Consider the following 57,671-nt stretch of genomic DNA (forward strand, 5'->3'; position numbering starts at 1 on the left):
CTTGTAGACCCATCTGTCCTCCGTTCCAGGTTCGATCATCATGTCGACGCGCCAGTGCCTCGTCTCCACATCCTCGCACCAGATCTGCGCGATCGCCTCCGGCGGCTGTTGCTCCGCCGGCAGATAGTCGACATTGCCATTACCGACCGAATAGAAGCGCATTCCTTCCAGCCGCTCGCGAAACGCAGGGACGTCGTGGCGCAGGATGGTGAATTCCAGATCTGCGTGTGAACGGGTCTGATGCCCGTGCCAGAGGTTGAGCGCCCACCCGCCGACAACGCACCAGGGCTGTTCCATGCCTACCAGACGCTCCGCGAGCTCGCGCGGATGCCAGGCGGACCATCACCGTGATCGGGCGGCGAATATAGTGACATGAATCCGGTCTCCATCTGTCTTACGGCCCTTGGCGGAATTACCCTATCCGGCCGCTTCCGTTTTCGCCTTTCGGTCCTTCGGAAGCCACCGCGCATCCGGGGCGCACGGCAGCGTGAACGCCCGGATCGCAGCAGCCACGCCGAAAATCTGAAGGGCCGCGCCAACCCATTCGGCGCCCGACGGCCATCTGGCTTCGAACATGAAGCCGTAGGCCAGCCCGAAAACGGTTTCGGCGACAATGAGCTGCGCCGCCAGCGCAATCGGCAATCTCCGCGAGGCGACCACCCAGCACCAGGTCGCGAACCACGATCCCGCAAGCCCGGTCAGCAGCGCCCAGCCGGCGAAACGGGAAATCTCCGACGGGGAGGCGGAAATCTCTCCGAAATTCGTGAATGGCAGAATGACGAGGCTTCCGAGTGCAGCACCAAGTCCCTGCACGCCCGTCCACCGCAACGCGTCCGGCGCGTCGCAGGCACGCATGACGATGCCGTTGGCGAGGCCGTAGACGATCCAGATCGCCAGCGCCGCCACCGCAGAGAGCGCTCCGAGCAGCACCATTCCGCGGCCCTGCGGCACGACGGTCGAAAGGGCATCGAGGTTCACCACCAGGACGCCGGCGACGATCAGCGAGAACGGCAGGGCAAGCGACCGCCAGCGAACGGTGTCATCGCGCCAGTTGGCGATCAGCGCCAAAAGCACGGGCATGGTCCCGATGACGAGCGGCGGAACGGCGGCCCCGGCCAAGCGCACCGCATAGGCGACGGCGAGGAAATAACCGACATAACCGAGACAGCCCAGGCCCAGTCCGACCGCAATCCGACCGGCCGAAAAGGCGACCGGCCGGAAGCGCCGGTTCGCCATGAGGACAAACGATGCGACACCGAAAAGCCCATAGCGCGCCACCGCCAGATCCCACGGGGTGAAGGGGTCGACCGCACGCGGCGCGACGAAAGTAAGCCCCCACAACGCACATGTCGCAAGGGCCGCGAGAATGCCGATCGGCATGCCATCCATCCTGTTCAGCAGCAATGTTTTCTTTATCGAATAGTGGCCGGGCGCCATCGCGAATTCCATGGATTTTCGAAGGCGTTCCAGCCTATCTTCGCTGCATGTCAAAACCGAAAACGCCCCCTCGCCTTCGATTCGAAAGTCACCAGATCGACAAGGTCGACGCGACAATTCTGGAAGCGCTCGACGCGGATGCCCGGCTGAGCATGGCGGACCTCGGCCGGCTGATCGGCATGTCGGCTCCGGCCGTCTCCGAACGGGTCCGCCGGCTGGAGACGGCAGGCGTCATCCGCGGCTTCAGCCTCGACGTGGATACCCGTGCGCTTGGCTACGAGATCCGGGCACTGGTCCGCATCAGGCCGTTCCCCGGCAAGCTGCATCTCGTCGAAAAGCTCATTCAAGAGACGCCGCAGGTCATCGAATACGACAGGATTACCGGCGACGACCCGTTTCTCGCACGCCTGGTCGCCCGTTCGGTCGAGGAGATGGATGAGGTGGTCAAGACCTTCTGCGAGCACGCCGTCACCAGCACATGCGTCATCAAATCGTCCTCGCACACCCGTCGGCTGCCGCCTCTCCACGGGCCCTAGCGCGACATCCGCACCGCCTGGCGCATCCCCTGGGCCTTGCGGTTCACCAAGTAGACGCCTGCCACGACGATCACCGTGCCGACGATCATCGGGAGCGTCAGCGGCTCGCCGAACAGGATCGCCGCCTCAACCGCCACGACAGGCGGCATCAGATAGATGAGTGAGGCTGCCCGTGACACCTGTCCGCGTCGGATGAGATAGAGGAGGAGCCCGACCGCGCCCATGGAAATGCCGAAGACTGACCAGGCCATGGCCAGTACCGCCTGATGCGTCCAGTCGAAGCGGAGGTCTTCAAGCACGAGCGCAAACGGCACGGTAACGATCAGCGCGCCGACGAACTGCAGCGTCGCGATCGAAAAAAGGTCGCCCTCCTGCAGGTGCCGCTTCTGGTAAAGCGTGCCGTAGGTGACCGAGGTCATCGCCACAAGGTTGATCAGTACCGGAAGGGCAAGGCCTGCAAGGCCGCGATCAAAGACGTCGAGAAGTTGCGACGAAATCGCGATCAGGATGCCGGCGAAACCGAGCACCAGGCCCAGTTTCTGGGCCGGCTGCAGCCGTTCGCCAATAAAAAACGGCGCAACCATCGCCGTCAGCAGCGGCTGAAGACCGGCAATGATGCCGGACAGGCCCGCAGGCACCCCCTGCCCGATCGCATACCAGACGCCGACCAGATAAAAACCGTGCAGGAAGACGCCGGACAGGATCGCATGGCCGAACTGACCGCGACTCTTCGGCCATTTCGCCCCCATGACGAAACACACGGCCAAGAAGGCGATCGCCGCGAGCGTATGCCGCACGGCAAGAAAGGTGATGGGATCGGCATGCGCCGCCGCGTATTTCGCGACGATCCAGCCCGTGGACCAGAGGAAGACAAAAAGGGCCGGAGCCATTCGATCGAGCATGATTGATTCCGGCAGGTTTTGACAAAAGGCAGGTCGCGCTTGTCTAGGCACAGTCGGTTTGATGGTCAAAACAGAAAAACTGATGGCTGCATTGAATGGCGCTTGAACGGTACTTGAACAGCAGTTGGGCAGTTGGCGCTTTTGCAGGCAGAGGGACGGAAGACACCTTCCGGTAGCCGTAGCCTTGTCCAGCACCGCGAATACTACCTTTAGGCAGGAAGGGTGTTTCGAGACGACGATTTTCTGACGCTTCGGAATACGCGCCGGCAACTGTGCATGGTTCTTGCATTGCTATCTGCATTGTACTCTTATGGTGAAAAAATCGGGGAACGCGCCTTTGGCATTTGATGAAATGTTAACCGCGGAAAGCCATCCGCGACTGCCATACAAGACCTATCACGAGTGGTATACCAACCAGGATGCCGCCCACCTGATTCGCAAAACCCAGGATGCGGAAAACATATTCAGAAAGACGGGCATCACCTTCGCGGTCTATGGACACGCCGACAGTTCCGAAAAGCTCATCCCCTTCGACATCATCCCCCGCATCATTTCCGCCCGAGAATGGCGCAAGCTCGCCCAGGGCATCGAACAGCGGGTTCTCGCCCTCAACGCCTTCCTCGACGACATCTATCACAAGCAGGAGATCATCAAGGCGGGCCGCATCCCCCGCCAGTTGATCGAAAAGAACAGCGCTTTCCTGCCGCAGATGATCGGTTTCAAGCCGCCGGGCGGCGTCTATACCCATATCGTCGGCACCGATATCGTCCGCACCGGCGAGGACCAGTTCTACGTGCTGGAGGACAACGCCCGCACCCCGTCCGGCGTCAGCTACATGCTGGAAAACCGGGAAACCATGATGCAGATGTTCCCGGAACTCTTCACGCTGAACAAGGTGCAGCGCGTCGAGGACTATCCGCGGCTTCTGCGCCAGTCGCTCGCTTCGCTCGCCCCGCCCGGCTGCAAGGGGAAGCCGCGCGTCGCGGTACTCACCCCCGGCATTTACAATTCCGCCTATTACGAACATTCCTTCCTCGCCGACCAGATGGGCGTCGAACTGGTGGAAGGCGGCGACCTGCGCGTCATCGATGGCCGCGTGAAGATGCGCACGACCCGCGGCTACGAGGCGATCGACGTGCTCTACCGCCGCGTCGACGACGATTTTCTCGATCCTCTCACCTTCCGGCCGGAATCTGCACTCGGCGTTCCCGGAATCATGGACGTCTACCGGGCCGGCAACATCACCATCGCCAACGCCCCCGGCACCGGCATTTCCGACGACAAGGCGATCTACTCCTATATGCCGGAGATCGTCGAGTTCTATACCGGCCGCAAGGCGATGCTGGAAAACGTGCCGACCTGGCGCTGTTCGGAGCCGGCAAGCCTCAAATACGTGCTGGAGCACATCGAGGAGCTGGTCATCAAGGAAGTGCACGGTTCCGGCGGCTACGGCATGCTGGTCGGCCCGACAGCGACGAAGAAGGAACGCGCTGAATTTGCGGAAAAGCTCGCGGCCAAGCCGAACAACTACATCGCTCAGCCGACGCTGGCGCTCTCGACCGTGCCGATCTTCGTCAACAAGGGCATCGCGCCGCGCCACGTCGACCTGCGTCCCTATGTGCTCGTCTCCGACAAGGTGCAGATCATTCCGGGCGGCCTGACCCGCGTGGCGCTGAAACAGGGGTCGCTGGTGGTCAATTCCAGCCAGGGCGGCGGCACCAAGGACACCTGGGTTCTGGAAGATTGAGGTCGAGGTCGTAATCATATGCTCGGAAGAACTGCAAACGGCCTCTACTGGATGTTCCGCTACATCGAGAGAGCCGAAAATATCGCCCGCCTTGTCGATGCCGGCCTGCGCGTCTCGCTGACCCGTGCCGGCTCTTCGGACGAGGACTGGCACGGTGTGCTGGAAAGCGCCGGCGTGCGCGAAGCCTATTCGGAAGTGCATGCCGAACTGACGGCGACGGATGCGATCGACTACCTTCTGCGCGACCAGTCCAATCCGTCGAGCGTCATGTCCTGCATCGAATTCGGGCGCAACAACGCCCGCATGGTGCGCACGGCGCTGACCCGCGAGACCTGGGAAGCCACCAACGAATGCTGGATCGACCTGAAGGCCCGGCTTTCCCGCAAACTGAAGCCCGCTGACCTGCCAGAGCTGATCGACGTCATCAAACAGCGCTGCGGCCTGATCCGTGGCGCCTTTCACGGTTCGATGTTGAGGAACGACCTCTACAACTTCTCACGCATCGGCACGTTCATCGAACGGGCGGACAATACGAGCCGCATCCTCGACGTAAAATATTACGTGCTCCTCCCGTCGGTGAGCCAGGTCGGATCGGCGCTCGACAATTTTCAGTGGGAATCGATCCTGCGATCGGTTTCCGCCCAGCGTTCCTACGGATGGGTCTATGACGGAGAATATCAGGCTGCCAATATCGCGGACTTCCTGATCCTCAAGGTGCAGATGCCCCGTTCGCTCGCCTATTGCTACGAGAAGATCGTCAGCAATCTCGGCTATATCGCCGAAGACTACGGCGAGCGGCTGAAGGCGCACGAAACGGCCGATGCCATCCGCTCGACGCTGAAGCGCGGCACGATCACCGACATCATGGATCAGGGCCTGCACGAATTCCTGGAGGATTTCGTCAGCCGCAACAACCAGCTTAGCGCCGAGATCACCGAAGGCTACCGTTTCTACCAGTAGAGCAGGATAACCGCACATGCGGCTGAAGATTTCCCACACGACCGAATATCTCTATGACGCTCCGGTATCCTACTCCCTGCAGCGCTTGCGGCTTACTCCGGTCGATGGGCCGGGCCAAAAAGTGCTGAACTGGTCGATCACCGTCGACGGCGCCAAGATCGAGGCGGGTTACGCCGACCAGTTCGGCAACCGCACCGAGCTTGTCTCCGTGGAGGGCGCCGAGCATATGATCCGCATCGTGGCCTCCGGCGAGGTCGAGACCGAGGATCGCGCCGGCGTCTATGGGCAGCATCAGGGTTTCTGCCCGCTCTGGCTTTTCCTGCGCGACACGCAGCGCACCAAGCCTGGCAAGCTCGTCCGGGAACTCGCAAGGAGCGTCAAGGGTGACAGCGAGCTTGCCCAGATGCATGCGCTGATGGAAGCGATCCATGAGACGGTTGCCTATACGCCCGGCTCGACGAACAGCGAAACGACCGCCGAAGAAGCGCTTGCGGCGAAAACCGGCGTCTGCCAAGACCATGCGCATATATTCGTTTCGGCGGCGCGCTTCCTGGATATCCCGGCACGCTACGTTTCCGGCTATCTGCTGATGGAAGGCGCGACCGAACAGGTCGCCACCCATGCCTGGGCGGAAGTGCATCTGCCGGGTCTCGGCTGGGTCGGCTTCGACGCGGCCAACAAGATCTGCCCGGACGACAGGTACGTGCGGATCGCCTCCGGCCTTTGCTACCGCGACTGCGCGCCGGTCTCGGGCATGCGCATCGGCCCGGCGGGAGAAAACCTCAAGGTGTCGCTGACCGTGGCGCAAATGCAGACTCAGCGTCAGAAGCAAAGCCAGGGGCAGACGCAAGGCCAGGCGTAAACCGCAAGCCCTGCACCATCTCCGCGTGCTCTCTTCCTCCTCGATGCAAAAGGATGAAGCATGCTGTTCGGACAATCGGTCTTCCAGTCGGTGCTGACCCGGCTGAAAGAAGAACGCGGCGAGGAAGAAGCCGAAGAGACGGAGGCAAGCTTCCGCATCAAGGGGCTCGGCATGGGCTTCGTTGCGCCGACGGATGAAGGACAGGCATTGGCCGCGACCGGAACGGAAGCCTATCTTGCCTTCCTACCGGAACTGCCTGAGTTCGACCTGCCCCTCACGGAAGCGGAAGAATCAAAGTCGGCGCCCCAAATTCCCGCTCATCTGCTCCGGCTGACGGAGAAAGAGATCGCCGAGGAACTCGCAATCACCGCGGCCGACACCGAAGCGACACTCTCCGAAAAGCGGCGGCAGTTCGCCAAGACCAACCATCCCGATGGATTCGCACCGGAATTCCGCGATAACGCCAATATCCGCATGAAAACGGCGAACCTGCTGATCGATACTGCGATCAAAGGGCTCTTCTGGCGCTAGAGCCTACTCCTTCGGTTCCTCTGTGGGCTTCCGGGCACCGGGTTTGCGCGTTTCCAGGAACAGTTTGTAGGTCGCATATAGACCCATGGCCCCAACGATGATCGCCCAGAACGGCTCGCCCGTATAAAGCTCGAATGCCGCCCAGATGGCGCAGATCACCGGGATCAGCAACCGTCGCCAGAGCGGCTCGTAGAAGGGATGGTCCGGATCGATCATGGCATCATTCTCCAGCTGCCCTTATATGGGGCCTCGAGAGAATAATATCCTTGTCGATGATGGAGAACGCAAGGTTGAGATGACCTTCGAAGACCAGCGAAGGTTCTTCCGGCACGACGGAGAGCGCCGGCATCCCTTCGAGCCGCACGACCTGGGTCTGGGATAGCCCCTCCTCGATGCCGGCTTGCAGAAGATCCTGATGCCTCGTTCCCGGTCCGGTGATGAAGACCGGCATATGGCCGTGGAGACTGAGCAGACGTGAAAGCCCGTTGCCAAGCGCCACGCCCGCCTGGCGGAAGGCGAACTGAGCCATGCGGTTGCCCTGTCTAGCTTGAGCAGCGATCTTGTCGATCTCCGCAATCGGCACGAATTTCGCCGGGATCGTGTCCATCGGCACTTCGAAAGCCATGCGAAGGATCGCATAGAAGCCCGCATAGGCCTCGATGCAGCCGCGCGCGCCGCAACGACAGAGCCCGCCATTGGGAATATGCAGCATATGCCCGAAATTCGGCGCGGAAATTTCCGCAACGCCGGCGGCATTCCGGCGGGCGATACCGAGCCCGATGCTGTGACCGAGAGAAAGTGCAGCAAGCGCCCGCTCGCCGCCGCCCTCCTTCTTCGCCTCACGCTCAAGCAGCGCACCTGCCACCAGCAGGGTCTCGTTGTTGAGGATGACCCTGGCCGGCCATCCGCGCCCCAGCACCTCGGTAAAATCCACCGGCTGCAGACCGAAGACCGGCGACCAGACAAGAACGGGCTTGCCCGGATGAACCAATCCCTTGCTGCTGACCGAGACGAGCAGCACGCTGTCGCGGTCGATGCTCGATCGGGCGACCACGCGTTCGAGCGCCGCGGAGATGGAAGCTACGAAAGCGTCTGTGCCGCCCTGCCCGCGCGGTTCGGCAAACCGGTCAAGCAGCGTGCCGGCGTAATCAACCAGGGAATATTGGATGGAATCGGAGGAAATGATGACGACGACCAGATAGCCGCAGGTGCGCCGCTGGCTGAAGAGCACGCGCGGCCTGCCCCGACCGGCCGCTGCCTGCTGCTCGCTCTTCTCGATGATGCGGGCACGCTCGAGATCGGCGGTGATGGCGGAAATGGTTGCCGAGGCCAGCCCCGTCGCATCGGAGATTTCCGTGTGGGCCAGCCGGCCACGGCGACGCAACGCAGCCAGCACAAGCGCACTGTTCTGCTGCCGGACCAATTCCGTGCTCGATTTCGCCAGCATGGACCCCGCTGTTCCTCCTCGCTCATTCTGTCGATACGGCAGTGCCTTGTCCTCCACAAGTGCCGATTGACAGTCCTTTGAATCTCTGACATCTGATTTCTCGACTGTCGAGAAAAAAGCGCTGGCGTTTTTCCGGCAGGTAATCTGGCGGGGGGAGAGCACGGAGGCTTGAGGCCCATCCGCCGTCACTCGGGAGGACATGATGAGATCGTTTGTAAAGTTAATGGCCGGCGCGGCCATCCTCGTTTCCATGCACACCGTCGCCATGGCGCAGCAGGTCGTCGTCGGCGTATCCTGGTCGAACTTCCAGGAAGAACGCTGGAAGACCGACGAAGCAGCCATCAAGAAGGCGCTCGAAGCGGCCGGGGCAAAGTATATTTCCGCCGACGCCCAGTCTTCTGCCTCCAAGCAGCTCACCGACGTCGAGTCGCTGATCTCTCAGGGGGCCAATGCGCTGATCGTTCTGGCTCAGGATAGCGATGCGATCGGGCCGGCGATCGAAAAGGCGGCCGCCGAAGGCATCCCGGTCGTCGGTTACGACCGCCTGATCGAAAATCCGGAAGCCTTCTATATCACCTTCGACAACAAGGAAGTCGGCCGCATGCAGGCCGAGGGCGTGTTCAAGGTGAAGCCGGAAGGCAACTACGTCTTCATCAAGGGCAACTCCGCCGATCCGAATGCGGACTTCCTGTTTTCGGGCCAGATGGAAGTGCTGAAGCCGGCAATCGACGCGGGCAAGATCAAGAATGTCGGCGAAGCCTATACGGACGGCTGGAAACCGGAAAATGCCCAGAAGAACATGGAACAGTTCCTGACCAAGAACGACAACAAGGTCGATGCAGTCGTGGCTTCGAACGACGGCACGGCCGGTGGCGCGATCGCAGCACTCGACGCCCAGGGTCTTGCAGGCTCCGTTCCGGTCTCCGGCCAGGACGCCGACAAGGCAGCGCTGAACCGCGTGGCGCTCGGCACCCAGACGGTCTCCGTCTGGAAAGACTCGCGTGAACTCGGCAAGACTGCCGCCGAGATCGCGCTTGCACTGGCCTCCGGCAAGAAGATGACCGAGATCCCGAACGTCCAGACCTTCAACGGCGGACCGAAGAAGCAGCCGATGCAGTCGGTCTTCCTGAAGCCGCTGCCGATCACTCAGGATAACCTGAACGTCGTCATCGAGGCCGGCTGGATCAGCAAGGCGGAAGCCTGCCAGGGCGTCAAGGCCGGCACAGTCGCCGCCTGCAACTAAGCAGGCTATTTCGGGCCGATAAAATAGTCCGGCGCCGCAGCCCCCTGCCGCGGCGCCGGTTTTCGGCGTAAAATGGCGCAGTCGCACGAGACGAGAAAGAAGCGGCGGAGCGTCATCCGGAGGCTCGGTCGGACGTCAGTCCAGACCGAAAGGCCTCAAGAACGGTGGAGAACGGCAAGACATGGCCGACACGGCACATTCCACAACGAATTCCACGACATCGGGAGGAACAGGACAGGCCGAGGGCAACCTCGTCGCACGCTTCTTCCGTGCAACCGAGATCGACACGCGTCTGCTCGGCATGATCGGCGCACTGCTGATCATCTGGGTGGGCTTTCACATCATGACCGGCGGACTGTTCCTGACGCCCCGGAACCTCTGGTTCCTCTCGGTGCAGACCGCTTCCGTCGCCGTCATGGCGACCGGCATGGTGCTGGTCATCGTCACCCGCAACATCGACCTGTCCGTCGGCTCCATCCTCGGCTTCACCGGCATGATCATGGGGGTCCTGCAGGCGCAGCTCCTGCCCCAGGTGCTCGGCTTCAACCATCCGGCCACGTGGGCGATCGCGCTCGCCGGCGGCCTGATCGTCGGCGGCCTGATCGGCGCCTTCCAGGGCGCGATTATTGCCTTTCTCAATGTCCCCTCCTTCATCGTCACTCTCGGTGGTCTGCTCGTCTGGCGCGGCGCGACATGGTACGTGACGAGCGGCCAGACCGTCGCGCCGATGGATGCCAATTTCCGCCTGATGGGCGGCGGCACGGACGGTTCGATCGGCGCCACCTGGAGCTGGATCGTCGGCATCCTCGCCTGTCTGGCGATCGTCGCCGCGATCATCAACGGCCGACGCCAGCGCAAACGCTTCCACTTTCCGCGCCGGCCGATCTGGGCCGAATACGTGCTGGCGGCATTGGGTTGCATCATCGTGCTCGGCGTCGTTTCGATCGCCAACGACTATTATTGGCCGATCAACATCGCCCGCCGTTATGCGGAAGCAAACGGTATCCCCTGGCCGGAAGGCGGGCTCTTCATCTCCCACGGCATCGCCGTGCCGGTGCTGATCGCGATCGCCGTCGGCATCGTCATGACGTTCATCGCCACAAGGCTCCGCTTCGGCCGCTATGTCTTCGCGATCGGCGGCAATCCGGAAGCGGCCGAACTCGCCGGCATCAAGACCCGCTGGGTGACCGTCAAGATCTTCGCCCTGATGGGCATTCTCTGCGCCATCGCCGCGGCGATCTCCACGGCCCGTCTCAACGCCGCGACCAACGCTCAAGGTGAGCTCGACGAACTCTACACCATCGCCGCGGCCGTGATCGGCGGCACGTCGCTTTCCGGCGGCGTCGGCACGATTGCGGGCGCCATGCTCGGCGCGCTTCTCATGCAGTCGCTGCAATCCGGCATGGTGCTGCTCGGCATCGACACGCCCTTCCAGCGCATCGTCGTCGGCGCCGTGCTCGTGCTCGCCGTCTGGCTCGACACCGTCTACCGCGCCAAAGCCAAGTAACGGGCCAAATAGATAGGAGTTTTCATCGTGACGGAACAAACCACTCCGCTCGTGGAAATGAAGAACATTTCCATCTCCTTCGGCGGGATTCATGCGGTCGAGAACGCTTCGGTCGACCTCTTTCCCGGCGAGGTCGTGGCGCTGCTCGGACATAACGGCGCAGGCAAATCGACGCTGATCAAGATTCTCTCCGGCGCCTACCGGCGCGACGAGGGCGAAATCCTGATCAACGGCGAACCCGCCGATATCCGCAATCCACGTGACGCGAAGAAATACGGTATCGAGACGATCTATCAGACGCTCGCGGTCGCCGATAACGTCGACGCCGCCGCCAACCTCTATCTCGGCCGCGAACTCAGGACGAAGTGGGGCACGCTCGACGACGTTGCCATGGAGGCGAGCACCCGCAAGGTAATGGGGCGCCTGAACCCCAACTTCCGGCGTTTCAAGGAGCCCGTGAAGGCGCTCTCGGGCGGCCAGCGGCAATCGGTAGCGATTGCCCGTGCGATCCTCTTCGACGCCCGCATCCTGATCATGGACGAGCCGACGGCAGCGCTCGGACCGCAGGAAACGGCCCAGGTAGGCGATCTCATCAAGCAGCTGAAGCGGGAGGGGATCGGCATCTTCCTGATCAGCCACGACATCCACGATGTCTTCGATCTCGCCGACCGCGTCTTCGTGATGAAGAACGGCAAGGTGGTGGGCCACGCCCGCACCGGGGACGTCACCAAGGACGAAGTGCTTGGCATGATCATCCTCGGCAAGGTACCGCCTGGCGCCAGCCCGGGACCGGGCGCCATGAAAGTGGCGTGATCGATCTGAAAACGCTGCAGCGCCTCCCCTTCCCGATCCGCCGCCGCAGAAGGGCGGGTCAAGGTGGAACCGGTGATCTTTTCCGGTTCCACCCATTCTCTTGAAATTGGCGATTGATGCGGCCGTCATCCTGGGTTAAGAACCAGCCATCGGACGCGGCGAGTCATCGCATCGCACGGTTAGCACCCGTAGCTCAGCTGGATAGAGTGTTGGATTCCGATTCCAAAGGTCACAGGTTCGAATCCTGTCGGGTGCGCCAAATTCCCATTTTCACTACTTAAACGCCGAAAAACGCCGCCGATCTCCGCCTGAATTGCGGTCGATCGGACGCGTGAAATCGCCCGTGGTCAAAAGGCGTAGAAACGGCGGCGTTTGGCGGTGAAGAAGTTCGAATCGCTTCCGGTCGAATGACGTGTTTTGACTCAAGGCAGAACGTAAGCGCGGTTTTCTTTGCACGGCAATTCAAGGTGTCCACCTTGAAGGTGTACCCCTTGGTTTTTGGTGTAATCTCTTCCAGGTGGCTCGGGATGCGGGAAGTTATAACGAGATGAAGGCGGCCCGGTAGGGGTACACCTTCCAGGTGGACACCTTGGCCGACACGAAGCCGGCTCAGGCGGCGACGCCGATTTCCACCTGCTTGGCGAAGTTGAACGGTAGCAGGTCGTCTATATCTGGATCCTCCCTGTTACGCTTGGGCAATTCCGTCAGGACGTGGCTCAGCCATTTGAAGGGATCAACGCCGCAAGCCCGACAGGTCAGGACCAGACTGTAAACCACCGCACTCGCCTTTGCCCCATCAACAGTGTCACTGAAGAGCCAGCTTTTTCTCCCCGTGCAAAAAGGCCTGATATCGCGCTCGAGTATATTGTTGTCGATCGGAACCCGGCCATCACTGGTGTAGCGGACCAGATAATCCCATTGGTTCAGCGTATAGGAGATGGCTCTGCCGAGCTTGCTTTTCGGGGCGATCTTCGGGGATATCTTTTCGAGCCATTGCCTGAAGGTAATCAACACCGGCACACTATGCTGCTGGCGCAACCGGAATGCATAGGCGTGGCGTGTTTCCCCGTCACCCGGCTCGTCTTCGCGCGCCTGCTTCTCGATCTGGTAAAGCGTTGCGAACACCTTCAGGGCTTCCATCGGTGCGCCACCGGGTTTCTTCATGGCTAGCAGCGCATCGTTGAACTTCCTGCGTGCATGCGCCATGCAGCCAAAATGCATGGCACCGCTGATCGTGCGCCAGGCCTCGTAGCCATCGCTGATCAGCAGGCCGCGATAATCACCAAGGAAAGCCTGAGGATACTGCTTGCCGCGACCAGGCTGGTATTCGAATAGCACGACTGGCTGTTCGCTGTCCTGCGCGCTGCGAAAGGCCCACATGTAGGATTTGTTCTGGGGCTTCCGGCCCTTTTCCTTCAGCACCTGCACCCAGGTCTCATCGCCATGGAGAACGGGCTGGGCCAGAAGCTTTTCCTTCAAGGCATCATAAATGCGGTTCAGATGCAGATCGCAGGCGCGGATCACCCAATTGCTGAATGTCCCACGGCTCATCGGCACATTGATCCGGTCAAATGCCTGCGACAGACGATAGAGAGGCATGCCATCCACATATTTGCTGACTAGCGCCAACGCCAGCGTCGAGGGCGTGGCGACACTGCCCGGCAAGGGCTGCGTCGGCATCGGCGCGATCACCACAGGCGTGCTGATGCCGGTGCGCTCGCAATTCCGGCAGGCGTACTTCACCCGTGCATTCTGCAAGACCTTCGCGCTCGTCACCACATGCAATTGCTCGGTGACGACTTCTCCCATTCTGTGCATCGGATGACGGCAGCAAGGGCACAGCTTTTGATCTTCCGGCACATCGTATTCCACCCGTTCACGTGGCAGATGAGCCGGCAGGCGTTTGCGCCCACGCTTTTTGCGGAATTGCTCCCCCAGTTCGGCAAGCCCGGTATCCGGCAAATCGATGGCGGTGGCGTCATCACCGCCGTCATCGCTATATTCCTCGACGCTCTCAGTCGCGGCGGCCTGTTCGGCCTCATTGAAGACGCGATCGTCGAGTTTTTCGCTGCTCGGCCCGTAGAGCTTGAGATTGGCAAGGACGAGCGCTTGCTCAAGCTCTGCGACCTTCTCGACGAGTTTCCCGTTCTCCGCTTTCAGCGCAGCGATCTGGGCGAGCAGTTCATCGGGATCTGACGTCGAACAGGTTGGATTCATCCCGATTCTTGAATCAGGAGCCTCCTGTCAGGTCAACGATTTTCTCGCCAGAGGCTGGCTGAAGCTATTACAGTAAAACGCGCCCTTCGGGTTCCGGCACAATGCCGGCAACACTACGATAGCGTCGTACCGGATGACGGGACACCGCATCGATGTCGATGCCGTCCAGAAGCCAATGAAGCTGCTCCGTCGTGAGCGTCAGAACCGCTTCCGCCCGGCGGGGCCACCGGAACCTGTCGGCTTCGAGCCGCTTCAGAACCAGGATAAACCCCTGCCGATCGAAGAACAGGAGTTTCATCCGGTCCCGCTGGCGGTTGCAAAACGCAAATATGGATCGAGACCACGGATCGAGCTGCATGGTTTGCTCGACCAATATCGCAAGACTGTCGATACCCGCTCTCAGATCGACCGGTTCGCGGTGAAGATAGACCTTCACATCATCGGCCAGACGCAGCATGGCAAAGGCCCATCATGACGGCTGTTATAGTTTCGAGGGCCATGATCACTCTTCCCTCTGGCGCTGCAGTCTGGCCGCGCGGACCATTGTGCTGTCGGACGTCGAACTGACGATACCCCGGTTCGCCCAATGTTCCAGGTCGGAAAGTGCATAAACGACCCGGCCACCGAGTTTGCGATAGACCGGCCCCGTACCGCAGCAGCGGTGCTTTTCCATCGTTCGCGCTGACAACCTCAGGAACAGGGCAGCATCATAAGTACGCAGATAACGCGGCGGCCCATCGGACAACGAAGCGGCCAGCCCCTCCGCCTTGCTGCCATCGCCAATATCCAGCAGTTCCGTGCGCCCCCCTCCGGACCCCGACGCCTGCTCGACGGCGCTGTCGTCATCTCCATGGACACCCAATTCGCCAAGGCGCTTGCGACGCTCAACAGTGCGCCGGGCAACCATCGGATCAAGTTCAGGGCGCCAGCCCGCAACCGCGTTCACAACTGCGTCTGTCAGCGCTTCCAGACTGGTTGCCAGCAGCGGCGTTACCTTTTCCCGCACAATGTCACTCGCTGCGTCATGCCCGAACAGGCCAGCAGACTGCACACATGCCCCGGCATTATCAGGCCGGACGCTTTGATGCTCCGGGTCGGGGGATGTCGCTATGGCCTTGAGCGGTTCGCCAGCCGCAACGATCTCAATAAACGCTGAAGGTGCGGGAGACGCAGGGCTTTGCCTGTCTCTCTGCCGTTTCCGGTAATCGCTAATCCATTTGCGCACGAGGTTCGGGTTTAACCCATGTGTCACCGCAATGCCGGCAACCGAGACCCCGGGCTTCAGGCATTCCAGGACCAACCGCGCCTTGTCAGCCGGATCATATTCCCGGCCACCATTCGCCCGGATGCCTATCGGCTTCAGCTTAATACTGTTTCTCTCATTTCCATCCATCGCATCGCGCCCCTCCTTCGGGCGTGACGCAAATTGCATCATCACTCACAGCAAGCACAGGCGCAGAGAAATGCGCGCTTACTGTCTACGCTATAGCCCTCTAATGTCGCATTTTGATACCTCTGTTACCCCGGCGTCCTCATCACGCAGAAAAGCCGCCATGCTGGGTAATGAGCGCGACGACAAAATCCATCACAGCACGGACGGAAGACATCCTGCGCAGGTCCCGATGGACCATAAGCCAGATCTCCCTGGAAAAGGGCGGAACGTCCTCTCCGACCTGCATCAGGTCCGGGTCGGCGTCGCCCAAGAAGCAGGGCAGTCCCGCGACACCTGCGCCCGCCCGCGCCGCGATAAGATGCCCGCTGATGTCGCTCAACTCGCACGCAACCGGCCGTGCGCCGGCAATGCCGAGCAGCCATTTCTGCTGCGGCATGTCGGCAAAGCTCTCGTCGTAAGCGATGAACTGCCATCGATCAGGCGCCTCTCGATGCGCATAGTCCCGGCGCGCGTAGAGACCGAATGCCATCGTCCCGACTTTTCGCGCGAAACTGCCGGTCTCCTCGGGCCGCACCAGCCGTATCGCCACATCCGCTTCCCTGCGGCTGAGCGACACCTGCTGCGCCTGCGCAGCGAGAGAAAGACGGACATCTGGATAGAGATATCGAAAGTCCGCAAGATACTGCGCCAGTAGATGCGCCACCAGCACCGGCGGAGCACTGAGCGTGACCTTGCCGATAAGCGGTGTATGCGCAGCCTGGGCAATCCTGGCAACGCCGTCCGCCGCACTTTCCATCGTGACGGCCTGATCGAAAACCTGCTGGCCAATCGCCGTCAAACGACAGGATCGCGGCAGGCGGTCGACCAGCATCACATCGAGTTCGGCTTCGAGCGCCGCCAGCCGGCGGCTCACCGTGGCGTGGTCCACCTTCAAGGCACGCGCCGCGCCGGACAGGGTGCCGTTGCGCCCCACTGCCATGAAATGACGAAGATTTTCCCAATCGGCCATCGGTGCGATTTCTCCAGGTGCACTGGCATATATACCGAATTTTCGCACAGAAATCATCGGCGTAGTTTCGAGACAAATTACCTTTGTAAGGTTGTCTCGATGACTGTCTCTTCCCCCCTACACCCACGCATCACGCTTGCTGCCGCCGCGCTTGGTTTCGTGGTCGTTCTTCTCGACGTCAGTGTCGTCAACGTCGCACTCGACGCCTTGCGCACCGGCTTCTCCACCGATGTCGCCGGCCTCCAATGGGTCGTCAACGCCTACACGCTCATCTTTGCCGCCCTGCTGCTCATGGCCGGAGCCCTGGGAGACCGCTTTGGGGCGCGGGCAATCTTCATCACCGGCTTCGTTGTTTTCACGCTCGCTTCGCTTGCTTGCGGTCTGGCGCCGACGCTGGTGACGCTGATTGTGGCGCGGCTGGCGCAAGGCGTCGGCGCTGCGCTGCTGGTTCCGAACTCGTTGTCACTGCTCCAGCAGGCTTTTCCCGACAAGGAACAGCGGAACCGCGCGGTCGGCTGGTGGGGAGCCGCAGGCGGCATTGCACTGGCGGCCGGTCCCGTGGTCGGTGGTTTTCTGGTGACGCATATGGGCTGGCGCAGCGTTTTCCTGATCAACATTCCGGTCGGGCTGTTCGGCCTGGTCCTGATCCTGCGCTATTCCTCAGCCAGTCCCAGAAACGAGGGTCGGTCGCTCGATATGCCTGGGCAGGCAGCCGCCATCATCGCGCTCGCATCGCTGGCAACGGCGCTGACGGACGCGGCGCATCTCGGCTGGACGCATCCACGGATTCTGGTGGCCCTTCTCGTGGCCGTCCTCACCGCAATAGGCTTCATCCTGATCGAGGCGCGAAGCCACGCACCGATGCTGCCGCTGTCATTCTTTTCCAGTCCCGACTTCTCGATCGCCTCGATTACCGGCGTCCTCGTCAACTTCGCCTATTACGGCCTGATCTTCGTCTTTAGCCTGTTCTTCCAACTGGAGCAGCATCTTTCACCGCAGGAAACCGGCATCGCCTTCCTGCCGATGACCATTGTCCTCATGGTCATGAACGTCATCGCAGGCCGATTGATCACGCGCCTTGGAGCGCGCCGGCTCATGGTGTTCGGCCTCCTTCTGGCAGCGACTGGATATCTTCTGCTGATCCCGGTCAGTGTCGGCGGCTCCTATTGGCAACTGGCCATGCCGATGCTGATGGCGGCGAGCGGCATCGCGCTGATGGTGCCGACGATGACGAATGTGACTCTCTCCTCAGTCGATCCATCACGGGCTGGCATCGCGTCGGGTGTTCTCAACACGGCGCGGCAAGTGGGCGGCATGCTCGGCGTCGCGACGTGCGGGTATTTCGTGCGAGACACGGCGCCCGCCGCGTTCATGCACGGCATGCATCTCTCGCTCATCGTCGCGGTGGTCCTGCTGTTTCTCGGCGCTGCGCTCTCGTTCTTCTGTCTCAACCGCGAGATTTGAAATGAGCACAAGCGCCTTGACGCGCGATGCGGCAATCGGCGGGAATATGCGTCTATGGCGCAGAGTATCGCGTCATAGCGCGCAATCGGCGGATCTGGCGGGCCACGCCAGATGATGATGAGCACTACGTCTACGCTATAGCACTCTAAAGCCGCCTTTCTCCCAATGCTCAAACTTCTACTGCCACCCCGGCAGAGCCGGGGGAACTCTAACGTTCGTTTAGCTCCTGTGGGACTACCCGAGGAATTTCATGAATGAGGCTCGATTACAGGCATTTTACTGTTTTTGGTCGATAAAGGCCGGTGAACATGAGTGCAAACGAATGCAGAACATAGATGCCGTCGTCACGGACCTTTCAATGCTGGGTCGCCACGCTATAAGCCGTTCTTTGGCGACGGCACCTCCCGCTCATCATCGCCATTGTCCGCGGGTTCGGGGCTTAAGGCTTCTCGGATCGCGGCTTCGAGATCCTCGATGTCCTCATCCGAAAGTTCATCGAACATGGCTCGCTTTCGCTTCGAGATCGAGCCATGGTTCTGCATGTAGAAATTGACGAACATGGAAGCCCGTCTATCCGGCATATCGATAACTTCCCTCACCGCGTTATACGCCGTGTCGTAAACAGCCATGAAATCGAGCTCCTCCTTGAAGTCGATCCGGATCGTCTCGGAGATCTTCGCGTAGAGATATTCGACAAGCTCCGTTGCGTCGAAGTACCTATAAAGGGCCGATGTGTCGTTCGTCACCACGACCTGCTGCGCACGGTTCATTTCCCAGTCGATAAAATCCATTGTCGGCCTGGAGAACGACTCCAAGGCTGCGTCATATAATTTCTGGTCGCGGACGATTGCGGCCGATATCGGGAACAGGACGTCGTGCGGAGTGAACCCCTCTCTCGACAATACGTGATGGATCAGGAATCGGTGGATGCGCCCGTTCCCGTCTTCGAACGGGTGCAGGAATACAAAGGAAAAGGAGATTGCCGCCGCCGCCGCCACCGCGTCGTCGCAACCCTGCAGCCGCTCGGACATCGATGCCCAATCTTTCATTAGAGACGGGAGATCCTGAGGACGGGGGCAGATGAAGTGTACCTTCTCGCGATATCCGATCGTTTCGCCGACGAAGTTCTGGAAGTCGCGAAATCCCTTGGCAGCATATCGCGGATCAACAATCTGGTTCTGAAGGTCAACGAGGTCTTGATCACTAGCAGGGTTAAAGGATGCCGTCTTCCGCAGCGCGTTTATGAAGCGCTCCGCCTTCTGGCCTGTCGCGCGTTCGCGCTCGATCTCGAATGAAGACTTGGTTTCCTTGGTGTAGAGGTAATTCACCGCGCGGGCCAGGACCGTCGGATCATAGTCCTGAACCAGCTCTCTCGCCTGTTCATCGATACCTTCGGCTTGAAACCCTCTGATCGCGGGTGTCGGGCGGACGGTAACGCAAAATCCCGGGACACCAAGCATGTTGTTCGTTACACGGTGGCGAACCGAGTTGACACCGACAGAGCCGACATTAAGTTCGGGGTTGAGGGCTTTGGTGTACTGCACCACCGGAGCATCAGGGAGATCGAGAGTTTCGCGCGTGAAGAATTCGTACAGAAACCACGCACGGCGGGAGAACGCTCCGTTGGGCTCGGCGCGAACCATGTCCTTGATGACACCGGGATCGATCGCCTTCATGGCCGCCGCCATCACAGCGCTATCGACAGGCTCGTTTTTCAGTGCGAATTTCAGGTGTCCGGCGGTTGTATCTTCAGGCGCATACGGAGTACTGTATTTCTCGATGGTCCGGCCATTTCCGGTCGTTGTGCGCCTTGCACCCGGCCCGCAGTAGGAAGTCACTGCTGGGGGAGGCACGCGCAAGTGCAAGTTTTCAATCAGCCAAAGCTGCCCGACAGGGACGTCCACCATCACAAATCCTCAAAAAACGTTCAGCGAACTTAAAATTCTTTCAGCTTTTGGCGCAAGTCTCAAAAAACGTTCAGCGCGCTAAAAAAACATTCAAGAATTGGCGAAACCCTCAAAAAACGCCCCCCCCTGCGACGATGCCGCTATTGATTGCGAGGCGGACCTCCCCAGCCCAGGTCCGCTTCATCACGATCCCGTCGAGATAAAGATGGGGATAAGCGCCATCGATCGGCCGTTTCCGCCATTCCTCGATCTTGGCATAGATCTTCTTTGAGGTTCGACGCCGTTCCGGGGCTGACGCGCGTGCCCCAAAGCGCCTCGATGATATCCTCCGCACGGCGGACAGAGACACCCGCTAAATACATCTCGATCAATGCTTCCTCGACCTAGCTCTCGCGTCTTCGATAGCGCTCGATGATCGCTGTCTCGAACGTCTGTCGCCGCAGCTTCGGAACCTTCAGCTTCCCTTCGCCAGCCGTCGTGTGCAGCGCTCGCTCATAGCTACCTGCACGCGTATCTTGACGGCCATCGCTGCGTTCATAGCGACCAGCGCCGCACAATCGGCCCGCCTCCGCGTCGAACATCGCATTCAGCGCTTCTTCGACCGTGCCCTCACCATCTCGCCCAGATGGCCCTTGATCCGATCCTCGTCAATCCGGATCACTTCCCCCCAGATCGCCGCGCTAATAGTCAACAGGCCGGGGCGCCGATGCCCCGCGGCGAAACAGAGGCAACGGCGCCCCACGTCCAAACCTTCCTGCCCAAAACCTACTCAACGTCGTGAATAAGACGGGCTTCTGTAACGGGCCTTCCCGAGTCAATCCCTTTTGAGCTTCATCCCTCGCCGGTCACTTGCTTCTGTCCGCAGTCGGCATGGAGGCCGCTGCTCTATGGGGTCGGTGAGGACCGGCCGACCAATCTAACGATACGCAGTCACCGAGGTGCTGCTTCCCGACGCCATCAACAACACAAACACTGGAGTATACCCATGATACATCAATACCGGCATAGTGCTTCACGGTCATCTCGCCTTGATGCTTGGAGCAGGCCTATCCTGACTCCGCGACACCATCATTGTGAGGGATGACCACCAGCATCTCAAATACTGCCGGGTGGGGGATCAGCCCGTTACCCCATCTAGCATGTTGTTCGTTACACGGTGACGAGCCGAGTTGACACCAACGGATCCCACGTTCAAGTCGGGATCAAGGGCTTTAGTATGTTGCACGACCGGTGCGTCTGGCAGATCCAAGATTTCCCCGGTGAAGAACTCGTATAGGAACCTCGCACGACGGGAGAAGGCCCCCGTGGGTTCAGCGTGGTCCATGTCCTCGATAACAGCGGGGCCGATCGCCCGCCTGGCGGCGGCCATCACTGCACTATCGATGGGCTCATTTTTCTAGGCAAACTTGAGGTGGCCCGCGATTGTATCTGCGGGCGCGTATGGAGTACTATATTTCTCGATCGTTCGGCCATCGTCGTGCGTCGCGCTCCCGGCCCGCGTAGGAGGTCGCTGACGGAGGAGGAACGTGCAAGTTCTCAACGAGCCAAAGCTGTCCAACTTGGAAATCCGCCATCTCAAGTCCTCAAAAAAACGTTCAGCGATTTTAAAATCCTTTCAGATTTCGCAGCAAGACTGAAAAAACGTTCAGGATTCGGCGACATCCTAAAGAACGTTGGGGAATCAGAGCCTCAAAATTCTTTCAAAAATCCGTTCGATCCGAAAGAACCGCTGTCTCCGCCCACCCCCGGCAGCCACATCCAGACAAAGGCTTCTGCGGCATCTCCCTTAGAAGTCATCATCGACCTCCTTCACCGTATGGCGGACGCTCTTGGGCAGCAGGGTCAGTTTTTCATCCAGGCGCGCATTGCGCAACTGGAGCGTGCGCTCGTCATAGTCGAACAGGCGCACTCCCACGAGGGAAGCGACTTCGAAGACCAGACCGATCTCAGGCCCCGGCGCGCCTTTTTCGATGCTGGAGAGCGTTGTGCGGCTGATGCCGGCGCGGTCCGCCAATTCCTGCGCGGTCAGGCTGCGCTCGGCCCGGCCGACGCGGATCAGCTTGCCCAGCATGGCGAGTGCCTGGTGCGTAACTCTGGAGTAGCTTCTCTGACGGGGCACGGTTATTACCTGCTTTGTTCATTTGAGTGGACACGAGGCCTTCTCACGTCCAGAATTTTGCACATAAAGCCGCGACGCTTGGGGTAATGTCAAGTTTTGTTCATTTGATTGGTCGTAAGGGTAGTTCGTGCACAGAGTTTGTACATAGCGGGTGAGTCGGGGGGCGGCAGGTGCGATAAACTGAAGCGGCGGTGTGGGCTGTTATCACGGTTGGATATACGGAGTTTTCTTTTGGCTATGCCTTCACGGAAAATCTAATCCGCGGCTTGGCCACGGCCCCACCGGCGCGCCGGTCTTTGCCAATCTCGTGCACTATCACACCTTCCGATTGCCTGTCTTCGCAACCGCGAACACCGTGCTGGCATCGCTGACGATGGCAACATGCGAATAGGCCGTCTGGCCCGCGGCCGCGCCGTCCGCTCGCATGATCGCGGTGACGATCGCGTCGTGCTCTTCATAAGACCTTGCAAGGCGTCCCGGCAGACGAAATTGCGCCCGGCGGAACGGCGCCAGCCGGGCACGGGTCTGCGTCACCAGCTCGAAAACATGCTCATTGTGCGCACCACGATAGAGTCGCGTATGGAACTCTGTGTTGTGCGCCGAATAATCCTCTTCCGCGCCGGTATGTACCAGCTTTATGGATGCCCGGTGATCAAGCTCCAGTGCTCGCCTTTCATCGACGGTCATCCGCTCAGCCGAGAGCCTTGCGCAGATCGCTTCGAGCTCAGCCATCGCCTCGAACATCGAATGCAGATGGGCCTCGGTGACGTTGGTGACAACGGCGCTGCGGTTGGGTTCGCGGGCCACCAAGCCCATCACCCCAAGTTCTCGCAGGGCTTCCCGCACGGGTGTCCGGGACACCTCGAACCGGGCAGCAAGTGAAACCTCGTCGAGCTTCTCGCCCGGCAGCACTGCACCGGTGACGATCATGTCGGCGATCGCCCGCACCATTTGCTCGACGGTGGTTCCGGTTCGGGTGACTTCCCTGCGTCTGATCTGGCTCACGCTACTCTCTGCTCGCTTCGACGTTCTGCATACAGATGACCTTCTGCACCTGACAAGTCAAATTCCGTCCAGAAGTCACTGGCAATTTTTCATTTTCTAATCACGCACTTCCACCCTCTGGCAATTGAAATATCACTTGAAGGTCAGCATTCAGATCAAACAATAAGCATTGATTACTTATTAATCGATATTGCGATCAATCTGTATGCACTTTTCTAGAAAGCGTGAACTGGCGTGAAATTTCTTTAAGTAATAACAACAGCTTGAATTTTGGCACACACATTGCATGCACTTTTTGGCACCCGTTCAAACCCGGCCACACGCCGCAAGGAGATTCCCGATGACCAAACTCCTTTCCATGAATCGCCGCAATTTTCTCCAAACTTCCGCCGCCGGCGCGCTGGCCGGCATCGTGCCAGGCCTGGCCGGCTCGCCTGTGGCCGCCCAGACAGCGCTCACCATCGGCTTCATCTATGTCGGGCCGAAGGACGACTACGGCTATAACCAGGCGCATGCCGAAGGTGCTGCCGTCATCAAGGCCATGCCGGGCATTACCCTGGTCGAAGAAGAAAACGTCCCCGAGACCGTCGACGTTCAGAAGACGATGGAGTCGATGATCAATCTCGATGGTGCCGCCCTGCTCTTCCCGACTTCCTTCGGTTACTTCGATCCCCACATGCTGGCCATGGCAGCAAAATACCCGGATGTGGAATTCCGCCATTGCGGCGGGCTGTGGCAGGAAGGCAAACATCCGGCCAATACCGGCTCCTATTTCGGCTATATCCATCAGGGCCAGTACCTGAACGGCATCACTGCCGGCTATGCCTCGAAGAGCAAGAAGATAGGCTTCGTCGCCGCCAAGCCCATCCCGCAGGTGCTGCAGAACATCAACGCTTTCCTCCTCGGCGCCCGCTCCGTCGATCCGACCATCACCTGCCAGGTGATCTTCACCGGTGAATGGTCGCTCGCCGTCAAGGAAGCGGAAGCCACCAACGCGCTGATAGACCAGGGCGCCGACGTCATTACCTGCCATGTGGACAGTCCGAAGGTCGTGGTCGAGACCGCCGCCGGCCGCGGCGCATTCGTCTGCGGTTATCACGCCGACCAAAGTCCCCTCGCAAAGGACAAGTACCTGACTGGCGCCGAATGGGCCTGGGGCAGTGTCTACACGAATTTCATCAAGGCGGCCCAGAGCGGCGGCAAGCTCGGCAATTTCGTCCGCGGCGGCCTGAAGGACGGTTTCGTCAAGATGAGCCCGCTTGGTCCGGCCGTTTCCGCCGAGGCCCGCAAGACGTTCGAGGCGACGCTCGCCGAAGCCACGGCCGGAAAGCTCTCCGTCTTCAAGGGGCCACTCAAAGACAACAAGGGCAATGTCGTGATCACCGCCGACAAGGCTTACGCCGAGGACGCGATCGATCTCGAAAGCATGGCCTATCTGGTTGAAGGCGTTGTCGGATCGACGTCTTGATGCGGGTGGGGCTGACGTAACGTGAAGGGGGCAGCGCCATGACGGTTCAAGCAAACGATCCGGGACTATCCATAGTGGCGGGAAGCGGCGCGTCGCTCCGCCCCCTTCTCGAATGGCTTGCGCGACGGGCGGAGCCTGTGGCGATCGGGCTCGTCGCGATCCTGATCGGCCTGGCGCTCTTTTCCATCTTCATCCTGGTGATCGGCAAGTCGCCGGTCACCCTCTTCCAACTGATGTACACGGGCGGTTTTGGAAGCTGGTTCTCGATCCAGAACAGTTTTTCACGCGCCGCCCCCCTGCTTCTGACGGCGCTCTGCGTCGCCCTACCCGCCCGCCTCGGCCTTATCATCATCGGCGGTGAAGGTGCGGGGGTGCTCGGCGGCGTCGCTGCGGCAGCGGCAGCCATGCCGTTGGTCGGCCTCGTTCCGCCGGTCGTGCTGTTCGTCTTCATGGGGCTTGCCGCCATGGTGATCGGCGGGCTCTGGATCGGGCTCGCCGGTTTCCTGCGCCACTATCGCGGCGTCAACGAGACGATCTCCTCGTTGCTCTTGGCCTATATCGCAATCGCCCTGATGAACCAGTTCGTCGAAGGGCCGCTGCGCGACCCGGCAAGCCTCAACAAGCCCTCCACCAGGCCGCTGCCGGCCGAGTACATGATGGGCGACATTCCCGGCATGGACGTCCATTGGGGCCTCATTATCGGCATCCTCGCCTGCATCCTCTCCTGGATCCTGATGGAGGCGACGAGCTATGGTTTCGCGGCCCGCATCGCCGGCGGCAATGTCCGCGCCGCGCAGATTCAAGGCTTGCCGGTCGGCAAGCTGATCACGGGCTTTACCGCCATAGCAGGCAGTTTCGCCGGACTTGCCGGGATGGTGGAAGTGGCTGCGGTGCAGGGCAGCGCCAATGCGTCGCTGGCGGCCGGCTACGGTTATACCGGCATCCTCGTTGCCTTCCTCGCCCGCCACAATCCGCTGGCGATCATCCCGGTCGCCATCCTGCTCGGCGGCATCGATGCCTCGGGCGGCCTCATCCAGCGGCGCATGGGCCTACCCGATGCCACGGTGCTGGTGCTGCAGGGCATGCTCTTCATCGTCATCCTCTTCTGCGAGACCTTCTACGGCCGCTTCAAGATCTTCAATCCCGACCTCTGGAAAAGGAGCGCATGATGGAAGAGTCAGGTATCGGTTTCTGGGGCGTGCCTCTGGCGATCTTCGCCGGCGCCATCCGCGTCTCCACCCCGTTCATCTTCGTCTCGCTTGGCGAGGCGATCACCGAACGCTCCGGCCGCATCAATCTCGGACTCGAAGGCACGCTGGTCTTCGGGGCGATGACGGCCTATGCGATCGCGGTTCTGACCGGCTCGCCGACACTTGGCATCTTGGCCGCGATGGCGGCGGGCGCGGGGTTCGGCCTTATCCACGGCTGGATCTGCAAGTTCCCGAAGGTCAATGACATCGCGATCGGCATCGCCATGATGCAGTTCGGCCTGGGCATGGCATTTTTCCTCGGCAAGCCGTTCATCCAGCCGGTAGCGCCGAAACTTCCGTCCATCCCGCTCGGCGGCTGGTCCGGTATTCCGCAGGTGCAGGCAGCGCTCAACATCAATGTGCTCTTCTTTATCGGCGCGGCTCTGGCAGTGTTCCTCTTTTGGGCCTTCAGGAACACCCGCATCGGCCTGACCTTGTGCGTCGTCGGTGACAGTACCGATGCGGCCCGTGCCATGGGCATCAATCCGGATACGGTGCGGCTGCTCGCCACCGCCGTCGGCGGCGCGCTGGCGGCAATCGGCGGGGCATATCTGTCGCTCTATTACCCCGGATCCTGGAACGAAGGAATTTCCTCGGGCCAAGGGTTGATGGCCGTGGCGCTCGTGATCTTCGCCCGCTGGAACCCGATCGGCTGCTTCCTCGCGGCCTTGCTCTTCGGCGGCGCCGGCGCGCTCGGTCCGGCGCTGCAATCGGTCGGCGTCACGCAGGGCTATTACCTCTTCTATGCAGCACCTTACGTGCTGACCCTCATCATCCTGATCGCCACCTCTTCGCCCAACCGGTCGCTTGCCGGTGCCCCGGGTGCGCTGTCGCTCACGAAATAAAGGAGGAGTTCTCCGATGAATGGCTTAGGCGGTCTTAACAAATCCGAACACGGCGTCGGCATCGGTCTCGTGCAGCTCCAATTGCCGGTCACCGTCACCAAAGCGGACGTCGCGAAGCAGACGCAGGTGATCGTCGATCTGGTGGCCAAGGCGCGGCGCAACCAGCCGGGCATGGATCTCGTGGTCTTCCCGGAATACGCGCTGCACGGCCTTTCCATGGATATCAACCCGGAGATCATGTGCACGCTGGACGGGCCGGAGGTCGCTGCGTTCAGACGAGCCTGCAAGGATAACGCCATCTGGGGCTGCTTCTCGATCATGGAACTGAACCCCGGCGGCATGCCCTACAATTCCGGCATCGTCATAGACGATCAGGGCGAGCTGAAGCTCTATTACCGCAAGATGCACCCATGGGTGCCGGTCGAACCCTGGGAGCCGGGCAATCTCGGCATTCCGGTGATCGACGGACCGAAGGGCGCGAAGCTCGCGCTGATCATTTGCCATGACGGCATGTTCCCGGAAATGGCGCGCGAATGCGCCTACAAGGGCGCCGAGATCATGATCCGCACGGCCGGTTATACGGCGCCGATCCGCGAGGCTTGGCGCTTCACCAACCAGTCCAACGCCTTCTGCAATATGATGGTGACGGCAAGCGTCTGCATGTGCGGTTCGGACGGCACGTTCGATTCGATGGGCGAAGGCATGATCTGCAATTTCGACGGCACGATCATCGCCCACGGCACGTCCGGCCGGGTGAACGAGATCATCACTGCCGAGGTACGGCCTGATCTGGTGCGCGAAGCGCGGCTCGGCTGGGGTGTCGAGAACAACATCTACCAGTTCGGCCATCGCGGCTACGTAGCCGTCGCCGGCGGCGCGGGCGATGCGCCCTACAGCTACATGCACGACCTCATCGCCGGGAAATACAGGCTGCCCTGGGAGGACAAGGTCAAGGTGACCGACGGCACTTCCTGCGGCTTCGAAAAACCCGCGCGGCGTTATGGCGAAACCTTCAAGCTGGCTGGCGAATAGGAGAAAGATAATGGACGCGATGGTTGAGACCAAAGGGCATTTTATCGACGCCGACCCTTACGCCTGGCCCTATAACGGCGATCTGAGACCGCAAAACACCGCCCTCATCATCATCGACATGCAGACGGATTTCTGCGGCAAGGGTGGTTATGTCGACCACATGGGTTACGACCTGTCGCTGGTGCAGGCGCCGATCGAGCCGATCAAACAAGTCCTCTCTGCCATGCGGGCCAAGGGCTACTACATCATCCATACCCGCGAGGGACACCGGCCGGATCTTGCCGACCTGCCGGCGAACAAACGCTGGCGCTCGCAGCGCATCGGCGCCGGCATCGGCGACCCCGGCCCCTGCGGGCGCATCCTGGTCCGCGGCGAGCCCGGCTGGGACATCATCCCCGAGCTCTATCCTATCGAGGGCGAGGCGATTATCGACAAGCCCGGCAAGGGCTCCTTCTGCTCCACAGATCTGGAGCTGATCCTCAACCAGAAGCGCATCGAGAACATTATCCTCACCGGCATCACCACCGACGTCTGCGTCTCGACCACGATGCGCGAGGCGAACGACCGCGGCTTCGAATGCCTGCTGCTGGAAGACTGCTGCGGTGCGACCGACTACGGCAACCACCTAGCCGCCATCAAGATGGTGAAGATGCAGGGCGGCGTGTTCGGTTCCGTCTCCAATTCGGCAAAACTCATCGAGGCGCTGCCATGAACACCGTCGTCCGTGATACGCCCCTCCCTCAGACCGGCAAGGCGGTCTGCATCGAAACGCTTGGCATGACCATGCGCTTCGGCTCGTTCACTGCGCTCGACAATGTCTCGATCAGCGTGCCGGCCGGTTCGTTCCATGCGCTACTCGGCGAAAACGGCGCTGGCAAGTCGACGCTCGTCAAATGCATTATGGGCTTCTACCATGCAACCTCAGGCTCGCTGTCGGTCGATGGCCGCGAAGTGGCGATCGCCTCGCCTAAGGATGCCGCGACCTACGGACTCGGTATGGTCTATCAGCATTTCACGTTGGTCCCGTCGCTGACCGGCGCGGAAAACCTCGTCATCAGCCGCTCCGAGGTACCGGCCGTCATCAATTGGGCAAAGGAGCGGAAGGATCTTGCGGCCTTCGTGGAGCGCATGCCGTTCAAGATCCCGCTCGATCGGCCGGTGAGCGAACTCGCCGCCGGCGAAAAGCAGAAGCTGGAAATCGTCAAGCAGCTCTATCTCGGCCGCTCGCTCCTCGTGCTCGATGAGCCGACCTCGGTGCTGACACCCGCGGAAGCCGACGAGATGCTGGGGCTTGTGCGTGGCATGACGGAGCGCGGCGAACTGACCGTATTAATGATTTCCCACAAGTTCCACGAGGTGACGAAATTCACCGACGCAGTCTCGATCCTCAGGCGCGGCAAGCTGGTCGGCACCGGCAGGATCGGCGAGCTTTCCACCGCCGACATGGCGGCGATGATGATCGGCGACGTCAAGCTCGCCGAGCTCGACAGCCGCCGCCCCGTATCGGAAGCGGCAAAACCAGTATTGAAGGTCAGCCAGGTCAAGGCGCCGGACCGCTCGGGTCTGAAAACGATCGAAATCGCGGACCTGACGGTCCGCCCCGGCGAGATCGTAGGCATAGCCGGCATTTCCGGGAATGGCCAGAAAGAGCTCACGGAAATCCTTGCCGGGCAGCGGCCGACCGATACGGGTCGCATCGCCGTCAACGGTGAGACCTATGGCGCCACTCGTTCGGAAACCCGCAAGAACAACGTTCGTTTCATCCCGGAAGAGCCGTTGCAGAACGCCTGCGCGCCAAAAATGACGGTGAGCGAAAACCTCGCCTTCCGCACCTTTGACCTCAAGCCGAATGGCAAGGACGCGATCTGGCTTTCCAGGGGCGCAATGAAGAAGCGGGCGGCCGCGCTCATTTCGGATTTCAAGGTGAAGACGGCCTCGTCGTCGTCGCCGATTGCTGCCCTTTCCGGTGGCAATGTGCAGCGCGCCGTACTTGCCCGCGAGCTGACCGGCGACGTCGATCTTCTGATCGTCTCCAATCCCTGTTTCGGCCTCGACTTTTCCGCCGTGGCGGAGATCCGTGCCCGCATCATGAAGGCCCGCAATTCCGGCACGGCCGTGCTGCTGCTTTCCGAAGACCTCGACGAACTGCTCGAAATGTCGGACCGCATCATGGTCATCTCGGAGGGTAAACTGGTCTACGAAACGCCGGCCCGCGGGGCGGATGTCGGCGTCATCGGCGCACATATGGCGGGGCATCACTGATGGGCGACATCAAGGCGGAACCCTTCGCCTTCCCGGCGATACCGGAAGCACTGGCGCTGATCGTCATCGACATGCAGCGGGATTTCGTAGAACCCGGCGGCTTTGGCGCCAGCCTTGGCAACGATGTCAGCCGCATCATGAAGATTGTGCCGGACGTGAAACGCCTGATCGAGGGTTTTCGCTCCGCCAACCTGCCGGTCATCCACACGATGGAGTGCCACAGGCCTGACCTCTCCGATCTGCCGCCTGCAAAACGGGACCGCGGCAACCCTTCGCTCCGGATCGGCGACGAAGGCCCAATGGGCCGCATTTTGATCTCCGGCGAGCGAGGCACCGAAATTCTGTCGGAACTTGCGCCAATCGACGGCGAGGTGGTGATCGAAAAACCCGGCAAGGGCGCCTTCTATGCCACCGAACTCGGCGAAGTGCTGAAAGCGAAGGGCATCCGCCAACTCGTCTTCGCCGGCGTGACGACGGAAGTCTGCGTCCAGACAACGATGCGCGAGGCGAACGACCGCGGTTACGAATGCCTGCTCGCCGAAGAGGCGACCGAGAGCTATTTTCCGGAGTTCAAGGCGGCCGCCATCGCCATGATCCGCGCCCAAGGCGCGATCGTCGGCTGGACGGCCCATGTGGACGATATTCTGGAAGGGATCGTGCCAAGGGGGATGACCAATGCCTGAATCAACTCGCGAACTTCTGACGCTAGGCGGCTGGAAAGACTTGGAATTCGAGCCCTTCCGCGGCGAGGTCACCATCCACTGGATTCGCTCTTTCGAGGGCGACCAGCCCGGCGTGGCGCTTTTGAAATACGAGGCGGGCTCCGGCGTTCCCCGCCATCGCCATGAGGGCCTCGAAACCATCCTCGTGCTCGACGGCGTGCAATCCGACGAGGCCGGTGACTACGGCCGCGGCAGCTACATCGTCAACGCGCCAGGCAGCGAACATTCCGTCTGGAGCAATACCGGCTGCGTCGTGCTGATCCAATGGGACCGGCCCGTGAAAATACTCGAAGAGGAAATGGCATGCCCCCGCTAACGACACCGGCTTTCGATATCGCCTCGCTGCACGCGTTCTACAGGGATGGCGGCAGCGCCACCGACATTGTCGAGGGTGTCTTCGCCCGCATCGCGGAGGTGAACGATCCCGGCATATTCATCCATCTGGCGCAGAAGGACGCGGTCCTTGCGGAAGCGGCCAAACTTGGCGGTTTCGATCTGGGAAAACCGCTCTTCGGCATCCCCTTCGCGGTAAAGGACAATATCGACGTCGCCGGCATGCCGACCACCGCTGCGTGCCCCGACTATGCCTATCTGCCGGAAAGGGATGCGACCGTCGTCCGGCTGCTGAAGCAAGCGGGCGCGCTCGTCATCGGCAAGACCAATCTCGACCAGTTCGCCACCGGCCTCGTAGGCGTCCGCTCGCCCTACCCGATCCCGAAGAATGCCATCGATCCCGGCCTGGTCCCCGGCGGCTCGTCCTCCGGCTCGGCGGTGGCGACGGCCCAAGGCATCGTCAGCTTCGCGCTTGGCACGGATACCGCCGGTTCGGGCCGCATTCCCGCCGGTCTCAACAACATCGTCGGCTTGAAGCCAAGCGTCGGTGCACTCTCCACCACCGGCGTCATTCCCGCCTGCCGTACACTGGATTGCGTCTCGATCTTCGCACTGACGGTGGACGATGCCTGGAAGGCCTTCTCTGTTGCATCGAAATATGACGAGACCGACGCCTACTCGAAATCCATCCCCGCCGCGGGCTACGGCCCAACACCGCAAATGCTGACGATCGGCGTGCCGGCCAAGACAGACCTGCAATTCTTCGGCGATACAGTAATGGAGGCCGCCTATTTCGACGCACTTTCGACACTAGCGAGGCTCGGCCACAATTTGGTCGAAGTATCGTTCGGCGACTTCTATAAGGTTGCAAACCTGCTTTATGAGGGCGCCTGGGTGGCGGAGCGTTATGCGGCAATCAGGCCGTTCTTCGATGAGAAAGAGGCCAGCCTTCATCCGGTGACGCGCCAGATCTACGGCGGCGCCAAGACACTCTCGGCGGCTGACGCCTTCAATGGGTTCTATGCCCTGCAGGAGCTTAAAAAGAAGATCGAACCGCTGGTCGCCTCGGTCGATCTTTTCTGTGTTCCGACTGCTCCGACGCATTACACCCTTGCCGATCTGGAAGCGGAACCGATCCGGGAGAACTCCCGCCTCGGCACCTATACGAACTTCGTCAACCTGCTCGATATGTGTGGCATCGCCGTACCGGCCGGCACCCGCGCCGACCGCCTGCCGGCCAGCGTCACGCTTCTGGCTCCCTCTGGCCGCGACGGGCTGACTGCCTCGCTCGCCCGCGATCTCCATCGGGCGAGCGGCTTGACGCTCGGCGCTACCGGCTGGCCGCTACCCGCAGCGGCGGAAATCATCTCGGCACCCGAAGACAACCAGTTGATCGATATTGTCGTGATCGGCGCCCATCTTTCCGGCATGCCACTAAACCATCAACTCACCGAACTCGATGGCAAATTCTCCCGCGTCGCACGGACATCGGCAGCTTACAGGCTCTACGCACTGGCGGACACCGCGCCGCCGAAACCCGGCATGATCCGCGTAGAGGAAGGCGAAGGCGGCGAGATCGAAGTGGAAGTCTGGAAGCTGACGCCGGCGGCTTTCGGGCTGTTCGTTGCGGCCATCCCCGGCCCGCTGAGTATCGGCACAGTGACGCTGTCGGATGGAACCTCGGCCAAGGGTTTCCTCGCCGAGCCGCTCGGGCTTAAGAATGCTCTCGACATCACCGCCTTTGGCGGATGGAAAGCATATTGTAAGAACCTGGCCTTCACGACCCGTTGAACTCCCGGGCGAAGATGCCAACTTTCATCGAGCATCCTCGATGTCGCGCTTGGGCGGAGCGACACGCGTTTCCGTTTCACTTCGATCGGTATGACGGCTTGAGTGGCGATGCGCTACCTCCGCATGCAATATCCGCGTGAACCGTGTAGCCGGAGCCATACACAATCCCGCTATAGTCGAAGCAAAAGCGCTTTGGCAGTACTCGGAAGAGGTATCTCTTGCCGCAGACAGCGGGTACATCAATCGCATAATCTCGCATGGCGATGGCTGGTGAGGGATCGGTCCACTTCTTGTGTCCTGCAAACGACGCGTTCTTCAAGACGATGGCTGAACCGGATACGCCGACCTCTCCGCGCGTGGTGGTAAACTGACTTCCTTTCGCTGCAGGCACTGGTGGAAACTCAAAATCGAAAGGCAGGCGCGCGTCCGGGGGCAGATCGGTTACAATTACAGCGACGTTGAAGCGAACGTCGTCACGTGTTGGCACCTCTCCATAACCGTTCCAATATCGCCATTTCAAGCGAAGCGCCGGGCGCTCGCGGTCTTGCGGCTGCCAGTTCACCTCCGTCGTAAAATCCTTCGCGTCGAACCCGTCACCGTCTTTGTCAGGAGCAGGGCAAGCGGTGTAAAGCGACTGATAGCCACATTCTTCCCCTCCCGCATCCCAAAGGCACTGGCTCAAGCGGTTCCAGTCCTCATCGCTGATTTCCGGCGACGATGTTGACAGTTCGCCCCCGTTGGCCGGAGGCATCCATGGGTAAAGCTTGCCTGTTCCTGAGCGGAGGGCCCAATCAGTACGATGGTTCTTGACGTTGGTCAGAAGCACCTTCTGCTCGAACAAGGCGTCCAGCTGTCCTGGCGTAGGACGAGCGATCGTCGGCATTTTCCCCACCGCGTCCGCAGCAAAACGGCGCCCGGTCTCCAATGTCGTAAGGCTATGGCAGGATGTGCATGGATGCCCTGGAAAACCCACCGCTTTCGCCCGCGTCATCTCGAACGCACGTCCGGCAGTGTAGCCGGAGCCGATAACCCGAAAAGGTGCCTCGGCCCTGGCGGTGCGTCCCGGAAGAAATTTACCTGGTGCAAATGCCGCAGCCCTGCCGTCTGCATCGCCAGACGCGTACGCGACCCTGGCCTGCTTGACATGCGGATCTATGACGTAGGGCTTCTTGTTGTCGTGGCACGCATGACAGTCGACCTTAAATGTCTTGTCGTAAAGTTCCCGAGCGCTAGCACGACCGGCTACATCCGAGTAGGACTGCCCTCCTGGAGGAACAAAAGGCGTCGACCAATCGAAGGTATCCCGATCTTTTCTTCCATCGATGAACGCGATCTCTCCCGTCAGATCGTTGAAGCCGATTGCACCGTAGAGCGCGAATCTGGGATCGGAGGACCTCCAATATTCGATATTGTCTACTTCCAGACTGCTTGAAGACTTCCTGCACAGGAACGTCCACGAGACGTGATTGAGGCTTACATGGGCCAGCCGGGAGTTCATGGCACAGTAGGCTGACGCCGCCAGCGAGGGCTTGTCACACTTTGGCAGGCTTGTCGTTCTTCTGACCAGATTGCCGTCGACATCCCTGTGTTCGAACTCCAGGGGAAATCCGGGCTTGCTCAGGTTCGGTGCCAGATCAACGCTGTTGCCATCAACCTCCAGGATCAGACGCCTTGAATCCGGGGCATTGCAGTCGCCTGGCGGAATGGGCCCAAACACCGCTCTGGCTTCGTCCCCAAATTTCGTGATCGGGTCCTGGCTAACCGCGGCCGGCTCCCAAAGGATGTCGGCATTCCATGCTTCGACAATCTCGCCAAAGCGCCGATTGTCTTCGGGCGCAAAGACACTGGTTCCGATCTCGTCGCCCACCGATGCGGGCGTCGCGGGGCTTCCTGTGACGACGAGAACAAAAAACAGGCCAGCGATTGCTACTGGAGCACGGCGTGTCGCAGGCGGGGCTCGGCCATGGGTTGCGGCCGATGCCGGCTTCATCTCGCTCGTATCCTGATGCCCGTGTCGTCTGTGATCACCTTCAAAATCCTGATCTTCCAGATCCCTTGGATCTGTCGAAGCGTGGCGATCAGGTTCGCCGTGTAGTCGACTTGCGGGCTGCTGATGTTCAGAGATTGTATGAAGACAACGACAGATACGATTACATCGATGTCGCCATCCGCTTTCTTACCCATCAGGGCGTTCGTAAACGATCTGCGAGCCAGTGCATGCCCCACATCCAGCCTTGCAAACACGCTGCCAAAATGACTTGAGATGCCCTTCAAAAGCGCGGCGCGTTCCTGAGCAGAGTCCGAATCGAGGCCGCAAAGATAGTATTCCGCGTCTTCGGTAAAGACCTGCGCAAGCATTGCGGAATCTCTATTGTCCATTGCCCATGCATATCGGGCCAGAGTATCCATGACAGCGTTACGCTCCTCGATGGTTACTGGCCGATAGCTTGAACCCACGCCTGAGAATTCTGCCCAAATTTTCTCATCCTGGGTTGGACATTCCTGCGCCAGGAGAACCTGAGGCGCAATGATCGCGATAAAGGTCGCGAATATCGCGACTTTGACTAACTCCCACATTCGAACACCTCTCCCATAGCGTCTATCGATTGCAGATTTGAAAAGCTGCGAGTTCAGATGATAATCTGCCGTGCGATGATCGTGTGCTGCGTCAGTATAATGGCGGCCGAGCGTGCGAAGTGTTCTGCGCTCGTTATAGACTGGGCATGCCGGGCCCTACTTCTTGGATATCTCAATTTACTAATGTAGCCTGAGGCTATCTAGAGCGCAATTAAGTTAGCAACCTTCATCCCTATGAAGGAGGCACTGTGAGCGACATTGAAAAATGGCTGACCGCTGTGGGACTAGCGCAACTTGCGCAGAAGTTCGCTCGCGCCCAGATCGATCTCGACAGCCTGAGGTTGCTCAACGACAGAGATTTGCGCGAGTTGCGAATCCCGATTGGCCCGAGGCGGAAGCTGGTGGCGGCTATTGCAGCAATGGAGCAGCCGGGCGATGCGAAAGCGCAACGCAGTCCGCCAGAGCGCCGCCAGGTGACCATTCTGTTTTGCGACATGGTGGGATCGACAGAATATGCGGCGCGGCTTGATCCGGAAGATTTCAGCGATCTGACACAGAGCTACCTTACCCGCTGCGGCGGTCTTGCCAGATCGCATGGCGGCTTCGTCGCCAACTACGCTGGCGATGCCCTCCAAGTTCTGTTCGGTTATCCAGCCGCGGAAGAGAACGATGGGGAGCGCGCTCTCGATCTTGCGTTCGACCTGTTGCTGGCAGTTCCTCGGATCGAGGTCCCTGACCAAACGCCGCTGAACATTCGGATTGGGATCGCCAGCGGACTGGTCGTGATGGGCGACGTCGAGGGAGCACCGCCTGGTTTGCCGACCGTGGCTTTCGGACCGGTACCCAATCTCGCACAGCGACTGCAAGTATTGGCGCCTCCGCAGACGATCCTCGTCGATCAGAGCACATACGCATCGGCCCGCCGCGCCTACGAATTTCAAGATCTTGGCGCTACAGTTGTGAAGGGCTTTGCCGAGCCGATCCACATCTGGCGTGCCAGCGGGGCCCTGCCGAGCAGCGACAGATTTAGCAAAGCCCGGATTACGCGACTGATCGGGCGAAGGAGCGAGATCGAGCAGGTTCTTGCTCTTTGGAGGCTGATCACCAAGCAAGGTGTCGCGCGCTGGCTGCTGATCTGCGGAGAACCTGGAATTGGGAAATCAAGGCTCCTATTCGAAGTCGCCAAGAGAATACAGGCAAAAAAAACGTTAATTGCGCAGTGTTCCGCCGCTTACAGCAACAGCGCCCTTTTCCCTTTCCTGCAACTGCTCAGACAAGAATCCGGTATCACCAATGCGCTGCCGCCAGCCGATGCCGCGAGAAGGCTCGAAACCGCCCTCGTGACGAGCGGCGTTCCATTGTCAGTCTCGTTTCCGATATTTGCCAGGCTGCTCTTCCTCGAGCAGATGGACTATCCGCCCTCCGAACTCACATCGAGCGAGCAGCAGTCGATCGTAAGCCAGGTCTTTGTGGATTGGCTCCGCCACATGACGCTGCAAGGTCCGCTCTTGCTGGCCATCGAGGACGCGCAGTGGATTGACCCCTCATCAAGCAACCTTCTGGATGGGCTTTTCAAGGCCCGCGATTTTCCTGCGCTTGTGCTGATAACCTCGCGTAACGACGTGGTGAGGTTCGGGGATCGGCGACCGGCCATAGATTGCCTGAAACTCGGACGTCTCAGCCGCGAAGAAACCGGTGCGCTCATCGAAAGCGCCACCCAAGGGATCAAGCTCGCATCGGCGGTAACCCAATCGCTGGTCAGGAAGGCGGAGGGGGTGCCGCTATACGTGGAAGAGCTTGCAAGATCTGCTGCGGAGTTAACAGCCTTTGGCGCCCCTGCGAACGCAAGCGACACTCCCATTGAGGTTCCCAACAATCTTCAGTCCGCCCTGCTCGCGAGACTCGACAAACTTGGGCAGGGAAAGACAATCGCACAGGTTGCCGCGGTTATCGGGCGCGAGTTTGACATGAGGATGCTGTCGCGAGTTGCCAATGTATCTGTGGAGGCGCTGAAGCTGCAACTGGAACGTTTGACCGAGGTCGGCCTGATATCACCGCAGCCCTTCGCCGACTGGCCGAGATACGCATTCACACATGTATTGTTGCAGGAGGCTGCCTGCGGAGCGCTGCTCCGCGAGAAGCGGCGACTACTCCACGCGCGGGTGGCCCAGACAATCGAAGAAACGGAGCCAAGCACCGCCATTGAACATCCGGAGGTACTGGCGCAGCATTTATATGAGGCGGGGCAATTCGAGCGCGCCGCCGATCAGTGGCTGCATGCGGGACTGAAACTCGGGCAGACGTGGGCGAAAGTTGAAGCTGCGAACATGTTTGCCAAAGGGCTGGCTTGTCTGCAAAAGCTGCCACCGTCCAGCGATCGAGACCGCAGGGAACTGCGGTTGGAGCTAGAACGCGGCGATGTGTTGTATGCAACATACGGGTACGTCACGCGCGAGGGAAGCGCTGCCTACCGCAATGTGATGCGGCTTAGCGAGGCATTGGGTGACGCGGAGGCCGCTATCCGAGCATTGGATGGTTTATTCGGCACCGCATTTAATTCTGCCCGCTTCGATGACGCAGAATGGGCAAGCAATCAGCTAGTCGACATAGGGCGAAACCGGCAAAACATCAGAGCCCTTGTTCTGGGCATGCAGTTTCTGGGCATGTGTGCATTCTCACGGGGGCGGTTCGATGAGGCCCGGCCATATCTGGAGCAAGCACTGGCATATCAGGCGGCCGCCGAAGAGATAGGAAGCGACTTCCCCAGCATGTCGATGATCTATCTCTCTTGGACACTGCAGCTTCTTGGCGAGGGAAAGGAAGCCTTGGCGCTCTTCCAGCAGGCCGAAGCGCAGGCGCGTCAGCAAACCGACTATCGACTTGCGGCATGTCTCGGCAACGGCTGTATCCTCATGGCCCTTCGTCATGATGCGACAATGCTCGAACCGATGATCAACGAACTCATACCGTTGGCGAGAAAGAATGGATTTCAGCTCTGGCTGAACATGGCGACGTTCTTTCAGGGCTGGATGCTTGTGGTGACTCGCCAGGATGCATCTGGCCTCGATCAAATGCGGCACATCTGCGACAACATGGGCGAGCAGGAGATCGATAAAACCTGTTATCTAGGTGTCCTTGCCGAAACCTATCTTAGACTGGGTCGGATTGCGGAAGCGTCAGATACGGTGCAACGGGCCCTCGCTCTCGCAAAGAAAACGGGCGAGCGATACTATTTCGCCGAACTTTTGCGTTTGAGGGACGAGTTAAAGCTAAGAGATACCTCTTGAACCTCGGCAATCTATTTTGGCCGATACGGACATTCTTGTCTGCCTGCAACTCCCGCCGCCGCCGGAGACCGAGGTTGTACTGGATAACCGACCTCTTCGCGGTGGTGCCGCACTAACGGCAATTCTCACCGGCCTACCTGAATTTGCGCCCCGCGCTACATCGAACAGCTCATAAATCACCTCGACAATTGGCTGGCAGTCGATGATGACGGATCTGCGCGACTTGATAGGTTGCGCCTCGCCCGCGCCAAGGGTAGCAGTACGGACCTCAGTGAGACATGATGGCCACAGGGTAATGCAATATCCGGCCTCCTGTTACAATGGAAACTGCTCAGGAGGAGACGCGATGTCCGTCGTCATTCGCTTGCTGGAGCCCCGAGATTCTCTCATCTCAAGCTTGGCCGCGGTTATGCAGGAGATGCAGGACCACTACCAGGTACCCAGCCCGACTTATCCGGAAATAGTCGCCGGCATCGAGGGACGGCCGCCTGGGGCGGAAATCCTGATCGCAGCTGAAAACGACGCTCTTGTCGGCTTCGCGGCTTTTTCCGGAATCTATCCTGGCCCGTACCTGCGGCCCGGCCTGTTCCTGAAGGAACTTTATGTCGGCAACCGGCATAGAGGTAAAGGCTTTGGTCGCCTCCTCATGCAGGCCCTGGCCAGCGTAGCCCGCGATCGGGGACTTTCCCGTATCGACTGGACGGCGGATCCGGAAAACCTCAGACTCCTGTCCTTCTACGACGATATCGGCGGCAGCCGAAAACCGGACAAGCTGTTCTATCGCTTGGATAAATCGGCCCTTGATCGCCTAGCGGATGCGATGGGTGAAGCTGCAGAGCAATGACGCGGACAACTTAGTCCTGCATATCCTCGGCGATCGCACCTAACCATTTTTCGAAGATGCACATGGATTCGCTCGAGGCGATGTTCTCGGGCCGAGCGAACCAGTAACCGTAGTCGCTTCGATAGGCGAAGCCATGCGGATTGACGAACCGGCCGGCGGCGAGGTCTTCGAGAATCAGGCCGCGGGGGATGAGCGCCATCCCCTGCCCCGCGAGTGCCGCACGGATGACCATGGTGTAATAACCAAACCTTGTCGTATGTCGCACTTCAAGCCCCGGATGGCCGGAGCTTGCCGCAAAATGGCGCCAATGCAGCGGCGTCTGGGGATGCTCCAGCATGACGCCGCTCGCCAGTTCCTCGATAGTATGCGGATGCCCGACCTGTTGCCAGTAGGACGGCGCGCTCACGAGCAGGACGTCGCGACCAAAAAGGTAGCGGGTGTGTTCGCCCGGCAAAGGTTGGGTGAGAAAACGGAATATGCCGTCAGGGACTTCCGACTGTGTCGGCGACACGAAAGTCGTGAACTGCACCTCGATTTCGGGATGAGCTGCGGTAAATCCGGCAAAACGCGGCAGGAGCCAGCGGTCGCCGAAGATCGGCGGCACTTGCAGGCGCAGGACGCGAGGGCCGGGCTTCAGCCGCGCGACTTTGAGCGCCGCATCCTCCATCGCCTTCAGCGCCGTACGCGCATGCTCGATATAGATGGTCCCCACCTCCGTCGGGACCATGCCACGCGGTGTCCGGACGAAAGCCGGACTGCCGATCAGCCTTTCAAGCGATAACAGCTGTTTGCTGACTGCGCTTTGCGTAAGGTTCGTGCTGTCTGCGGCAGCACTGGTCGAACCGCGCTCCGCAACCGCCAGCAGGACCCTCAGCGCCGTCGTTGAAGGCAGTTGCCGCCCCGAAGTCATTCCTGTCTCCACGCCATGTCTGCCCGCGCTGTATTCCGTCCTCACAAGGGAAATCCGTCCAAGGATCACAGTAGGCCGAATGGCATATTGGAGCTAGTCGCTTTCGTCATAGGGACCACGAAATAACTTCGCTTGTTCAACAAAGGAGCACGTGCAAGCCTTGCCAAAAGTTTAGACAAACAGGGGAAGATGAATGGCTGAACCCACGCAGCTTTGGGGCGGACGCTTCAAATCCGGACCATCCGAAGCCTTGGCGAATCTGTCTCGGGCACCTGCCTCCTATTTCCGTCTCTACCGCGAAGACATTGCAGGGTCGCGAGCCCATGCCTCCGAGCTGAAGCGGGCCGGCGTTCTGGACGAAAGCGAATTTGCCGCGATCCGCAAGGCGCTCGACGATATCGAAACGGACGTTACCGCAGGGCGCGAAACACCGATCCCGGGTGATGAGGACGTTCACACGTTCCTCGAACGCCTCCTCATGGCACGCCTCGGCACGCTCGGCGGCAAGCTTAGGGCCGGCCGCTCGCGCAACGACCAGACGGCCAACAACACCCGCCTCTACCTGCGCCGCATGGCGCGCGAGTTGAGCGCCGGCGTCATCGCTGTCGAAGAGGCGATCCGGAAGCAGGCTGCACAACACACCGAAACGGTGATGCCCGGCTTCACTCACCTGCAGCCGGCGCAGCCCGTCGTGCTCGGCCATCACCTGATGGCGCATGCCCAGTCGCTGTTTCGGGACCTGCAGCGCTTCATCGATTTCGACCGCCGCTTCGACCGGTCGCCGCTCGGCGCGGCAGCGCTTGCCGGCTCCGGCATTGCCTGCCGTCCTGACTTGTCCGCCATTGAACTCGGCTATTCGGCAGCGTGCGAGAACTCGATCGATGCCGTCGCCTCGCGCGACGTTGTGGCGGAATTCCTGTTCATCTGTTCGCTCGTCGCGGTCGATCTCTCGCGGCTCGCCGAGGAAATCTGCATCTGGAGCTCCAAACAGTTCAGCTGGGTACGCCTGCACGATTCCTATTCGACCGGCTCATCGATCATGCCGCAGAAGAAGAACCCCGATATCGCCGAACTCACGCGCGGCATGTCGGGGACGCTGATCGGCAACATCGCGGGCTTCCTGGCAACGATGAAGGCTATGCCGCTTGCCTACAATCGCGACCTGGCGGAAGACAAGCGGGCCCTCTTCGAGACCATCGACGTCCTGCAACTCATCCTGCCGGCCTTTGCCGGAATGGTCGAAACGCTGGACTTCCAGGTGGACAGGCTGAGGCAGGAAGCGCCTCGCGGCTTCACGCTGGCAACCGAAGTTGCAGACTGGCTTGTCGGACAGAACGTCCCGTTCGCCGAGGCACACGAGATCACCGGCGCCGTGGTTCGCTATTGTGAAGAGCGCGGCCACGATCTCTCCGGCCTGACTGCGGAAGACCTTCCGAACATCGATCCGCGGCTGACGCCTGATATGCTGAAAGCCATCACGCTCGAACATGCACTCGCCAGCCGGACCGGCTACGGCTCGACCGCACCGCAACGCGTGCGGGAGCAGATCGACCGTTTCTCCGAGGCGCTCGAAACCTGCCGCGCCTTCGCCGCCGCATCGACCGCCGCCTCGCCGTCTCCGCGTAGCGACAAGGCGGGAAAGGAGCAGGTCGCCCGATGAACGCCACGACGATCAGGACCACAGGCGATATCGGCAAATACGAGATTGCCCATCTCACGCTGGTGCCCAAACGGCACATCGGCCGAACCGTCGCAGCCGCCGTGGTGCTGCTGCTTTTCGCAGCCCTCGTCCGCGCCTTCAGCGTCGGCCAGATCGAATGGAGCTATGTGCGCGACTTCCTGTTCGCGCCCACCATCATCGCCGGTCTCGGCAACACGCTGCTGATGACCGTCGCCGCCATGACACTCGGCATCGTGCTTGGCGTCGTGATCGCCATCATGCGTATTTCCGGCAATCCGGTACTGTCCTCGATCGCGGTGGGTTATGTGTGGGTCTTTCGCGGAGCACCGGCACTTCTGCAACTGATGCTGTGGTTCAACCTTGCGCTGATCTTCCCGACCATGGGCATTCCCGGCCTCTTCGAATTCCGGACCGTCGACATCATGACTCCCTTCGTATCCGCCATGCTGGGGCTTGGGATCTCGCAAGGCGCCTACACATCCGAAGTCGTCCGGAGCGGACTTCTCTCCGTCGATAGCGGCCAGTATGAAGCCGCGCGCTCGATCGGCATGACCCACATGAAGATGCTGCGCCGCATCGTGCTGCCGCAGGCCATGCGCGTGATGATCCCGCCGATCGGCAACGAAGTCATCGGCATGGTCAAGCTGACGTCGCTTGCCAGCGTCATCCAGTATTCCGAAATCCTGCATAACGCGCAGATCATCTATTTCGCCAATACCCGCGTGCTCGAACTGCTGCTGGTTGCGAGCTTCTGGTATCTGTTCGTCGTCTCCATTCTTTCGGTCGGCCAATATTATATCGAGCGCTACTTCGGTCGCGGCATCAAATCGATCCGGTCTTCGGTCTGATGGAGGAGGATCACATGAGCAACGACATCATCGTCAAGGCCGTCGACGTCACCAAGCATTTCGGAAACTTTCTGGCTCTCGACAAGGTCAATCTCGAGGTAACGCGCGGCGAAGTGAGCTGCATCATCGGCCCTTCAGGCTCCGGCAAGAGTACCCTCCTGCGCTGCATCAACCTGCTGGAGCGCCTGGATGGCGGCGCGATCTGGGTCAACAACGAACTGGTCGGCTACCGCCGCGAAGGCGACCGGTTACATGAAATCTCCGATGTGGAGATCTCGCAGCAGCGCCGCCGCATCGGCATGGTCTTCCAGCGCTTCAACCTCTTCCCGCATATGACTGCGCTCGAAAACATCGTCGAAGGTCCAGTCCAGGTCCTTGGCGAGCCAGCCAGGCAAGCCCGCGAGCGAGCCGAAACGCTGCTCGAACGCGTCGGCCTCGCAGACAAGAAGGACCACTATCCCTCGGAGCTTTCCGGCGGACAGCAGCAACGGGTGGCGATCGCGCGGGCCATGGGCATGCAGCCTGACCTTATTCTCTTCGATGAACCGACTTCGGCGCTGGACCCGGAACTTGTCTCGGAAGTGCTGGACGTGATGCGCGACCTCGCATCCTCCGGCATGACGATGATCGTGGTCACCCACGAAATGGGCTTCGCCCGCAACGTCGCCAACACCGTGACCTTCATGGAAGCCGGCAAGGTGGTCGAAACAGGATTGGCATCGGAGGTTCTCAGCACTCCGAAAAGCGCCAGAACGGCAGAATTCATCAAGGCCGTTCAAAGCTGAGGCAAGCAGCGACGGCATAACCGGCCGTCGTCCCAGATGAGACCAGCAAGGGGAACTTCATGAATAAACACTTCGTCATACTCGCCGTGGCAAGCCTCGCCGCCACATCCGCGATCGCCGCGGAACTGCCTGAGCGCGTCAAGTCCGCCGGCAAGGTCGTGGTCGCCAACCAGCCCAACTACCCGCCGATGGAATATCGAGATCCGGCGACCAACGAACTCAAGGGCGTCGACATCGACCTCGGCGTGGCGCTCGCCAAGCAACTCGGCGTTGAGGTGGAATGGTCGGACATCGGCTTCGAACAGATGATTTCCTCGCTGACGACTGGCCGCGTCGACCTCATCCACTCCGGCATGAGCGACCTGCCGAAGCGCCGCGACACGCTCGACTTCGTCGATTATATGAAGTCCGGCGCCCAGTTCTACACTGCCGCCGCGAGCAAGGACGAATTCAAGTCGCCGGTCGACCTCTGCGGCAAAACCGTCGGCATGAGCCGCCGCACATCCTTCCCGGATGAAACCGCAAAATGGAGCGCCGCTAACTGCGAAGCTGCCGGCAAGCCGGCGATCAAGGTCGTCGGTACCGAAGGTTCCGCCGACGCCCGCGCCCAGCTCAAGCAGGGCCGCGTCGACGCTGCCGTCCAGGGTTCCGAAACCCTGCCTTATCTGATGACACTGGAGAAAGACACTTACGCGCTTGTCGGCGAGCCCTTCACCGCCGTCTATCAGGGTATCGGCTTTGCCAAGAAGGACAGCGAACTGCGCGACGCCTATGCCGCAGCCTTAAAGGCGCTGATGGACAATGGCGAATACAAGAAGATCTTCGCCGCCCATGGCCTCGAAGGCACGATGCTCGACGGCATCTATGTCAACGGCGAAGCCGCGAAATAACGACGACCAGGCTCCGGCATCAAGCCGGAGCCTTCCTTCTCCGGGTCGGCAGCCGACGCAGAACCGATCCCGATCTGCGAAAGATTATGCGAGTTTATTCAGGAATATAGACCATGTCTTTCATGTCGGGCATGAAGCCGATCAACCGGCTGGCCCAGTTTATCTCGACGCTGCAGTTCGAAGATCTGCCGCGCGACGTGGTCGAAAAAACCAAAACCCATCTCGCCGATACGCTTGCGGCGGCACTTGCGGGCACCCGCTCGAAAGAATTCCGAACTGCAAGCCGTGTCGCCAATGCACCTGGAACCGCAGCCGTCTGGGGCACCGACCGCAGGCTCAATGCCCGCGATGCGGCTCTCGTCAACGGCGTCGCCGCCCACGCCTTCGAACTCGACGATTCCGGTGGCTGCGACCATTCCGGCGCGGTCGTCGTTCCGGCGGTCTTTGCGGCAATCAGCGAGGCGCGCCAACCGGTGAGCGGGAAAGAACTGATTGTAGCCATCGTTGCCGGCTACGATGCCGGCAGGCGCATACTGGAGGCCGCTGGCGGCTACGACGCCCATAACAGCCTCGGCTGGCATTCGACCGCGACATGCGGCACGTTTGCGGCAGCCGCCGCAGCGGCTCGTATTTTCAACCTCGATCCTTCCGCGACCCGCGATGCGATCACGCTTTCGACGAGTTTTTCCTCCGGCCTCTGGGCATTCATCCATGACGGCTCGCAGGCCAAGAAAGTCCATGCGGGCCGTGCGGCCGAGGGCGGACTTCTGGCTGCCAAGCTGGCCGCGGACGGATTTGCCGGCCCATCACAAGTCTTCGACGACGTCTGGGGCGGCTTCTTCCGCACCTTCAACAAGGCGGCCTGCGAACCAGAGAAACTGACCGAGGCGCTCGGCGAGAACTTCAAAATCCGCCGCGCCGTGCTTAAACCCTATGCGTCCTGCCGCGGCGCTCACTCGGCCATCGACGCGTTGAATGACATGCTTGCCCAAAGCGGGCGGGCGGCGGGCGATATCAAACAGATCGAGCTTGCCATGAGCGCCATGCTGATGGGCATGTGCGGCGCCAAGGAAAACGGTGCGATGGCGCCAACCCAGATGAGCCTTCCCTACGCGCTTGCCGCACGCTGCGTCCACGGCAGTGCCGGGCTGGAAGCCTATGCGCAAGAGCGCCGGGCTGACCCGCGCATTGCCGCCATGATGGCCCGAATGCAGCTTTCCGTCGACAATACGATGCATCCCATGGACGAACCCGTCGTGACCCTCGAATTTGCGGATGGAGTGCGGATGTCGCGCATGGTGCCTCGCGCGACCGGATCGGCGGAACGGCCAATGTCTTCCGAGGACGTCGCCGCCAAGTTCCATGTGCTTGCCAAGATGAGCATAACGCCCGGTTCAGCCGAGAAGCTATGGCAAGCTATTCACGCCCTCGATACGCTGGATGATGCCAGCGCCCTTCTTCCCCTCCTCGCCGGCAATGCCGACCAACGCACGCTTTTCCTCTAAGGAGACAGGATGAGTTACGATCTCTCTCCGCGGCCTCTCAACCCGGCTCCCAAAACTCCGCCGATGATCTGGCCGAACGGCGCCCGAAGCGCGCTTTTCATTGGGTTCGACGTCGATGCGGAGACCGCCTGGATCGGCAACAACCCATCGAATATCGACCGCATGGTGACAACCTCGCATGGCGGCTACGACGCACGCGTCGGCATCGCCAAAATCCTCCAGTTGATGGACGAACTGTCGCTCAAGGCAACCTTCTTCACGCCCGGCTGGACGGCGCTTGCCCATCAGGCCGCCTGCGAGGACATCCTGAAGGGCGGCCACGAGATCGGCCATCACGGCTACCTGCACAAGATGCCCGATCGCGAACGCCTTGATGAAACCTTCGAGGAGATCGACCGCGGCTTTGACGCACTGAAGACCGCACTCGGCGTCCGCCCGGTCGGCTACAGGGCGCCGTCGGGCGAAAATTTCCCCGAACTGCTCGCCTACCTTGCCAAGAGCGGCGTGCGTTATTCCAGTTCCTTCCGCGACGATATTTTGCCCTATCGGCATGCCGGCCAAGGCGATCAGGAGGGCATCGTCGAGATCCCGGTGAATTTCGCTTTCGACGACTGGAATTTTGGCATGTCTAGCCGGACGAGTCCCCGGCCGATCTTCGGCCGGGATGCCGTCCTGTCGCTGTGGATCGACGAGTTCGAAGCCACCCATGCCTGGGGTGGCGTAACGACGATGGTGCTCCATCCACAGGTTTCCGGCCGCCCGATGCGCTGGCATCTGCTGCGCGACTTCCTCCTCCATGCTCGGCAGAAATCCGACGTCTGGATCGCGACAGGCCGGGAGATCGCTGACCATTTCGAGACGCTGGAAGAGCGGCATCGTCGTTCTACGATGGCAACTGTGGGAAGAACCGCTGGCCCTGAATGATGGGTGGCCTCTCTTCTTTCGCCTACGGGCCTGCGCCTGGCGACGGCGACTTGCCATGGCTATCCAGCATGCCGGCGATCGCCACTGAGGTGCCGAAAACGGCGTCGCCGCGTCGACGGCGAACCGCATGTCGTCGCGCTCGAACAAGGCGACGCAGATCTCGCCCGAGTCGTGACGCGCCTGATACGAGATACCGTCCGGATGCGCCTAGAGCGAAGCGGCCCGCCGGCCACGGCGTATAAGGGCCGGTCGAGATCGCAGGTTGCAAGTTGTTCAAACGAACTATTCCCGGACCAGACCGCCCGATCACCCGCTCTATTTCGGAAAGCCATAACGTTCCGTGATGTCCCAGAACATCCGGTTGATCCTCACGAGAGAATTGATGCTTTCCTGTATTCGACCGATTTCCGCTCCGTCGAGCTCCTCTATCTTTCCGTATTTGATTTCATCCCTGCTTTCGAATATCCGCATTGATTGCGTAATGCTGCGACCGCTGTCGGGATCGAAAGAATAGATGCAATGATTGTATTTGTTGCGAAGTTTTGCCTCGTCTGAAAGACGGCGAGTGGCATCGAGGACTTCTCGGCGGCAGGTCGCCGGCGTCTTCTTCATTTTGGTCAGACGCTCGACGAGATCGATACGCGCCCGGGTCGTATTCAAAGTCAGGAAAATGACGATCGCCGTTTCCTTATCCACATTGGCAAGGCCGGCAATCATGTGAATGAGCAGGCTTTCGGTATTGGTCCAGGTATAGTTCAACTGCCCGATCAGGAGCAGGATCGCCTGAAGCCTGCTATTCGTTATCTGAGCGTTTGCCGCCGTCTTGGCGACGGTTGGGATCGTGTGCATTGCCAGCGGTATCCTTGCGTCTTTGCTCAAAATACAGAGCGACGACCTCAGTCCTATTGTGTAGGCCGAGCTTGGTGATGATGTTGTGAATATGAATTTTGACCGTATGTTCGGACAGACCGAGGGTGGCGGCAATGATCTTGTTTTGATTGCCCATTGCTATCCTGGCCAGGATCTCCCTCTCACGCTTTGTCAGCCTGTCAAGCATTCGAACAGGGGAACCACTGGAAACCTGTTGCCGGAACTGGGTTTCGGAGCCATCGCGGCTTTTTTCCGGAGGCACCTCCTGCTGCAAGAGAGGATATCTCGAAGGGAAATATCGACCGCCCTTCAATATGATGCGGAGGATCGACAGAAACACATCCAGATTGACGTTGAACGGCACGATTCCCTGGATGATTTCCGCCCTCTGCATCTCACTTGAAGTCATATCGTCGCCGTTGCCGATGAGCGCAACACTGACATTATGATGAAGCCTTGCGAGTTTTGGCCAATGCTCGCGCAGGGCCGGAGCAAATACGGTATCCGCCAGCACAAGCTGAACCGAGATATCGAGCTCTATTAGAGCGGACTGCAGATCGGAGACCGTTTTCACTGAGAGCCAGGGAAATTCACTCTCTATAGCGGCAATCATTGCGGTGGATATCGTCCCCGGTGAGCAGATGAAAAGCAGTGTCCGGGCAGCATTCATCGTCGACAAAGAACCTGTCAGATCCAAGCCGGCATGTTGCGAAGCAGTATGCGAAACTTGCATGAGGAAATTCCCTCCCTTTTGTCGGGCGCATATGCGAAACGCACTTCTCGCCTCTTTTTCCGGGAGACGGTAAACCAGGACCAGAGGGTTGGGAATAGACCGAATAAGCTATAAAATAGATCGAATTGATGATGCTTTATAGCCAAAAAGCTTATTTCCACTGGAACAAAACGTGAATTTATGATCTCTTTTGCGTTTTGCAAAAAATCTGCTCGTTCGCAGGGAGAAATACCGAAGCCAGACCTTACGTCTTCTTGGTCATGTCCCCTACACCTATTTGATTATCCTACGCCGTCGGTCAGCCAGCCGCGCTAGATCGATATATTACCTTATCTCTTCTACCCAATCGCGCCACAGTATGCGCCGTCCGAAGCGTTTGAAGAACGGACGCTGCTTCATGGACGCGATGTCGCGAGTACGCGGTCAAGCGAGCGCCCGCTCCAGCCCTTTCGGGAGGACCGGGGAGAATAGAGGAGGAGACGAAAACCAGACATCATGGAAAAAGAGCCGGCTGATGGCCGCGTCGATGCGCGCCCTATCGCCTCGATTAAAGCATGTTTGCTTCAACAGCGACGAACAAAGGCCTCCAAAGAAGATGAATGGTGGTCGTGGCGTCGCTCTATTTAAAGGACAATGTCATGGCAAAGCGTAGCTTTTACGATCTGTTCGACGATGACAGCCAAGAACAGCAGCAGCAACAGCAAGAACGCCAACAGCAGCAGCAGCAAGAACGCCAGGAGCAACAGCAGTCGTCCGATCAGGGCCAGGGCCAGTATCAGGGCCAGAGCAGCGAGTCGGTCAATCTCAACGGCAATGGCAACGGCAACGGCAATCTGAACCTCAACGGTAACGGCAGCCTCAACCTTAACGGCAACGGCAACTTCAATGAAAACGTCAACGAGACGACTGTCGATGTAACCGTCGATGTCGGGCTGAATCTTGACGAGTATCTGCCGGAGGACAACGATTTTGCCGATATCGACAACAGCGATATCGACGGAATGTTCAACATCCGCATCGACGATGTTCTGAACGACGCCTTGACCGGCGCCGGCAACGACGTCGCCAATGTCATCTCGCAAGTCGCCAACATCCAGGACAATGATCATCTCGGCAGCGCGTCTGTCAACAATGGCGGCTCCTTCGATCTTGATGCTCATCCGGACGGTGGCATTGCGATCGCGTCGGAAGGCATCGGCACCGATACCGGTGGCGGCGACGGCGGCGGCAATGCTGACGCCAACGGCGGCAACGGTGGAAGCGGCGGCGCAGCCCTTGGCGGCTTTGCCCTTGGCGGTATTGGCCTCGGCGGCCTGGCGGCAAGTGTAGCGGCCGGCGGTGAAGGCGACGGCGGAGATGCCGATGGTGGCGATGCCGACAGCGGTGAAGCTGACAGCGGCGAAGCCAATGGCGGAAGCGGCAATGGTGGTCGCGGCGGAAACGGCGGCGACGGTCTGGGCCTCGGCCTCGGCCTGGGCCTGGGCCTCGGTGCTGGGCTGGCATTTGCCGGCAATGGCGACGAAGGTGGTGATGCCGATGGCGGAGACGCCGGAGATGCCGGAAATGCCAATGGCGGCAACGCAGGTAACGGCGGTACCGGCGGCGATTCCACCGGCGGCGATGCGGGCGCTCTCGTCGGCGGCAGCCTCGGCTTCATCAATCCGATCTTCGTCAACAATGAAAGTGGCGAAGGTGGAGACGCTGGCGACGGCGGAGACAGCGAAGGCGGCGAAGGCGGCGATGCCGATGGCGGAAACGGTGGCGTTGGCGGATTTGGCGGCTCTGGCGGTGCCGGCGGCGACGCCCTCGGTGCAGGCCTCGGCGCTGGGTTCGGTGCAGGTGCCGGTAGCGGTGCCGGCGGCAATGGCGCAGCAGGCGGTGCTGGTACAGGCGGGGCCGGTGTCAGCGGCGCTGCGACTAGTGGCGATGCCCTGGGCGGTGATGCCCTGGCATACGGTGGCGAGGGCGGAGACGCCCTGAGCGGCGCCTGGGCCGATGGAACCGGCGGCGGTGCGGTCGGCGGCTGGGCAATCGGCGGCTCTGGTGCTGCGGGCGGCATGGGCGGCATCGCCACCACCGGCTTTGGTGGAGCCGGCGGGGACGGCGGCACATGGGGCTCGAGCAATGGTGACGACGGTTTTGTCACCGGCACGAGCAGCGCATCGGCCGATGCCTTCGTCGAGACGCATGCCTTCAACCAGGAAATCGTCCTCGGTGCAAACCTGCAGCAGAACGCGATCGACATGACGATCGTCGGCGGCAGCCTCACGAGCACCGTAGTCGGCGAAGATGGCGACGACAGCACATCCTGACCCATAGCTCAACTCCGCTCATTGGAGCGGGAGCACGCCATGGACTGCGCATCGCTGCGCAGTCCAACCTTTGCTGAGTGTGATCAGCAGGCAATGTCGACAAAAGGCTCCATGTCATGACGGCGATGGATCAGATTACCGACGAAATTGCGCATTTCATCGGCCTCTTTCACATGAGGATCGAGGAGACACGCCTGCGGGACGCTTATCCCGATTTCTCCTATCATGCCCAGAAGAGCAATCTGCATTCCCAACCGGTGGCCCTCTCGGATTTTGATGCACCGTATGAATTTATCGGCTTCGATCCGCAAATCTCCTACAAAGCGCCGATTTATCTGAGGCCGATCGATCACACGAAGCCTCTGTCATGGCATGATCGTTCTTCAATCCCGTCTGTCGAGGATGACTCCCCCGCCCCCCCGCCGTATCATCCGGAAAAAGACCTGCCCGGACATCATACCGGTGGTCCGGCCGAGATGCTGACGATCGAGCCCCCCGGTTCGGTCGCAAATTACATTGTGCAGGCAGCGTCACTTTCCGATGACGACAATTTCAACGTCGGCGGAAGCAATATCGAGTTCAATCCGCAGCCCGTCAGCGATCAAGACCTTTTGGATGCGGCGGATGAGGTGTTCTCCCAAGCGCCGATCGACAGTCTCGATATGCCGACTACCAACGTCGAGCTCATCGAGATCATCAACAACGTTGCGTCTCAACTCAAGGCTCTGGCGAACGTGACCTCAAAAGGTCCGGCAGAGATCTCCGTCCAGCAATCCGAGGCGATCGAAGGCATCTATGTGAATGGCGAGATTGTCGAGGAGACACCCCAGCTGGAAGACTACCATTCTTTCGGCGAGGAAGCCCCTGAAGAAGAGAACGCAGGCGATGCGACTGACGGTGGCGAGCAGGACGAAATTGCCGATGGAGACGCCGAGGAGGATGACGGTCAGCCATCCAATGTCGTCATTTCCGAAGATGGTTCTGTCACTGTCAAGAATTCCGTCGAGCTCGTTGCGGGAAACAACACAGCCGTCAACGAAGCCGTGATCCAAAATCTCTGGACGGCGGGAACCGTTACGGCAGTCGTCGGCGACCATGTCGAAGTCAATGCGATCGTTCAGACAAATGCCTTATGGGATACGGATTCCGTGACCTCCGCCGTCGATAACTGGATGAGCGAGGACAGTGCCAACGAGGTTTTCAATATAGCGACCTTCAAGCGAGACGATCCGCTGGAGGATGCTCCAGACACGGAGGCAGCCGCGGGAGGGTTTCCCGCCGCCTGGGCCGTTGCCGAAATCCAGGGCGATCTGCTCATCACCAACTGGCTCGAGCAATATGTGTTCATGTCCGACAACGATGTCGGTGTCCTATCCGCATCAGGCGTTACGACGCAGGTCATTGCCGGAGACAATACAAGCGCCAACCAGACATCGATTTTCGAACTCGGATTCTCCTATGATCTGATAATCGTGGGCGGCTCCCTCTATGACGCCAATATCATCCACCAGACGAATGTGTTGATCGACAACGACGTCGTCGGCGCGGTCTCGGGTTTTGAAACCAGCGGCGAAGGAGGCATCGCCAGTTCAGGCAATCTGCTCTGGAACCAGGCTTACATCCAAAATGTGGGGGGAGCCGACCGCTTCGAAACGTTGCCCTCCGCGTATCTGGATGCCGCGAACGATTTCGCGGCGGGAAATTACCAGCTGTCCAGCGGCGTTCTCACGGATCCCATGTTCGCCGATCTCCCCGGATTGCGGGTTCTCTATGTCAGCGGCGACCTGCTGAACATCCAGTATGTCAGCCAGACCAACATTGTCGGAGATAGTGATCAGATCGCGCTCGCCATGAACGCGATCGATCCCCGCGCCGATGCCACATGGTCTGTTTCAACCGGTGGCAACGTGCTGATAAACAAGGCCGCCATTCTGGATCTCGACTCCTTCGGGCAAACCTATGTCGGCGGTGAGCAATATTCCCAGGAAACACTCTTTCAGGCGGAACTGATTTCACATCAGCCGGAGCTCCTTACGCGGGATCCGGATGCACTCGTCAACGAGGCGGTGGTCTTCCTGGACGAAACGATGCTGGAAGGGGACTACGAGGCACCGGGCATTTCGATGCCCACAGATCATGACGGGCACTATCAAAACGACGGATTACAACATGTGCTCGGATAGAGGGGGGAAGCATGTCGGACACACAAAGGCGGGCAGAGCGCCTGCAGACTTCGGGTCTTCGGGACCCACAAATTAGCGATGAGGAAATCTATGCAACGCTGGAGCGCGCCGTGGAAGACTGCCTGAAGCTGTCAACAAAGAACGCGGCGACATCGGCAACAATATCTCGACTGGACCCCAGGGACACCCCGCAGAATACCTCCAGAAAGGAGGAACACACCGCAAATGCCGAGGTCGTGCCCTTGCCGACAGCAGACAACGTCAGCGAAACGGAAATCGGAGCTCAATCCAGAACACCGGCGCGGGAAGCCCCCCGAGCGAAGAGCCCCGAGGGCATGATCACCATCGATGGCGACACAGGCCCTCTCCGGATCGACAGCAGCACAATCGGCAAATCTCCGTCGTCAGGCGGAGGCACCGGTTCGGGCAATGGCGACACACCATTTCACAAGCGTCTTGCACCCATCGATTTTTCGGCAAGTCTGAGGGCCGGCATCAAAGCTGTGCGCGTGAATTTGGGCATCGTGATGCTGTTTACTGTTGCAAGCAACATCCTGGTGCTCGCGATCCCGGTCTATCTGTTCCAGATATCCGACCGCGTTCTTACAAGCCGGTCGATCGATACTCTGATCATGTTGACCGTTGTGATCGTCGCCGCCGTCATCCTGCAAGCGGCATTCGATGCGCTTCGTCGCTTTATTCTGATGCGCACTGCAGTGGAAGTCGCCGCACAACTGGGCGCTCCGATCCTCAGCGCTGCCGCCCGAGCATCCCTCTACGGAAACGGGCGTGAATATCAAATTCTGAACGACCTGCAGCAGGTCCGTTCCTTCCTGGTGTCCAGAACGCTTCTTTCGTTCCTCGACGCACCGATCGCACCGCTGTTCGTCCTGGCCGTATTCCTGATTCACCCGCATCTCGGATTTATCGTGGTCCTGACGGCCGTGTTGCTGCTTATCTTCACCCAACTCAACCAGCGCATGACGGCGGAACCGTTTTCGGAGGCAAATACCGCACAGGTGAAAGCCAACCTGCATCTGGAATCCATGTCCCGCAACTCGCAGATCATCAATGCTCTCGCGATGATCCCCGAGACAGTCCAGATATGGGGCAAGGATACAGCTTCATCCCTGAAGTCTCAGGTCATCGCGCAGGATCGCAACATCACCATCGCCGCTATTTCAAAAGCCTGCCGGCTCCTGACGCAGATCGCCATGCTGGGCTGGGGCGCGTTCCTATCGGTCGAAGGTGAGATCACTGGCGGGATGGTGATCATGGCTTCCATCATCGCCGGCCGTGCGCTGGCGCCGATCGAAGGCGCCATCGATGGCTGGAATCAGTATAGTCAGTCCCGGGCCGCCTATGGCCGCATAGCGACGCTTTTGACGTCGTCTCCCTTCAATTTCGAGCGGTTGAACCTTCCCAAGCCTGAGGGGCGACTGGATGTCGAAAGGCTGCTCTATGTGCCGCAAGGCACGAAACGCGTGGTGCTCAACGGCATATCCCTCTCCCTCCAACCGGGCGATTCCCTGGCGATCATCGGTAATTCCGGCGCGGGAAAGACGACCCTGGGAAAAATGCTTGTCGGATCGATCCTGCCGACATCGGGCAACGTCCGGCTGGATCTCATGGACCTGCGCAACTGGGACCAGCGGCAGTTCGGCGAGAACATCGGCTACCTCCCGCAGGACGTGCAGCTCTTCCCCGGCACGATCAAGGCCAATATCGCGCGCATGCGACAGGACGCGAACGACGAGCAGATCTACCGTGCGGCCATGCTGGCGGACGTTCATGAGATGATCGCAAGCCTGCCCCATGGCTATGAGACTGTGGTCGCAGCCGACGGCGCGCCTCTCTCGGGCGGCCAGAAACAACGCATAGCCCTTGCCCGCGCGTTTTTCGGGGATCCCCATCTGGTCGTACTCGACGAGCCGAATTCCAACCTCGACAACGCCGGCGATGCCGCGCTGCTACGGGCGCTCCAGCATGCCAAGGAAAACAAGATAACGGTTGCGACGATCACCCAGCGGCCGGCGCTTTTGAACAACGTGGACAAGATCCTCCTGCTCGTCAACGGTACGGTTGCCTTGTTCGGCACGCGCATGGATGTCCTGAAGGCTATCGAAGCCCGGGGGATCAACCTCAACACCGGCTCTTTCGGTCATCAACTGCAATAGGGGGAGCGGAAATCATGTCTTCCGTTGCAAAAATTCACGATCTCGAATGGTATGAAGAAGTCCCAAGATCGGTTTGGAAACAGACCTTGGCCGGTCTGGTTCTCCTGATCGTCGCCTTCGGCGGTTTCGGCACCTGGGCTTCGACCGCCCCGCTCGCGGCCGCGGTCATTGCTCAGGGCAGCTTTGTTGCAACAGGCCGCAACAAGGTCGTGCAGCATTTCGAGGGCGGGATCATCAAGGAACTGCTGGTGAGTGAAGGCGACCAGGTCGTCGAAAACCAGCCGCTGGTCAAACTTGACGAGACCGCCGCGCTTTCAAAGAGGCGGGAGATTTTCCTGCGGCGTATCAGGCTGGAAGCAACCGCGGCGCGTCTTGTTGCCCAGGCTGAAGGCACTGATGTCATCAAAATCCCGGATATCCTCGGCGACTTCAAGAATGACCAGGATGTCTCATCGATCTTGCTGACCCAGCAACTCAATTTCAAGGCCCAGCGCGTTAAATTCGCGACCGAGCTTTCCTTGCTGCGGCAGAACATGAAGGCGCTGGAGTTCCGGAGCGAAGGCTATACCCGACATCGCGACGCAATCTCCCGTCAGCTTGTTTTGCTGGGGGAGGAGTATGAGACGAAGAGAGGCCTGCTGGCCAAGGGCCTGCTTCGGGCAACAGAGGTCAAGGCGCTTCAGCGCGCAATGGCGGATGCTGAGGGACAGATCGGAAGGCTCAACTCCGAAATCGCTGAAACGGGCGCACAATTGCTGAAGGCCCAGCAGGAAGTAGCCCATGCCGAAGAGGCTTATCGGGAGGATGCTCTTGATCGGCTGCAATCCATCCAGGGTGAGCGGGACGCGGCCCGGGAACAGTCGCGCGAGGCTGATGACATTCTGCGTCGCACGACCATCGTCGCGCCCGTCTCCGGCACCATTGTTCGGACCTATTACCATACGACCGGTGGCGTTATCGAAAGCGGCAAAGGGATCATGGAGATACTACCCGCGGGCGTGCCGCTGATCATCGAGGCGAAGGTTCCCCGCAACGAGATCGACAATGTGAAGGTCGGTCAAAAGGCGACCGTTCGGCTCACCGCATTGAACCAGCGGACGACGCCGATCCTGAACGGCGAGGTGTTCTATGTTTCCGCCGACGCGCTGGAGGACAGCAAGGCCGGCGTTGTCAACCACGACGTCTATATCGCGCGCATCCACCTTTCGTTAGACGAAATCGCCCGCGTAAGGGGCTTCACCCCGCAACCCGGGTTGCCGGCGGAAATCATGATCCAGACTTCGGTCAGGACATTCTTCAGCTATATCGTGAAACCGATCACCGACAGTATGTCGAGGGCATTTTCCGAGCGTTGAAGTTGGCCCCCTAGCGGAAGTCAAGCGGAAGTCAACACGCAGAGCTTCGATGGTTCCGATGAGAGCAAAAAGCAGCCCGCCGACGCGGGCTGAGGAGTGCTGAACTCCCGGCAGGAGCTATAGAACCTCGATTTCCGCCACACGGATCCATTCCGGTCAGGATTGCGCATCAGGCGCCCGGCGGTGCCACGGGCGCGTCCGCAAAGCCCGCGTCGTCGAGCGCCTTGCGGACGAGGCCCGAAGCCTTCGCCTCTTCCAGGAATGCGCTGACGAAAGCGAGAGCGGACGGCTTGCCGTGAGCAACGGCGATCGCAATGCCCGTCTGCTGGAAGCCGCCGTCGAGGACGCGGGCGCCCGGAAGTTTCGCAAGCAGCGTTCGGAAGGCGTCGCGGGAAAGCGCCAGGGCCTCCGCCTTTCCCTGCAGCAGACGATCGATGGCTTCGGCGATCGTTTCCACTGCTTCGGGGACTGCCGTCTTGAGGGAACGTGCGGCGCTGCGGATCGTCGTCGTATTGGCGATGCCTATGACGCGCACGCCTTCCCGGTCGACCTCTTCCAAGGTTGTGATGCCCGACGAGGCGGTCACGAGATAGGTGCTTTCGAGGACGTAATAGATCGGACCGAAGGCGACGCGCCGGCGCCGTTCGTCGTCGATCGGCATGAAGCTCACATCGATCGTTCCGTTTTCGACCGCATCCGTACAGGCGCCGGAATTCGGAAAGTTGACGATCTCCACCGCGACACCGAGCCTTGCGGCGAGCGCCCCGCCGATATCAAGGGTTACGCCGCGATAAGCCTGGCTCCCTGCATCAAAGACGGCGAACAGGGCCGATGGTGCCGGTGCGGCGACGATGCCGATCCGCAGGCTTCCCGTCGGGGTGAGTTCGAGGAGCGCGAGATCGTCGCGGGCGACCGCGTCCGTGGTGGTCGATGACATGGAAAGACTCCCTTGGCTGATCCACAGGGCGCGGCAAGCCCCCTTCCCCAT

48 protein-coding genes, 1 tRNA gene and 2 pseudogenes (1 of these 51 running past the window's edge) are annotated in these 57,671 nt (G+C 60.1%); 31 read left to right on the forward strand and 20 right to left on the reverse strand.

Annotated features, from left to right (window positions below):
* Together JL39_RS08575 and JL39_RS08580 are read right to left on the reverse strand one after the other, a co-directional pair.
* A protein-coding gene (locus JL39_RS08575; protein WP_244446846.1) for an amino acid transporter crosses the window boundary here: on the reverse strand, positions 1-297 show its 5' portion. The gene continues 285 nt to the left of window position 1, outside the view; 297 of the gene's 582 nt are visible here — the first part of the coding sequence; its start codon is at positions 295-297; its stop codon lies beyond the left edge, outside the window.
* 120 nt (positions 298-417) lie between these two features.
* A complete protein-coding gene (locus JL39_RS08580) occupies positions 418-1,449 on the reverse strand; it encodes a DMT family transporter (protein ID WP_244446847.1) in 1,032 nt (343 codons plus the stop codon).
* Between the two features lie 35 nt (positions 1,450-1,484).
* On the opposite strand from JL39_RS08580, the gene JL39_RS08585 reads away from it, so the two are divergent.
* Positions 1,485-1,973, forward strand: a complete 489-nt coding sequence (locus JL39_RS08585) for an Lrp/AsnC family transcriptional regulator (RefSeq protein ID WP_052182738.1) — start codon at positions 1,485-1,487, stop codon at positions 1,971-1,973.
* Here JL39_RS08585 and JL39_RS08590 read toward each other — a convergent pair.
* Positions 1,970-2,878 carry a DMT family transporter gene (locus JL39_RS08590; protein WP_037148750.1) on the reverse strand — a complete coding sequence of 303 codons (909 nt, stop codon included), beginning with the start codon at positions 2,876-2,878 and terminating at the stop codon, positions 1,970-1,972. The two genes, JL39_RS08585 and JL39_RS08590, sit on opposite strands and share 4 nt — an antisense overlap.
* 334 nt (positions 2,879-3,212) lie before the next feature.
* On the opposite strand from JL39_RS08590, the gene JL39_RS08595 reads away from it, so the two are divergent.
* From JL39_RS08595 to JL39_RS08610, 4 genes are read left to right on the forward strand one after another with little or no spacing between them, the layout of a single operon-like run.
* Positions 3,213-4,622 (forward strand): circularly permuted type 2 ATP-grasp protein, encoded by a 1,410-nt coding sequence (locus JL39_RS08595; protein ID WP_037148260.1) that lies wholly within the window; start codon positions 3,213-3,215, stop codon positions 4,620-4,622.
* An 18-nt stretch (positions 4,623-4,640) separates the two neighbouring features.
* Positions 4,641-5,582, forward strand: coding sequence for an alpha-E domain-containing protein (locus tag JL39_RS08600; protein ID WP_037148261.1), 942 nt, complete (start codon positions 4,641-4,643; stop codon positions 5,580-5,582).
* 16 nt (positions 5,583-5,598) lie between these two features.
* The gene (locus JL39_RS08605; RefSeq protein ID WP_037148263.1) at positions 5,599-6,444 is read left to right on the forward strand and encodes a transglutaminase family protein; all 846 of its coding nucleotides are present in this window, start codon (positions 5,599-5,601) and stop codon (positions 6,442-6,444) included.
* Positions 6,445-6,504: 60 nt separating this feature from the next.
* Complete coding sequence (locus JL39_RS08610) at positions 6,505-6,975, forward strand: hypothetical protein (protein WP_037148266.1); 471 nt, start codon at positions 6,505-6,507, stop codon at positions 6,973-6,975.
* 3 nt (positions 6,976-6,978) lie between these two features.
* On the opposite strand, the gene JL39_RS08615 is transcribed toward JL39_RS08610, so the two are convergent.
* On the reverse strand, positions 6,979-7,191 hold the full coding sequence (locus tag JL39_RS08615) for a hypothetical protein (protein ID WP_037148268.1): 213 nt from the start codon (positions 7,189-7,191) through the stop codon (positions 6,979-6,981).
* Positions 7,192-7,195: 4 nt separating this feature from the next.
* Positions 7,196-8,422 (reverse strand): ROK family protein, encoded by a 1,227-nt coding sequence (locus tag JL39_RS08620; protein WP_037148270.1) that lies wholly within the window; start codon positions 8,420-8,422, stop codon positions 7,196-7,198.
* Between the two features lie 202 nt (positions 8,423-8,624).
* On the opposite strand from JL39_RS08620, the gene xylF reads away from it, so the two are divergent.
* From xylF to JL39_RS08640, 4 genes are all read left to right on the forward strand, one after another.
* Positions 8,625-9,665 (forward strand): D-xylose ABC transporter substrate-binding protein, encoded by a 1,041-nt coding sequence (xylF, locus tag JL39_RS08625; protein WP_037148272.1) that lies wholly within the window; start codon positions 8,625-8,627, stop codon positions 9,663-9,665.
* A 181-nt stretch (positions 9,666-9,846) separates the two neighbouring features.
* Positions 9,847-11,172, forward strand: a complete 1,326-nt coding sequence (locus JL39_RS08630) for a sugar ABC transporter permease (protein WP_037148274.1) — start codon at positions 9,847-9,849, stop codon at positions 11,170-11,172.
* A gap of 27 nt (positions 11,173-11,199) precedes the next feature.
* Positions 11,200-11,985, forward strand: coding sequence for an ATP-binding cassette domain-containing protein (locus JL39_RS08635; RefSeq protein WP_037148276.1), 786 nt, complete (start codon positions 11,200-11,202; stop codon positions 11,983-11,985).
* A gap of 182 nt (positions 11,986-12,167) precedes the next feature.
* A tRNA-Arg gene (locus JL39_RS08640) sits at positions 12,168-12,244 on the forward strand.
* A gap of 350 nt (positions 12,245-12,594) precedes the next feature.
* Here the strand turns inward: JL39_RS08640 and JL39_RS08645 are convergent.
* From JL39_RS08645 to JL39_RS08660, 5 genes and pseudogenes are all read right to left on the reverse strand, one after another.
* Positions 12,595-14,202: an IS66 family transposase gene (locus JL39_RS08645; protein ID WP_037148278.1), complete on the reverse strand. Its 1,608-nt coding sequence runs from the start codon at positions 14,200-14,202 to the stop codon at positions 12,595-12,597.
* A 67-nt stretch (positions 14,203-14,269) separates the two neighbouring features.
* Entirely contained in the window at positions 14,270-14,659 is a 390-nt protein-coding gene (gene tnpB, locus JL39_RS08650; protein WP_052182739.1) for an IS66 family insertion sequence element accessory protein TnpB, read from the reverse strand.
* A 45-nt stretch (positions 14,660-14,704) separates the two neighbouring features.
* Entirely contained in the window at positions 14,705-14,959 is a 255-nt protein-coding gene (locus JL39_RS32425) for a helix-turn-helix domain-containing protein (protein WP_037148759.1), read from the reverse strand.
* 414 nt (positions 14,960-15,373) lie between these two features.
* A pseudogene (locus tag JL39_RS32430) lies at positions 15,374-15,637 on the reverse strand (transposase); the annotation flags it as partial.
* A 100-nt stretch (positions 15,638-15,737) separates the two neighbouring features.
* Positions 15,738-16,604, reverse strand: coding sequence for a LysR family transcriptional regulator (locus JL39_RS08660; RefSeq protein ID WP_037148280.1), 867 nt, complete (start codon positions 16,602-16,604; stop codon positions 15,738-15,740).
* A gap of 99 nt (positions 16,605-16,703) precedes the next feature.
* Here JL39_RS08660 and JL39_RS08665 point away from each other — a divergent pair, with 99 nt between their 5' ends.
* On the forward strand, positions 16,704-18,068 hold the full coding sequence (locus JL39_RS08665; protein WP_037148283.1) for an MFS transporter: 1,365 nt from the start codon (positions 16,704-16,706) through the stop codon (positions 18,066-18,068).
* A gap of 374 nt (positions 18,069-18,442) precedes the next feature.
* Here JL39_RS08665 and JL39_RS08670 read toward each other — a convergent pair whose 3' ends face one another.
* The 4 genes and pseudogenes from JL39_RS08670 to JL39_RS08690 form a co-directional block, all read right to left on the reverse strand.
* Positions 18,443-19,975, reverse strand: coding sequence for a Fic family protein (locus JL39_RS08670; RefSeq protein ID WP_052182740.1), 1,533 nt, complete (start codon positions 19,973-19,975; stop codon positions 18,443-18,445).
* A 160-nt stretch (positions 19,976-20,135) separates the two neighbouring features.
* Positions 20,136-20,648, reverse strand: a pseudogene (locus JL39_RS08675) (transposase); the annotation flags it as partial.
* Between the two features lie 1,113 nt (positions 20,649-21,761).
* A complete protein-coding gene (locus tag JL39_RS08685; RefSeq protein ID WP_037148286.1) occupies positions 21,762-22,046 on the reverse strand; it encodes a helix-turn-helix domain-containing protein in 285 nt (94 codons plus the stop codon).
* A gap of 363 nt (positions 22,047-22,409) precedes the next feature.
* Positions 22,410-23,099: a GntR family transcriptional regulator gene (locus tag JL39_RS08690; RefSeq protein WP_037148288.1), complete on the reverse strand. Its 690-nt coding sequence runs from the start codon at positions 23,097-23,099 to the stop codon at positions 22,410-22,412.
* Positions 23,100-23,439: 340 nt separating this feature from the next.
* Between JL39_RS08690 and JL39_RS08695 the strand changes: the two genes are divergently transcribed.
* The 9 genes from JL39_RS08695 to atzF are packed head-to-tail and all read left to right on the forward strand — an operon-like array spanning position 23,440 to position 32,802.
* Positions 23,440-24,567, forward strand: coding sequence for a BMP family ABC transporter substrate-binding protein (locus JL39_RS08695; protein ID WP_037148290.1), 1,128 nt, complete (start codon positions 23,440-23,442; stop codon positions 24,565-24,567).
* Between the two features lie 38 nt (positions 24,568-24,605).
* Positions 24,606-25,736, forward strand: coding sequence for an ABC transporter permease (locus tag JL39_RS08700; RefSeq protein WP_037148292.1), 1,131 nt, complete (start codon positions 24,606-24,608; stop codon positions 25,734-25,736).
* Complete coding sequence (locus tag JL39_RS08705; RefSeq protein WP_037148765.1) at positions 25,736-26,662, forward strand: ABC transporter permease; 927 nt, start codon at positions 25,736-25,738, stop codon at positions 26,660-26,662. The genes JL39_RS08700 and JL39_RS08705 overlap by 1 nt, the downstream gene beginning before the upstream one ends.
* Before the next feature lie 15 nt (positions 26,663-26,677).
* Positions 26,678-27,694 carry a formamidase gene (locus JL39_RS08710; RefSeq protein ID WP_037148294.1) on the forward strand — a complete coding sequence of 339 codons (1,017 nt, stop codon included), beginning with the start codon at positions 26,678-26,680 and terminating at the stop codon, positions 27,692-27,694.
* 10 nt (positions 27,695-27,704) lie between these two features.
* A complete protein-coding gene (locus JL39_RS08715) occupies positions 27,705-28,406 on the forward strand; it encodes an isochorismatase family cysteine hydrolase (protein WP_037148295.1) in 702 nt (233 codons plus the stop codon).
* Positions 28,403-29,956 carry an ABC transporter ATP-binding protein gene (locus tag JL39_RS08720; protein WP_037148296.1) on the forward strand — a complete coding sequence of 518 codons (1,554 nt, stop codon included), beginning with the start codon at positions 28,403-28,405 and terminating at the stop codon, positions 29,954-29,956. The genes JL39_RS08715 and JL39_RS08720 overlap by 4 nt, the downstream gene beginning before the upstream one ends.
* Positions 29,956-30,639, forward strand: coding sequence for an isochorismatase family cysteine hydrolase (locus JL39_RS08725; RefSeq protein ID WP_037148297.1), 684 nt, complete (start codon positions 29,956-29,958; stop codon positions 30,637-30,639). The genes JL39_RS08720 and JL39_RS08725 overlap by 1 nt, the downstream gene beginning before the upstream one ends.
* The gene (locus tag JL39_RS08730; RefSeq protein WP_037148298.1) at positions 30,632-30,994 is read left to right on the forward strand and encodes a cupin domain-containing protein; all 363 of its coding nucleotides are present in this window, start codon (positions 30,632-30,634) and stop codon (positions 30,992-30,994) included. Before JL39_RS08725 ends, JL39_RS08730 begins: the two co-directional genes overlap by 8 nt.
* Entirely contained in the window at positions 30,982-32,802 is a 1,821-nt protein-coding gene (atzF, locus tag JL39_RS08735; RefSeq protein WP_037148299.1) for an allophanate hydrolase, read from the forward strand. Before JL39_RS08730 ends, atzF begins: the two co-directional genes overlap by 13 nt.
* Before the next feature lie 76 nt (positions 32,803-32,878).
* On the opposite strand, the gene JL39_RS08740 is transcribed toward atzF, so the two are convergent.
* Together JL39_RS08740 and JL39_RS08745 are read right to left on the reverse strand one after the other, a co-directional pair.
* Positions 32,879-34,792: a hypothetical protein gene (locus JL39_RS08740; RefSeq protein WP_152601069.1), complete on the reverse strand. Its 1,914-nt coding sequence runs from the start codon at positions 34,790-34,792 to the stop codon at positions 32,879-32,881.
* Positions 34,789-35,379, reverse strand: coding sequence for a nuclear transport factor 2 family protein (locus JL39_RS08745; RefSeq protein WP_037148300.1), 591 nt, complete (start codon positions 35,377-35,379; stop codon positions 34,789-34,791). The genes JL39_RS08740 and JL39_RS08745 overlap by 4 nt, the downstream gene beginning before the upstream one ends.
* A gap of 248 nt (positions 35,380-35,627) precedes the next feature.
* On the opposite strand from JL39_RS08745, the gene JL39_RS08750 reads away from it, so the two are divergent.
* Together JL39_RS08750 and JL39_RS08755 are read left to right on the forward strand one after the other, a co-directional pair.
* Positions 35,628-38,666: an adenylate/guanylate cyclase domain-containing protein gene (locus JL39_RS08750; protein ID WP_052182742.1), complete on the forward strand. Its 3,039-nt coding sequence runs from the start codon at positions 35,628-35,630 to the stop codon at positions 38,664-38,666.
* Between the two features lie 346 nt (positions 38,667-39,012).
* Positions 39,013-39,510, forward strand: coding sequence for a GNAT family N-acetyltransferase (locus tag JL39_RS08755; RefSeq protein WP_037148301.1), 498 nt, complete (start codon positions 39,013-39,015; stop codon positions 39,508-39,510).
* A 10-nt stretch (positions 39,511-39,520) separates the two neighbouring features.
* On the opposite strand, the gene JL39_RS08760 is transcribed toward JL39_RS08755, so the two are convergent.
* Positions 39,521-40,420: a LysR substrate-binding domain-containing protein gene (locus JL39_RS08760; RefSeq protein WP_037148302.1), complete on the reverse strand. Its 900-nt coding sequence runs from the start codon at positions 40,418-40,420 to the stop codon at positions 39,521-39,523.
* 193 nt (positions 40,421-40,613) lie between these two features.
* On the opposite strand from JL39_RS08760, the gene argH reads away from it, so the two are divergent.
* From argH to JL39_RS08790, 6 genes are all read left to right on the forward strand, one after another.
* Positions 40,614-42,080 (forward strand): argininosuccinate lyase, encoded by a 1,467-nt coding sequence (gene argH / locus JL39_RS08765; RefSeq protein WP_037148303.1) that lies wholly within the window; start codon positions 40,614-40,616, stop codon positions 42,078-42,080.
* On the forward strand, positions 42,077-42,949 hold the full coding sequence (locus JL39_RS08770) for an amino acid ABC transporter permease (RefSeq protein WP_052182743.1): 873 nt from the start codon (positions 42,077-42,079) through the stop codon (positions 42,947-42,949). Before argH ends, JL39_RS08770 begins: the two co-directional genes overlap by 4 nt.
* Positions 42,950-42,963: 14 nt before the next feature.
* Positions 42,964-43,734 carry an amino acid ABC transporter ATP-binding protein gene (locus tag JL39_RS08775; protein WP_037148305.1) on the forward strand — a complete coding sequence of 257 codons (771 nt, stop codon included), beginning with the start codon at positions 42,964-42,966 and terminating at the stop codon, positions 43,732-43,734.
* A gap of 59 nt (positions 43,735-43,793) precedes the next feature.
* Positions 43,794-44,624 carry an ABC transporter substrate-binding protein gene (locus JL39_RS08780; RefSeq protein ID WP_037148308.1) on the forward strand — a complete coding sequence of 277 codons (831 nt, stop codon included), beginning with the start codon at positions 43,794-43,796 and terminating at the stop codon, positions 44,622-44,624.
* A 113-nt stretch (positions 44,625-44,737) separates the two neighbouring features.
* A complete protein-coding gene (locus JL39_RS08785) occupies positions 44,738-46,129 on the forward strand; it encodes an MmgE/PrpD family protein (RefSeq protein ID WP_037148310.1) in 1,392 nt (463 codons plus the stop codon).
* Positions 46,130-46,138: 9 nt separating this feature from the next.
* Positions 46,139-47,053: a polysaccharide deacetylase gene (locus JL39_RS08790; protein WP_052182744.1), complete on the forward strand. Its 915-nt coding sequence runs from the start codon at positions 46,139-46,141 to the stop codon at positions 47,051-47,053.
* 315 nt (positions 47,054-47,368) lie between these two features.
* Here the strand turns inward: JL39_RS08790 and JL39_RS08795 are convergent, their stop codons facing one another.
* Complete coding sequence (locus JL39_RS08795) at positions 47,369-47,902, reverse strand: hypothetical protein (protein ID WP_052182745.1); 534 nt, start codon at positions 47,900-47,902, stop codon at positions 47,369-47,371.
* Entirely contained in the window at positions 47,847-48,656 is an 810-nt protein-coding gene (locus JL39_RS08800) for a response regulator transcription factor (protein WP_152601070.1), read from the reverse strand. Before JL39_RS08800 ends, JL39_RS08795 begins: the two co-directional genes overlap by 56 nt.
* A gap of 638 nt (positions 48,657-49,294) precedes the next feature.
* Here JL39_RS08800 and JL39_RS08805 point away from each other — a divergent pair.
* From JL39_RS08805 to JL39_RS08820, 4 genes are all read left to right on the forward strand, one after another.
* Positions 49,295-50,968: a hypothetical protein gene (locus JL39_RS08805; RefSeq protein ID WP_037148785.1), complete on the forward strand. Its 1,674-nt coding sequence runs from the start codon at positions 49,295-49,297 to the stop codon at positions 50,966-50,968.
* 116 nt (positions 50,969-51,084) lie between these two features.
* The gene (locus JL39_RS08810) at positions 51,085-53,151 is read left to right on the forward strand and encodes a hypothetical protein (protein WP_037148312.1); all 2,067 of its coding nucleotides are present in this window, start codon (positions 51,085-51,087) and stop codon (positions 53,149-53,151) included.
* Positions 53,152-53,162: 11 nt separating this feature from the next.
* Complete coding sequence (locus JL39_RS08815; protein WP_081952749.1) at positions 53,163-55,328, forward strand: type I secretion system permease/ATPase; 2,166 nt, start codon at positions 53,163-53,165, stop codon at positions 55,326-55,328.
* Positions 55,329-55,342: 14 nt separating this feature from the next.
* Complete coding sequence (locus JL39_RS08820; RefSeq protein ID WP_037148314.1) at positions 55,343-56,683, forward strand: HlyD family type I secretion periplasmic adaptor subunit; 1,341 nt, start codon at positions 55,343-55,345, stop codon at positions 56,681-56,683.
* Between the two features lie 169 nt (positions 56,684-56,852).
* Here JL39_RS08820 and JL39_RS08825 read toward each other — a convergent pair whose 3' ends face one another.
* Positions 56,853-57,620 (reverse strand): transporter substrate-binding domain-containing protein, encoded by a 768-nt coding sequence (locus tag JL39_RS08825; protein ID WP_052182746.1) that lies wholly within the window; start codon positions 57,618-57,620, stop codon positions 56,853-56,855.
* Positions 57,621-57,671 lie beyond the last annotated feature (51 nt).

Source organism: Rhizobium sp. YS-1r (genome assembly GCF_000757525.1).
Lineage (GTDB): Bacteria > Pseudomonadota > Alphaproteobacteria > Rhizobiales > Rhizobiaceae > Neorhizobium > Neorhizobium petrolearium.

Bases quoted from the DNA above. Each gene is read 5' to 3' on its own strand.
- JL39_RS08740 (WP_152601069.1), bottom strand. From the start codon at position 34,792: ATGAAGCCGGCATCGGCCGCAACCCATGGCCGAGCCCCGCCTGCGACA.
- JL39_RS08760 (WP_037148302.1), bottom strand. From the start codon at position 40,420: ATGACTTCGGGGCGGCAACTGCCTTCAACGACGGCGCTGAGGGTCCTG.
- JL39_RS08580 (WP_244446847.1), bottom strand. From the start codon at position 1,449: ATGGAATTCGCGATGGCGCCCGGCCACTATTCGATAAAGAAAACATTG.
- JL39_RS08805 (WP_037148785.1), top strand. From the start codon at position 49,295: ATGGCAAAGCGTAGCTTTTACGATCTGTTCGACGATGACAGCCAAGAA.
- JL39_RS08780 (WP_037148308.1), top strand. From the start codon at position 43,794: ATGAATAAACACTTCGTCATACTCGCCGTGGCAAGCCTCGCCGCCACA.
- atzF (WP_037148299.1), top strand. From the start codon at position 30,982: ATGCCCCCGCTAACGACACCGGCTTTCGATATCGCCTCGCTGCACGCG.
- JL39_RS08705 (WP_037148765.1), top strand. From the start codon at position 25,736: ATGGAAGAGTCAGGTATCGGTTTCTGGGGCGTGCCTCTGGCGATCTTC.
- JL39_RS08815 (WP_081952749.1), top strand. From the start codon at position 53,163: ATGTCGGACACACAAAGGCGGGCAGAGCGCCTGCAGACTTCGGGTCTT.
- JL39_RS08610 (WP_037148266.1), top strand. From the start codon at position 6,505: ATGCTGTTCGGACAATCGGTCTTCCAGTCGGTGCTGACCCGGCTGAAA.
- JL39_RS08695 (WP_037148290.1), top strand. From the start codon at position 23,440: ATGACCAAACTCCTTTCCATGAATCGCCGCAATTTTCTCCAAACTTCC.
- JL39_RS08730 (WP_037148298.1), top strand. From the start codon at position 30,632: ATGCCTGAATCAACTCGCGAACTTCTGACGCTAGGCGGCTGGAAAGAC.
- JL39_RS08785 (WP_037148310.1), top strand. From the start codon at position 44,738: ATGTCTTTCATGTCGGGCATGAAGCCGATCAACCGGCTGGCCCAGTTT.
- JL39_RS08725 (WP_037148297.1), top strand. From the start codon at position 29,956: ATGGGCGACATCAAGGCGGAACCCTTCGCCTTCCCGGCGATACCGGAA.
- JL39_RS08630 (WP_037148274.1), top strand. From the start codon at position 9,847: ATGGCCGACACGGCACATTCCACAACGAATTCCACGACATCGGGAGGA.
- JL39_RS08670 (WP_052182740.1), bottom strand. From the start codon at position 19,975: ATGGTGGACGTCCCTGTCGGGCAGCTTTGGCTGATTGAAAACTTGCAC.
- JL39_RS08715 (WP_037148295.1), top strand. From the start codon at position 27,705: ATGGACGCGATGGTTGAGACCAAAGGGCATTTTATCGACGCCGACCCT.
- argH (WP_037148303.1), top strand. From the start codon at position 40,614: ATGGCTGAACCCACGCAGCTTTGGGGCGGACGCTTCAAATCCGGACCA.
- JL39_RS08755 (WP_037148301.1), top strand. From the start codon at position 39,013: ATGTCCGTCGTCATTCGCTTGCTGGAGCCCCGAGATTCTCTCATCTCA.
- JL39_RS08585 (WP_052182738.1), top strand. From the start codon at position 1,485: ATGTCAAAACCGAAAACGCCCCCTCGCCTTCGATTCGAAAGTCACCAG.
- JL39_RS08660 (WP_037148280.1), bottom strand. From the start codon at position 16,604: ATGGCCGATTGGGAAAATCTTCGTCATTTCATGGCAGTGGGGCGCAAC.
- JL39_RS08710 (WP_037148294.1), top strand. From the start codon at position 26,678: ATGAATGGCTTAGGCGGTCTTAACAAATCCGAACACGGCGTCGGCATC.
- JL39_RS08605 (WP_037148263.1), top strand. From the start codon at position 5,599: ATGCGGCTGAAGATTTCCCACACGACCGAATATCTCTATGACGCTCCG.
- JL39_RS08600 (WP_037148261.1), top strand. From the start codon at position 4,641: ATGCTCGGAAGAACTGCAAACGGCCTCTACTGGATGTTCCGCTACATC.
- JL39_RS08825 (WP_052182746.1), bottom strand. From the start codon at position 57,620: ATGTCATCGACCACCACGGACGCGGTCGCCCGCGACGATCTCGCGCTC.
- JL39_RS08795 (WP_052182745.1), bottom strand. From the start codon at position 47,902: ATGCACACGATCCCAACCGTCGCCAAGACGGCGGCAAACGCTCAGATA.
- JL39_RS08800 (WP_152601070.1), bottom strand. From the start codon at position 48,656: ATGCAAGTTTCGCATACTGCTTCGCAACATGCCGGCTTGGATCTGACA.
- JL39_RS08615 (WP_037148268.1), bottom strand. From the start codon at position 7,191: ATGATCGATCCGGACCATCCCTTCTACGAGCCGCTCTGGCGACGGTTG.
- xylF (WP_037148272.1), top strand. From the start codon at position 8,625: ATGAGATCGTTTGTAAAGTTAATGGCCGGCGCGGCCATCCTCGTTTCC.
- tnpB (WP_052182739.1), bottom strand. From the start codon at position 14,659: ATGCTGCGTCTGGCCGATGATGTGAAGGTCTATCTTCACCGCGAACCG.
- JL39_RS08770 (WP_052182743.1), top strand. From the start codon at position 42,077: ATGAACGCCACGACGATCAGGACCACAGGCGATATCGGCAAATACGAG.
- JL39_RS08665 (WP_037148283.1), top strand. From the start codon at position 16,704: ATGACTGTCTCTTCCCCCCTACACCCACGCATCACGCTTGCTGCCGCC.
- JL39_RS08810 (WP_037148312.1), top strand. From the start codon at position 51,085: ATGACGGCGATGGATCAGATTACCGACGAAATTGCGCATTTCATCGGC.
- JL39_RS08685 (WP_037148286.1), bottom strand. From the start codon at position 22,046: ATGCTGGGCAAGCTGATCCGCGTCGGCCGGGCCGAGCGCAGCCTGACC.
- JL39_RS08775 (WP_037148305.1), top strand. From the start codon at position 42,964: ATGAGCAACGACATCATCGTCAAGGCCGTCGACGTCACCAAGCATTTC.
- JL39_RS08745 (WP_037148300.1), bottom strand. From the start codon at position 35,379: ATGTGGGAGTTAGTCAAAGTCGCGATATTCGCGACCTTTATCGCGATC.
- JL39_RS08645 (WP_037148278.1), bottom strand. From the start codon at position 14,202: ATGAATCCAACCTGTTCGACGTCAGATCCCGATGAACTGCTCGCCCAG.
- JL39_RS08790 (WP_052182744.1), top strand. From the start codon at position 46,139: ATGAGTTACGATCTCTCTCCGCGGCCTCTCAACCCGGCTCCCAAAACT.
- JL39_RS08620 (WP_037148270.1), bottom strand. From the start codon at position 8,422: ATGCTGGCGAAATCGAGCACGGAATTGGTCCGGCAGCAGAACAGTGCG.
- JL39_RS08720 (WP_037148296.1), top strand. From the start codon at position 28,403: ATGAACACCGTCGTCCGTGATACGCCCCTCCCTCAGACCGGCAAGGCG.
- JL39_RS08700 (WP_037148292.1), top strand. From the start codon at position 24,606: ATGACGGTTCAAGCAAACGATCCGGGACTATCCATAGTGGCGGGAAGC.
- JL39_RS08820 (WP_037148314.1), top strand. From the start codon at position 55,343: ATGTCTTCCGTTGCAAAAATTCACGATCTCGAATGGTATGAAGAAGTC.